Here is a 56,667-nt window from a genome sequence, read left to right as displayed (position 1 = left end):
GCACCATCCTGGTCGGCGGCGACACCGGCGCCTTTTCCGGCTTCATGATGCAGCGCGGCCGCATGGTCGTGTGCGGCAACGCGGGCAAGAATCTCGGCGATTCCATGTATGACGGCACGATCTTCATCGGCGGCGAGATCCAGGACCTCGGCGTCGACGCGGTCCCGGCGGAGTTGACCGATCTCGACAGCGCCTGGCTGACCCGCAAGCTGGCCATGTACGAGATGCTGCCGGAGCAGGGCGTCGACCATTTCACCAAGATCGTCGCCGGCAAGCAGCTGTGGAGCTACGACAATCTCGAACCGACGGAGAAGAAGCTGGTCCTCTAGGCCGGTTCGGCTTCTGCGCCGCCGTCGCACCGAAGAAAGACACCGACATGCTGGACGATCCGATCCCGGGTGGCGAGGGCCACTCCAAGCTGGAAGTCGAGGAAAAATACATCCTCGGCAGGAGCCAGATCTTCACACCCGAAGTCATCAACGACATCCATGTGAAGTCGGAACTCGGCCGCTACCGGATGCGCGGCTTTTCGATCTTCAAGAAAATTCCGCACTGGGACGACCTGACCTTCCTGCCCGGCACGCTGACCCGCTTCGTGATCGAGGGCTATCGCGAGAAATGCCTGACCAAAACGGTCATCGGGCCGCGCGCCAAGCGGCCGCTTGAGCTGGAGATTCCGGTCTACATCACCGGCATGAGTTTCGGCGCCCTGTCGTTCGAAGCCAAGACGGCGCTCGCCCGCGGCGCGACGATGGCCGGCACGGCAACCTGCTCCGGCGAAGGCGGCATGATCCCGGACGAGCGGCGCTATTCGTCCAAGTGGTTCTACCAGTGCATCCAGTCGCGCTACGGCTTCAATCCGCACCATCTGCTGCTCGCCGACGGCTGCGAATTCTTCATCGGCCAGGGCTGCAAGGTCGGCCTCGGCGGTCACCTGATGGGCCAGAAGGTGACCGACCAGGTCGCGGAGATGCGCTCGCTGCCGGCCGGCATCGACCAGCGCTCGCCGGCGCGCCATCCTGACTGGCTGGGGCCCGACGACCTGGCGCTCAAGATTCTCGAAATCCGCGAGGCAACCGACGGGCAGATCCCGATCCAGCTCAAGCTGGGCGCCGCGCGTGTCTACGACGACGTCCGCATGGCGGTGAAGTGTGATCCGGATTCGATCTATATCGACGGCATGGAAGGCGGCACCGGCGCCGGCCCGCACCTGGCGACCGAAGAGACCGGCGTACCCGGCATGGCCGCGATCCGCCAGGCCCGCCGCGCCATCGACGATCTCGGCAAGCGGGGCGAGATCTCGCTGGTCTACGCCGGCGGCATCCGCAACGGCGGCGACGTCGCCAAGGCGCTGGCGCTGGGCGCCGACGCCATCGCGATCGGCCACTCGGCGATGATGGCGCTCAACTGCAACAAGGACATCCCGGAAGCCGATTTCCCTTCGGAAATGGGGGTGCAGGCCGGCGCCTGCTATCACTGCCACACCGGCCGCTGCCCGGTCGGCGTCGCGACCCAGGACCCGCTGCTGCGCAAGCGCCTGAACCCGGACGAGGCCGCCGAGCGCGTCTACAATTTCCTGCACACGCTGACCATGGAAGCGCAGATGATGGCGCGCGCCTGCGGCAAGACCAACATCCACAGCCTCGAGCCGGAAGACCTGGCCGCGCTGACCATGGAAGCCTCTGCGATTGCGCAGGTTCCGCTGGCCGGCACCGACTTCACGGTCGGCGTCGACGATTATCACCACATCTAGAGGAGAGGGCGCGGCAATGGCCGGAACCGGATACAAGGGCTCCCGGATCGACGATGTCGACCATTTCCTGAAAGGCGGCGGCCTCGATTCGGAGCGCGAACAGACCATCGGGCAGCACATCGGCTATCGCTACGATGTCAACCTGCTGCCCGACTACGAACGGCTGACCCCGTTCCTGAAGGACTATCTCGAATTCATGGGCTGGGACGACCTGAACTGGCTCGAAGACGTCCATATGGGCTATGACGACGGCCAGGCCGCGGTGTTCGACCGCAACATCAACGGCTGGGTCGCGATCCCCGAGGACATGGACCTGCCGGACAACCAGCAGGACCGGGACATGATCGCCCGCGAAATGCTGATCAAGTTCCAGATGTCGCCCGACCACCCGCTGGTGGACCTGTACAAGGCCTACCGGAAGTTCTGACGCTTCCGCCGTTCCTCCGACTGCCGCCCGGCGCCGGCCGGCCTGTCCGGATTACCGGCCGGCGGCGGTTTCCATTCAGTGTGCCCCCGATCCTGAGAGTCCCGCCATGGCCGTAAAATCCGACATCGAGATCGCCCGCGAAGCCTCCCTGCAGCCGATAACCGCGATCGGCGAAAAGCTCGACATCCCGGCGGAAAGCCTGCTGCAATACGGGCCGCACAAGGCGAAGCTGTCCTACGATTTCATCCGCTCGCTCAAGGACCGGCCGGACGGCAAGCTGATCCTGGTCACCGCGATCACGCCGACCCCGGCCGGCGAAGGCAAGACGACGACGACGGTCGGCCTCGGCGACGGGCTGAACCGGATCGGCAAGCGCGCCACCGTCTGCCTGCGCGAGCCCTCCCTCGGCCCCTGCTTCGGCATGAAGGGCGGCGCGGCCGGCGGCGGCTATGCCCAGGTTGTGCCGATGGAGGACATCAACCTCCACTTCACCGGCGATTTCCACGCCATCGGCATCGCCCACAACCTGCTGGCGGCGATGGTCGACAACCACATCTACTGGGGCAACAAGGCCGGGCTCGACACCCGCCGGATCGCCTTCCGCCGGGTCGTGGACATGAACGACCGGGCGTTGCGCCAGATCACCTCGTCGCTCGGCGGCGTCGCCAACGGCTTCGCCCGCGAGGACGGGTTCGACATCACCGTGGCGTCGGAGATCATGGCGATCTTCTGCCTGGCGACCGACCTGGACGACCTGGCGGAGCGGATCGGCAACATCGTCGTCGGCTACACGCGCAGCCGCGAGCCGGTGCGCGCGGCGGACATCAAGGCCGCGCCGGCGATGGCGGTGCTGCTCAAGGACGCGCTGATGCCGAACATCGTCCAGACTCTGGAGAACAATCCGGCCTTCATTCACGGCGGGCCGTTCGCCAACATCGCTCACGGCTGCAACTCGGTGACGGCGACGACGACGGCGCTCAAGCTGGCCGATTACATCGTGACCGAGGCCGGCTTCGGCGCCGACCTGGGCGCGGAGAAATTCTTCAACATCAAGTGCCGCAAGGCCGGGCTGGCGCCGGACGCCGTGGTCCTGGTCGCCACGGTCCGGGCGCTGAAAATGCACGGCGGCGTGGCGCGGGAGGACCTCGGCGCCGAGAATGTCGAGGCGGTTCGCGCCGGCTGCTCGAACCTGGCGCGGCATATCGAGAATATCAAGAAATTCGGCGTCCAGCCGGTCGTCGCCGTCAACCGGTTCGTTGCCGATACCGAAGCCGAGCTGGATGCCGTGCGCGAGACGGCCGGCGGTCTCGGGGCCGAGGCCATCGTCGCCTCCCACTGGGCGGATGGCGGCGCCGGCACCGAGGACCTGGCGCGGGCCGTCGTCGACATCTGCGACAGCGGCGCATCGGATTTCCGCCCGCTCTACGGCGACGACGTTTCCCTGTTCGGCAAGATCGAGACGGTGGCGAAGGAAATCTACCGTGCGGCCGAAGTCACGGCGGACGCCAGGGTGCGCAACCAGCTCAAGGACTGGGAAGAGGGCGGCTACGGCGATTTCCCGGTCTGCATGGCCAAGACGCAATACAGTTTCTCGACCGACCCGGCGCTCAAGGGCGCGCCGGAGGGTCACGCGGTCAACGTCCGCGAGGTCCGCCTGTCGGCCGGCGCCGGCTTTATCGTGGCGATCGCCGGCGACATCATGACGATGCCCGGCTTGCCCCGCGTCCCCGCCGCCGAAGCCATCCATCTGGACGGGGACGGCCTGGTGCAGGGGTTGTTCTAGCGGCGGCCTTGTCGGGCTTCGCCGCGTTTCATCGCAGTCCGGGAGCGCAGCGGCGCCAACCCGGAATTCCGGCTCCGGTCACGGCCGGCTTCGCCTTCCACGTCAGCGGGTGGGAGGGAACCCGGACGGGATTTGAGCGGGCCATGACCGGAGGCGGAATTCCGGGGAGGGCGAATCACGGTGGCGTCATGCCGCTTCGGCCAGGCTTTCCGGTTTCGCCAACCCTCGCGCAGGCGGGCTGCGGACCGCCGCCGCTGCTTCGGACACCAGGGCCTGCCCCGCCTCGGTGACCGCCTCCGCCAGACTCTCGATCCAGCGCTGGCCCTGGGCGGCGGTCCGGTGGACGAGAACGATACGGCGCGCCGGCTGGGGCGCTGCAAGACGCAGGAAGCAAAGATCCGGAGACGCCGCGCGCTCCGCGGCTGCCGCGGTCTCCGGCAGCAGGGTCAACCCGGCGCCCTGGGCGACGAGGCGCGAGAGCGTTGCCAGCGATCCGGCGCCGCGCCGGACTTCACGGATGCGCCACGTCAGGCAGGCCCCCATCGTCTGGGCGGCGAGGCAATCGCTGTCATCGAGCGTGAGCAACGGACCGACATCGGCCCGGGCCAGTTCGGCCGGCGAGACCGTGTCGTCTGCATTGCGGCGGATCGAGGCGAGCCGCTCGGCATGGCCGGCGAGCAGGAAGCGGTCTTCGAACAGGATGCGCTCGCAGAGTTCGAGCAAGCCCAGGGGGTGCGAAACGACGGCGGCATCGAGGCGGCCGGCGACCAGTTCGGCGGTCAGTGTCTCTCCGGAAGACTCCACGATATTGATGTCGACGCGCGGAGACGCCTCCCTGAGGCGCTCCATGACACCCGGCACCAGATAGGGGGCTAAGGTCGACAGGACGCCCACGGCGGCCCGCACCGGACCGTTCTCAAGGCGTGTTCCCAATGTCTCGAGCAGCGTCGTCTCGTCGAGGATCCGGATCGTTTGCTCGAAGGCGTCGCGGCCGAGCCGGGTCAGGACGACGCCCCGGCTCTCGCGCTCGACCACCAAACCGCCCAGGGTGGCTTCCAGCTCGCGGATCTGGATGGAAAGAGCGGGCTGCGAGATGTGGACCTTCTCGGCCGCGCGGGAAAAGGAACCGTGTTCGGCCAAAGCACGGAAATATCGCAATTGACGTAATGTAACAGGCATTTTCGACTACTCCTGGCGGGACCGCCGCATTTTCGAATGTCAATCATGCCGATTTTCTAAAATCTATCCAATTTTGTATTGCTATAGCAATAATAAGAAAATCTCATAAACGCAATTTTACTATCTGGTAAAATTTGGAACAATATAGGTTAAATTCTTCCGATTAAGGCATGTAAGTTTTCCGGGTACAAGATTTTTTATTTTCTTTCTCAACTCGATCACAGAAATTTATGGATGCCGGGAATGGCGCAATCTCGGCCTTTTCGAAGGCGCCGCTCAAAGAGGCCCAGCCGCTGAACAGCCTTGTGAAGCCTGAAGAACGGCCTCTTCCAGGATAATGCACATAACTTTGATGCACTGCGGGAATGTTTGCAAGCGGTAATTTTTTGTATCGTTGCCCGAATCGTTTCGAATTGGATTTATCGGGTGTTGGGGATTAATTTGGTTGTATTGTCAACGAATGCAAACGATCATGATGCCGAATTTACGATCCGGTAAAAATTACTGCGATCGCGAGAGCTTTCGGGAGCCCTTTCCTTTCGGACCTGAATTTCAGATTTTCTGCGGATTGTGCATCGTTCCCGTCGCGGCTATTTTATGCGCCTGAGGCGGTTCGCGATTCCGGCGCCGCTCACGGAAGCGGGCGCCGGCGCGTCCGCTGGCCGGCCCGCGGCGGCAAACCGGCACGTCCGGCGCGGGCCGCCTGTGTCGTCGCGGCGCGGCGAACAAGGTATGGAAACGGTTCGAAACCCGCTTTCGGCCGCCGGCAGGCGCCGGGCCGCCGGGTTTGCCTCGCTACAGGCGCCGGGAAAGACCGATATGCTGCCTTTCAAAGTGTCCGTCTGTGGCCTCGACGAGATCGAGCGGTTCGCCGGCGCCGGGGTGAGCCATGTGATTTCCCTGCTCGATCCGGGGTGGCCGGAGCCGGACGGATGGGCCGCGCTCGGCCCGGTGGAACATCACCGTTTCGACATGCACGACATCGTTTCTGACAGGCCGGGATGGCGGCCGCCGCACGCCGAAGACGTCGAGCGGCTTCTCCAGGTCGGCGACCTGCTGGCGCGCTCGGAGGTCGGCCATCTGCTGGTGCATTGCCATTTCGGCCGGTCGCGGTCGACCGCGGCGGCCCTCATTCTGAAGACCCAGCACCATCCCGGCCGCGAAACCGAGGCGGCGGAAGCCCTGCTGGCGGTGCGCAACCCGCTGTGGCCGAACAGCCGGATGGTCGCCTACGCCGATAAACTGCTGGACAGAGACGGCGCCCTGACCGCGGCGGCGCACAGCCTCTACGCGCGCGTCGCCCGCGAACACCCCCAGTTCGCCGACTTCATCCGGCGCACCGAGCGCGCGAGCGAGGTGCCCGACGGGTGAACCGGCCGGACCGGGCGCGTGCTGTGGATCGCGCCAGGCCGGCCAGTCGGGCAGGGGCCGCTATTCCACTGTCACGCTCTTCGCCAGATTGCGCGGCTGGTCGACGTCGGTGCGCCGGATAACGGCGGCGTGGTAGGCGAGAAGCTGGACCGGGATTGCGTAGAGGATCGGGGCGACGAAGGGGTCGACAAGCGGCAGTTCGACGGTCGCCATCGCCATTTCGCCCATCCGCTCGATACCCGGACGGTCGCTGAGAAAGATCACCTTGCCGCCCCGGGCGATCACCTCCTGGGTGTTGGAGGCGGTCTTGTCGAACAGCGCGTCCGAGGGCGCGACGACGATCACCGGCACGCTCTCGTCGATCAGCGCGATCGGCCCGTGCTTCATCTCGCCCGACGCATAGCCTTCGGCGTGGATATAGCTGATTTCCTTGAGCTTCAGCGCGCCTTCCAGGGCAATCGGATAGGCGGTGCCCCGGCCGAGATACAGCACGTCGCGCGCCGCTGCGACGGTGCGGGCGATGTCCCTGATCGACTCGTCGTGGGCCAGGACTTCGGCGGCGCGGGACGGCACCTCGGAAATGCTGCGCGACAGCGCCGCCTCGCGGGCATGGTCGATCGCCCCGCGGGCGACGGCCGCCGAGATCGCCAGGCAGGCGAGCGTCGTCAGTTGCGTCGTGAACGCCTTGGTCGAGGCGACGCCGATTTCCGGTCCTGCCTTGGTCGGCAGCACGACATCGGATTCCCGGGCGATCGAACTTTCCGGAACGTTGACAACCGAAACGATATGCTGGCCCTGCGCCCGGGCATAGCGCAGCGAGGCGAGGGTGTCGGCCGTCTCGCCCGACTGCGACACGACCAGCATCATGCCGCCCTCGGGCATGGGCGCCTCGCGGTAGCGCAGTTCCGAAGCCAGGTCGATCTCGACCGGAATGCGCGCCACCTGTTCAAGCCAGTACTTCGCGACCAGGCCGGCGTAGAAGGCCGTGCCGCAAGCGGCAACGGTAATCCGCGGCACCGTCGCGATATCGAACGGCAGGTCGGGCAGGTTGACGGTCTGCCCGGCCGGGTTGAAGAAGCTCTGCAGGGTATCGCCGATTGCCGTCGGCTGCTCGTAGATCTCCTTCAGCATGTAGTGGCGGAAACCGGCCTTGCCGGTCTGTGCGCCGGAGGCTGCGGTTTCGACGATCCGGCGTTCGGCCGGTTCGCCCGCAGCATCGTAGACGGTCGCGCCCTTCCGGGTCATGACGACCCAGTCGCCCTCTTCCAGGTAACCGATGCGCCGGGTCAGCGGGGCCAGCGCCAGGGCGTCGGAGCCGAGGAACATCTCGCCGTCGCCATAGCCGATCGCAAGCGGGCTGCCGCGGCGGGCGCCGACCATCAGCTCCTCTTCCCCGGCGAAGACGATGGCAAGGGCGAAGGCGCCGTGAAGCCGCTGCAGGGTCGCGCGGACCGCGTCGCGGAGCGGCATTTGCCGTTCCATGAATTCGGTCAGCAGTTCGGCGACGACTTCGGTATCCGTGTCGCTCGCGAAGCTGCGCCCGCGGTCGCGCAGTTCGTCCTTCAACTCCCGATAGTTCTCGATGATTCCGTTATGGACGAGCGCGACCCTGTCCGTGATGTGCGGGTGGGCGTTGATCTCGTTGGGGATGCCGTGGGTTGCCCAGCGGGTATGGCCGATGCCGATCGTTCCGCCGATCGGACGGTCCCGGAGCTTGGCTTCGAGCCGCCCGATTCTGCCTTCCGCCCGCCGGCGCCGGATCAGGCCGTTCTCGACAGTGGCGACGCCGGCGCTGTCGTAGCCGCGATATTCCAGCCGCTTGAGGCCGTCGACCAGCAGCGGAACGCACGGCTCCCTGCCGACGATGCCGATAATGCCGCACACGCGCCGCCGGCCCCCTACTTCTTCCCGCCCCGGCTTTCCCGGGCGCCCGCGGCCTTGCGCCGGCGAATTTTCTCGGCGGCGCGGGGCACGACCGTGAGCTCGGCCCGGGTCAGCGCCAGTGCGTCGGCCTCGACGTCCCGGTCGATCGTGCTGCCGGCGCCGACGATGGCGCGTTCGCCGATGGTGACCGGGGCCACCAGGGCGCTGTTCGATCCGATAAACGCGCCGTCGCCAATCACCGTTCGGGCTTTCCGGAATCCGTCGTAGTTGCAGGTGATCGTGCCGGCGCCGATATTCGCTCCGGCGCCGATCTCCGCGTCGCCGATATAGGCCAGATGGTTCGCCCTGGCGCCCGGTTTCAGCACCGCGTTCTTGACTTCGACGAAATTTCCGACCCTCGCCCCTTCCCGCACCTCGGCGCCCGGCCGCAACCGGGCAAACGGGCCGACCGTGGCGCCGCGGTCCAGCGTCGCCCCCTCGATGTGGCAGAAGCCCCTGATCTCGACATCGTCGCCGACGACGACCCCCGGACCGAACACAACCTGCGGGCCGATCGTCACGTCCCGGCCAAGCACGGTATCGTAGCTGAACCAGACCGAGTCCGGATCGGTCAGCGTGGCGCCGCCCGCCATCGCCGCGCGGCGCATCCGCTGCTGGAATATCCGCTCGGCCGCGGCCAGTTCCTCCCGGCTGTTGATGCCGAGCAACTCGTCGGCCCCGGCCTCGATAACGCTGCTTGTCCGGCCGTGTCGCCGTGCAATGCCGACGATATCGGTCAGGTAATACTCGCCCTTGGCGTTGTCGTTGTGCACGGCGTCGACAAGGTCGAACAGGATCGCGCCGTCGACCGCCATGACGCCGGAATTGCACAGGCCGATTTCGCGTTGTTCGACCGTGGCGTCCCGGGCCTCGACGATGGCTTCAAGCATCCCGTCGCCGTCCTGCACGAGCCGGCCGTAGCCGCCGGGTTCCTCTGGCCGGAAGCCCAGGACGACGACGGCATGTCCGCCCGCGCGTCGTCGGGCGATCATGGCTTCCAGGGTTTGCGGAAGGATCAGCGGCGTGTCGCCAAAGAGGATGAGGACGGTATCCGCGTCCCGGCCGATCGAGCCGCGCGCCGGCTTGACGGCATCCGCCGTTCCGCACGGTTCGGCCTGGACGGCCGTCGGGACGGGCGCGACCGCTTCGGCGACGTCCGCCATGCCGGGGCCGACGACAACGATGCAGGTCCCGGCGCCGGCCGCCAGCGCCGCATTCAGAGGGTAGAGCACCATCGGACGGTTGCCGATCGGGTGCAGAACCTTCGGCAATCGCGAATTCATGCGAACGCCCTTGCCCGCGCCCAGGATGAGAGCGGAAATTCGGGACTTCGCGGCGGAATCTCCGCCAAATGCGAAGGGCTCTTGCGGCATGGCCCGGTCTGGTCCTTCCGACCGGCAGGTTCAATCCGGGCGGCGCTCGGGACAATGCCGGCTGCCGGCCCGTTTCCGGTCCGGCGCGACTGTGCCACAAGCCGCGGCGCCCCACCAAGTCACGTATTGTTACGGTTTGCGACGTTGCCTTGGCCGGCTCCGAAGCGCCCGCAAAGCTACGCGGACGCCCGGCTCAAGCGGCTTCGCCGCAGATTGCAGGAGTGGCCCGCAGGCGCCTGTTGGGCGTATAATCCTGCGCATGACGAGAGTGCAGTTCTACATCATGCGGCAGATTGCGGTTGCAACCCTGTACATCGCCGTCACGCTGACGGTCGTCGTCTGGCTGACCCAATCGACCCGCTTTTTCAAGCTTATCCTGAACCGGGGGCTGTCGCTCGACGTCTTCCTCGAGCTGACCGCGCTGCTGGTGCCGTCGTTCCTGCTCATCACGCTGCCGATCGCGCTGTTCCTGGCAACCGTCTTCGTGTTGACCAAGATGCTGAACGACCGCGAACTGGTGGTCATGCGCTCGGCCGGCTTGAGCGATCTGGACCTGGCGATGCCGGTCGTGGCGCTCGGCTTCGCGGGCGTGACGGTCTGCTATTTCATCAGCCTCTATCTCCTGCCGGCCTCGTTCCAGCAGTTCCGGAATTTGCAGGACGACGTCCGCAACAATTTCTCGGTCAGGCTGATCCAGGAGGGCGCCTTCACCAATTTCGGCGAAAAGCTGACCATCTATGTCCGCGAGCGGGTCGGCGATGAGGTGCGCGGCATCCTGGTCCAGGACAACCGCGACACGTCGCGGACCGTCACCATGATGGCGGAGCGCGGCACCGTGACTTTTTCGGAGACGGGTCCGCGCGTTCTGATGGGCCGGGGTAACCGGCAGGAACGCGACCGCGCGACCGGCAGGATCGCCACCTTGTATTTTGAGCGCTACAGCTTCGATTTCGCGCTCGGCAAGCCGCAGAAACGCGTCTACATCAAACCCAACGAACGCTTCCTCGGCGAACTGCTCCGGCCGGGCGACAACCCCGGCGACCGGCGAAACCGCAGCAAGCTGATCGCCGAAGGGCATAACCGGCTGATTGCTCCACTCTATGCGCTGACGCTGCCGGTTCTCGCGCTGGTCATCATGCTGGCCGGGCAATTCAACAAACGGGGGCAGGCAGTGCGGATTGCATTCGTGCTCACCGCCGCGGGGCTGTGCGAGGGCGCCGCCATCGGCCTGTCCAATGCCGCCGCCAAGCAGAATGCGCTGATCCCGCTGGCCTATGCGAACGCCGTCCTGCCGGCGGTCGGCGGCATGGTCCTGCTCGTTCGGACGGACTGGCTGTCCGCTGTCGCCGGTTTCATCGAACGGCAGGTGACCGGCGGCGCCGGCGAGAAAGGGCCCGCCGGCGCATGACGCGGACCGGCGCTCCCGTTGCAGACAGCCCGCACGGCGCGCCGCCGCTGCGCCCCGTCCGGCCGACCCGGCTTTCGCTCGGCGTTTCGATCTATCTGGCCCGGCAGTTTCTGGGCGCGTTCCTGCTCGTCTTTATTCTCTTTGTCGCCGTCATTCTGATCGTGGACCTGATCGAACTGCTTCGCCGGGCCTCCGGCAAGGAGAGCGCGACCTTCGGCGTCGTCCTCAACATGGCATTCTACAAGCTGCCGCAGACGGTCCAGAAAACGATGCCGTTCGCAATCCTGTTCGGCGGCATGCTCGGTTTCTGGAGACTGAACCGGACCAGCGAACTGATTGCGCTGAGGGCGTCCGGCGTTTCGGTCTGGCATTTCGTGCTGCCGGTCGTCTTCGCCGCTGCGGTGCTGGGCGTCGTAAAGATCAGCCTGATCAACCCGATGGGCACCATCCTGATCGGCCGTTACGAGCAGCTTGAGAACCGGCACCTGAAAGGGCGGTCGCCGCTGATGGCGGCTACCCATTCGGGCGTCTGGCTGCGCCAGCCGGTGGACGACGGGCAGGCCGTCATCCATGCCAAGAGTTCGTCGGTGGAACGGGAAACGCTCACCCTGAAGGACGTGATGGTCTTGCTGTACGGTCGGAACGATCGCTTCGACGGCCGCATCGATGCGGCGACAGCGGTGCTGCAGGACCGGGCATGGCGGATGGAGAATGCTTGGGTTTCCGTGCGCGGAGAGCCGCCGGGGCGCAAGGCCGTTCACGCGATTCCGACGACGCTCACCCTGGCGTCGATTCAGGAGAGTTTTTCTTCGCCCTCTTCGGTTTCCTTCTGGGATCTCCCCCGCTTTATCGGTTCGCTCGAAGCTCTGGGATTCTCCGCCCAGAGGCACCGGCTGCACTGGCATTCGCTGCTCGCGGAGCCGATGCTCTACTGCGCGATGATTCTGATCGCAGCGGTGTCGTCGTTGCGGCACAACCGGCGGACAGGGGTCCTGCTCGCCGTCGCCGGGGGAATCGGCGCCGGAATTGTGCTGTTTTTCGTCTCCGACCTCGTCATCGCCCTGGCGCATTCGACCGGCGTGCCGCCCGTGCTCGCGGCGTGGGCGCCGGCCCTGGCAACGGCATTTCTCGGCATAACCGCATTACTCCATCTGGAAGATGGCTAGCCCCGGATTGCGACATGCCAGAATCCTCGTAAATCGGGTCGGGCCGGTTATCCTCCTGGCCTTCGCGCTGTTGCCGGGCGGTTCGCCCGGGACCCTCGCCCAGGAGCCGACGATCGGCAAACAGCCCGTCGTAATCACCGCCGACAATCTGCGCCACGACGAGCAGGGCGGCCGAACGGTCGCCACCGGCAATGTCCAGGTGACCCAGGGCGACCGGACCGTCCGCGCCGACAGGGTCGTCTACGACCGTCGGGCCGGCCGGGTGACGGCGCTGGGCAACGTGTCGATCGCCGAGCCGGGCGGCGAAACGGTGTTCGGCGACCGGGTCGTGCTGTCCGAGGACCTGCGCGACGGGGTGATCGAGCGTTTCCGCATGCTGTTTCCCGACGGTACCCGCCTCGCCGCCAACGGCGCAACGCGCACCGGCGGCCGAAAGACCGAAATGACCAAGGTCGTCTTTTCGCCATGCAAACTCTGTGAAGAGGATCCGACGAAAGCGCCCCTGTGGCGGCTGAAGGCCCGCCGGGTGATCCACGACTGGAAAACCCGCGATATCGAATATCGCGACGCCTGGCTGGAGATCTACGGGCTGCCGGTGCTCTACTCGCCCTATTTTTCCCATCCCGATCCGACGGTCGAGCGGCGCAGCGGGTTCCTGGCGCCGACCTTCGGGACTGGAAAGCAGCGCGGCGCCTGGATCATGACGCCCTACTATTGGCGGATCGGGCGCGACCGCGATGCCACCGTGACGCCACTCATTTCGACCCAGGAAAACCCGGTGCTCTTCATGGAATACCGGGAAAGACTTGAAAAAGGCGCGATCTTCCTCAGCGGCAGCTACACCTCAGCCAGTCGTCCCAACCCCGATGTCAGGCCCGTTTTCCGGGACCGGTCGCGCGGACACTTCTTCGGCAAAATCCGTTACGACATCGACAAATACTGGCGCATCGGCGTCGACGGGAACTGGTCGGCCGACGACACCTACCTGCGCCGGTACGACGTCGCCAATGCCGACAGCCTCGAGAGTTCTGCCTGGCTCGAGGGCTTTCACGGCCGCAACTACACGGCGTTCAGGCTGCATCATTTCCAGGGCTTGCGGATCGACGACAGCTATCGCACGTCTCCGCTGGTCGCGCCGTATATCGAGCACGAGCGCTTCGGCGCGACCGTCCCGAGGCTCGGGCGCTGGCATTTCGGCTTTTCGACAGCCAACCTGACCCGGTGGGAAGGCGCAGACAGCTACCGGACCACGATCAATCTGGGCTGGCGGCTGCCCCACATCCACAAGCCGACCGGCTTGAGTTTCGTCGGCAAATTCGACCTGTTTGCCGACGGTTATTATGTGGCGGAAGTCGACCGGCCCTCCGCCGCCAGATTCAACGGCTTCGCCGGTCGTTTCCATCCTGTCGCCGAGGTGGAGGTCCGTTATCCGCTGGTGCGGGAGTTGAGCAACGTCCGGCTCGTCGTCGAGCCGCGCGCCGCCCTGATCGGCACGACATCAAACCTGAACACGTCGAAAATTCCGAACGAGGACAGCGTCGATTTCGAACTGGACGACGCGAACCTGTTCTCGGCAAACCGGTATCCCGGCAGGGATAGGGTCGATGACGGCTCGCGTTTCGTTTATGGCGTCAACGCCGCATTTCTCGGCAACCGGGGCGGCCAGTCCGAACTGTTCCTCGGCCAGAGTCTGCGCCTTTCGGGCAGCGGAGACTTCGCCCGCGGTTCCGGTCTTCGGAACACGATGTCCGACCTGGTCGGCCGCTTGCGACTCAACCCGGGGCAATATCTCGATCTGGTGTACCGGTTCCGCCTGGACCCCGCAAATTTCAGGGCGCAGCGCAACGAGGTGACGACATTCGCCGGAGTTCCCGCGCTCAACATTTCAGCCAGCTACCTGCTGTTCGAGAGCGACGAGCCGGGCACCGATATTCCGTCGCGCGAAGAGATGGCGTTTGCGGTCCGCTCCGGTGTGACGAAGCAATGGACGATTTTCGGCGGCAGCCGCTGGAACCTGGGGGATGATGCCGGAAACCTGAACTGGCAGGTCGGCAGCCAGTTCAACAATGAGTGTTGCACGCTGCGCCTTTCCCTCGGCCAGAGTTTCACGAGAGACCGCGACATCCGGCCGTCGACCAACTTTCTTTTCCGGCTGGGCCTGAAACACTTGGGCCAGATCGGAGGTTGAGGCGGTCGAAGGTGCGCGGTCGCGCCAGGCCCGCGCAACGGTGTGATCCGGCGACCTGTTGATATCGCCCGCAGCGGCAGCTTATATCCCTGAACCGTCAGGGCTTTCTCAAACGGGATTGGGAGCGCTATCGAATGTTACGCGCGGTTGAACTGGCCCGGTCCGCGGCATTGCTCGCCGCGGGGTTTGCGGCGGGTCTCATGACAGGACCGGCGATCGGCCTGACGGCCTGGCTTGCGACCGGAAGCGCTGCATCGGCGCAGTCTTCCGGCAGCGCCCGCATCGCAGCCGTGGCCAACAACAAGGCGATCACCGTGCTCGATGTCCAGTCGCGCCTTGGCCTCGTCTTCATGTCGGCCGGCATTCCGGACAATGCGGAAACGCGAAAGAAGCTGCGGCCGCAGATTCTCAACCAGCTGATTGTCGAGGCTATCCAGCTCCATGAAGCCGCGCGAATCGGCGTCTCGGTCAGCGACAGGGAAATCGCCCGCGCGCTGGCAAAGATCGAGAAAGGCAACGGGATGCCGAGCGGTCAGCTGCTCAAGATATTGCGCCGCCGCAACGTCAATCCGGTCGCGATCGTCGATCAGGTCAGGGCGTCGATCGCCTGGACCAAGGTCATCCGGCGGATTTTCGCATCCCGCACCCGGATTTCCGAGCCGGAGATCGACGAAGCGATCGCCCGGCTCAACGCCAACAAGGACAAGCTGGTATACCGCATTCTCGAAATCTACATTCCGTTCGACCGGGAAAGCGGCGACAGCGCGCTGCGCACCACGCGGCGGCTGATCGCGCAAATCCGGCGCGGCGCCAGCTTCGGCGGACTGGCGCGGCAGTTTTCCCAGTCGAGCACGGCGGGTAACGGCGGCGATATGGGGTTCGTCTTCGAGGGCCAGTTGCCGCCCGAGCTGGATGCCGCCATCAAGCGGGTGAAACCCGGCCAGGTGATCGGGCCGGTGCGGACCGCCTCCGGATATTACCTTCTCGCCCTTGTTTCGAAACGCCCCTACGGCGCCGGCCAGCCGCCGACCCGCAAGGAGGTCGCCGATAGCCTGTTCGATCGCAAGGTCGGCGTCCGCGCCCGCCAGTATCTGCGCGACCTGCGCCGCGCCGCCACCATAGACATCAGGATTTGACGCCAGCCGTGTCTCCGGCGCCGGCTTCCGCAATCTCCGAACCGGAATGTCGTAAACGGGACGATGCCGCTTCCGCCCCGGCGCTGGCCCTGACCATGGGGGAACCGGCCGGCATCGGCGGCGAGATTGCGCTCAAGGCGTGGTGCGCCGGGCGGGCAGGGAAGACCGGCGATATTCCGCCCTTTTTCGCGATCGATTCGCCGGACCGGCTGCGCGCGCTTGCCGGCCTGCCCGGCTGTGCGGCGCCCGTCGTACCGATCGCCCGCGCAGACGAAGCGGGTGCGGCTTTCGGCGACGGCCTGCCGGTCCTGCCGCTGCGCGCCGCCGTCGGCGGCACGACCGGCCGGCCCGACGCAAAATCCGCCGCAGCCGTGATCGAGAGCATCGACCGGGCGATCGACCTGGTGCGCCGGGGCCACGCCGGCGCCATGGTGACCAACCCGATCCAGAAAGCGCCCCTGATGGCCGCCGGGTTCGGCTTTCCGGGCCATACGGACTATCTCCGGCACTGCGCCGGCGGCGGGCCAGTCGTCATGATGCTTGCCAGTCCCATGCTGCGCGTCAGCCTGGTAACCGCGCATGTTCCGCTATCGCAGGTTGCGGCCCTCCTGACGGTCGATACGGTCGAGACCGCCGGCCGGATCACGGCCGATGCGCTGCGCCGGGATTTCGGGGTTGCGAAGCCGCGGCTCGCCTTCGCAGGCCTCAATCCGCATGCCGGCGAAGCCGGTGCGCTGGGCCGCGAGGAAACCGGGATCGTTGCGCCGGCGATCGCCGCCCTGCGCGACGCCGGCATCGATGCGTCCGGCCCGTACCCGGCCGATACCCTGTTTCACGAAGCGGCGCGGGCGACCTACGACGCCGCGGTCTGCATGTATCACGATCAGGGGCTGATTCCGCTCAAGACCCTGGATATCGAGCGCGGCGTCAACGTGACCCTGGGATTGCCGTGGATCCGGACGTCGCCCGATCACGGCACGGCGCTCGACATTGCGGGCACCGGACGCGCCAGCCCGTCCAGCCTGATCGCGGCGCTGCAGATGGCTGCGGCCATGGCGCAGCGCCGGGCGCCGGCCGGCGGCTGAGCGGCGTGCCGGAATCGGCGGCCCTTTCCGACCTGCCGCCGCTGCGCGATGTCGTCCGCCGGCACGGCCTCGCGGCCCGCAGGGACCTGGGCCAGCATTTCCTGCTCGACGCCAACCTGACCGACCGGATTGCCCGCGCCGCCCGCAGCCCCGGCGAGGCCGACCTGTCGCGCGGAACCGTGATCGAGGTCGGCCCCGGTCCGGGTGGCCTGACCCGCTCGCTGCTGCGCGCAGGCGCACGGGTTCTGGCGATAGAGGTCGACGTCCGGGCGCTCGCCGCCCTCGCCGAACTCGCCGCGCGCGCCGAAGGCCGGCTGGTCCCGGTCGAAGCCGACGCGCTGGAAATGAACCCGCAATCGGCGGCGCGGAAACACGGCCTGCCGCCGCCCTACCGGATCGTCAGCAACCTGCCCTACAATATCGGCACGCCCCTGCTGGTCCGCTGGCTGAACGATCTGGCGGATGTCGAACGCATGGTCCTGATGTTCCAGCGCGAAGTCGCCGACCGGCTGACCGCCCGGCCGGCGTCGAAAGCCTACGGCAGGCTTTCCGTCCTTACCCAGTGGCTGTGCGAGGCGGCGCCGTTGTTCGGCCTGCCGGCTGCCGCCTTCACGCCGCCGCCGAGAGTCGCCTCTGCCGTCGTCTCGCTGCGCCCTCGCGCAGCGCCGCTCGCGCCGGCCGACAAGGCGTGTCTCGAACGGGTCACCGCCGCGGCGTTCGGCCAGCGCCGCAAGATGTTGCGCCAGAGCCTGAAGCCGCTGCTGGCAAAGCCGGCAAAGGCACTCCTGTCGCTCGACATCGACCCGACCGCCCGGGGCGAAACCCTGACGGTTGTGCAATTTTGCGCCGTAGCCCGGTCGGTCGCGGCGCAGGGCGGGTGAGCGGCTGTCCCGGCGGGCGCCAGCCGAAGCAAATCCCTAACCGTCATATCGACCGGAGCCGCCCGGCAGGGCGGCGGAGTGGAGATATCTTTCACGCTCGGAGCTTGGGCGGAAGCACCCTGTCGGAAAGATTTCTCCGCTCGCTGCGCTCGGTCGAAATGACGGTAGGTACTTGCCGAAATACCCGGCCGGAGCGAACGGAATGTATAGGTATTTCGGAAGCGGCGGATGGCCGGCTGCGGAGCCGGCCCGCCGCATTACCGAGAGTAGAACTCGATGACCAGGTTCGGTTCCATCTGGACCGGGTAGGGGACGTCCGCCAGGCCGGGGCCGCGGACGAACCGGCCGCGCATCTTCTCGAAATCGACCGTCAGGTATTCCGGCACGTCGCGCTCGACCTGTTCCTGGGCGTCGAGGACCAGCGGCAGCTCGCGGGACTTTTCCTTGATTTCCACGACGTCGCCGTCCTTCACCATGTAGGACGCGATGTTTACCTTCTTGCCGTTCACCAGGATATGGCCGTGGTTGATGAACTGGCGGGCGGCGAACACGGTCGGCACGAATTTCATGCGGTAGACCGTGGCGTCGAGGCGGCGCTCCAGCAATTCGATCAGGTTCTCGCCGGTGTCGCCGCGGCGGCGCACCGCGTCATCGTAGTAGCGGCGGAACTGCTTCTCGCCGATATTGCCGTAATAGCCCTTCAGCTTCTGCTTGGCCTGAAGCTGGACGCCGAAATCGGACAGTTTGCGCCGGCGCGACTGGCCGTGTTGGCCGGGGCCGTACTCGCGCTTGTTATAGGGGCTTTTCGGGCGTCCCCACAGATTGACGCCCAGGCGGCGCGAAATCTTCTCCTTGGAGGAGAGGCGCTTGCTCATCGCTATACTCCGTGTCCCGGCAACGGAGGCGTGAAAGCCGGCCCGCGCCGATGTTGTTGTCTCATCCTGCGCAGGGCCTTCGGCGGAAGGCCCGTGGCGGCCGGAAACGAAGCCCGGCGCCCGCGTCAGCAGGATCGAAGCGCGGAAGTAGGAGAGGGCGGCCGCCCTGTCAATCGGCGCCCCCACGGCGCAAGGGGCGGCGAAACGGCGCGGCGCCGCAACTCCGCCCAGCCCCCGGTCCGCCCAGTCCCGGTCCGCCCAGTCCCGGTCCGCTCAGTCCCGGCCCGCTTCGACGATCTTGGCGGCGAGCAGTTCGGGATTGGTGAAGCAGGCTTCGTGACCGCCGGGCATCTGCACCAGCCGGCACAGGCCGAGGCGCGCCGTGAACCGCGGGTGCCAGGCGAAGTCTCCCGGCGGCATGGCGATGTCTTCCGTGCAGTTGATGTAGGAGCGCGGAGTTTTCAACTCGTGGAAGGATTTCAGCGCCACCCGGTCGGTCAGCGTCCGCAGCGGATGCGGCGTCGTCAGTTCGTAGGTCTTCTGGGCGAGCGCAAGGTCCGCATCGTTCATGAACGCCTCGCGCCACACCGGGAACGGCAGTTTGACCGCGCCCGGACCGTAGGCCCCGGAACCGGCGATCGCGTCCATCAACTGCTTGTAATGCGGCGGGCTGACGGATTCGATCGATTCGCCGTCGTTCAGCACGAAGGCGTTCCAGTAGACCAGCCGGCGGATGCGGTCCGGCAGCTCTTCCGCCATCCGGGAGATGATCGTGCCGCCGTAGGAATGGCCGAGAAGCACGAAATCCTTCAGGTCGTTCTTCATGACATAGTCGACGGCCGACTTGACGGCGTCGCTGTGCCCGACGGTCCGGTCGACATCGGCGCCCGGCCCGTTGCCGGCCAGGGTCGGTGTGTGGACGGTATGCCCGGCCTTGCGCAGCGGTTTCGCAACGTCCTCCCACAAAGCGCCATAATGCCAGGCGCCGTGAATCAGCACGAATGTGGTCATGTTTACCTCCTGCTTCGGTGCCCCGGCGGCCAGAACGGTTGTCGGGGCCGCGGCCAGCGCGCCGGCCGCGCTCGCCCCTTGCATGAACTGTCTGCGGTGGATGGTCATCGGTCTGCTCCCTTATGCCCGAGTGCCGGCCGGCGACCGCAGAATTGCCCCGGCCATCGCACTGCCTTATCCTGACAAAAGCGCCGGGCCGGTTCCCGGCCCATAGCGCACCGGAACGGGACTCGAGGGAACGCTCCATGGCCCGCGAGGCCGGACAGGCGCCGTGCGCGCGGAACAGGCGGTACGAAGTTTGGCGCACCGCGGATGTCGCCGAGCCGGATCGCTTCGCCTATTTCCGCGAGGCGGTCTGCGAAGCCTTCATGGATCTGACGCCCGAACACGACCGTTCGGGCCCGTTCGACGCCGAGGTCGAATCCGTGCCGCTGGCCGAGGGCGCGGTAAACCGGGTGCGCGGCACGCCGCACCATGTCCGGCGAACGCCGGCGCAAATCCGGCGGACGGCCGAACAGTGCTTCTTCCTCAACATCCAGCTCAAGTCCGAGTGCATCATCGAGCAGGACAGCCGGGCGGTCCGGCTCACGCCCGGACAGGTCGCCCTGTTCGGCAGCGACCTGCCCTTCCGGATTTTCCACCCCGAGGGGCGCGATATGAGCGTCGCCTCCTTCTGGCTGCCGCGCCGCCAGGTCGAGGAGTCGTTTGCCGACGGACAGATGCCGGGCATCCGCCGGGTTTCGGACCATCCGTTCCTCGGCCCGCTGATCGCGTCGACCGCGCGCACCCTGAACAGGGGCGCCCGCGCCATCGGCCCCGCCGACGGCAGCCTGATGCTCGAGAGCCTGATCCGGCTGGCGGCGCAGGCCGGCTCAGGCAACCGCGATCCGGGCGTTGCGCCCGAAACGCTCCGTCCGGCCCTGCTGGCGGCCGTCCTGGAACATGTCGAGAGCCGCGTGCAGGACCCGGGCCTCTCGGTCGGCGGCGTCGCCGCGCATTTCGGCATCAGCAAACGTTACGTTCACAAAATCTTCGAGCCGACCGGCGAGTCCTTTTCCCGGCATGTGCTGAATTGCCGGCTCGAACGCACGGCTGCGGAACTGACCGCGCCGGAGCAGGCGCGGACACCGATCGCCGAGATCGCCTACCGCAACGGCTTTTCCGACCTGTCCTATTTCAACCGCCGCTTCAAGGCGCATTTCCAGGCGACGCCGCGGGAGGTGCGGCGGAACGTACGCCGTTAAGCCGTTTCTGCGGAACGGCGCAGGCGCAGCGCAGCGAATTTCAGATAAAATTACTATTTTCGCTTGAAATCTCTGTAACATTTCCTATAATGTGAGATAGTTCCATCACTACCAGACATTCCCCCGACGGAAACTGACATTTCATGAAATTTCCTGACATCGCCGCACATCTCCCTGGGGCATCGCTCGAATCCCCCTCCCCTTGGGGGAGGGGCCAGGGGAGGAGTTGTCGGGCAGCGCGCCGATGCCGGGTTCAGGGTCTGCGGCAAGGTCAGCGGACCCCTCCCCCCAACCCCCTCCCCCAAGGGGAGGGGGGACGTATTGAAGCCCCGAGTTTGGCCGGAAACGGAGAGACATGACCAATCATGACATTTCCTGACACATGCCCGAGGATTCCCGGGCGCCGCCGCAGCACAGGCACAGAACGGAAGCCCCGCCCGTCGTCAGACGGTCTGCAGGCCGAGATGGGCTTCGATGACGTCGAAATCCCGGTCGGCATGGAGCAGGCGATGGCCGTTTTCCAGGCAGAAGGTCGCGATCAGCATGTCGATCGTCTTGGGCACGGTCACGCCGCGCGCGCGCAGACGGCGATAGTTCCGGGCGCTGGCGAGAGCGATCTCCCGCCCGACCATCGGTGCAAAAAACAATGTATCGAGAGCGTCGCGGGCGCGGCGGGCGTCGCGGCCGCTGCGGAAACCTTGCAGCACCTCGCACAGGATGAGATCGCCGGTCAGAACCGGCTCGGCGCCGAGAATGTCGTCGAGCAGCGCGGTTTCCCTTGTTGCAGCCCCGTTGAAGAAATCGATCCAGACCGACGAGTCGACAACGATCACCGGTCCCGCCGCATCTTGTCGAGGGAGCCTTCCCAACGCAGCTTGCCGCGCAGGGTGCGCAGCCGGACCTGCCGCCGCGTGCTCACCAGCAGGCGCAACCCTTCCTCCACGGCGGCTTTTTTCGTCTTGCAGCCGCTCGCTTTCAGGGCCTCCGCCATAAGGTCGTCGTCGATCTCGATATTGGTTCGCATGGCACCTTATGTGTATAATTTAGAAAAATATACACATAAGGTGCCGCCGCCTGTCAACCTCCGGTTCGCCGAAACATGACATTTCCTGACACCGCAATCCGTCATCCCGACAGACCGGACCCGGACCTTCATCCCGACCGACCGGACCCGGACCTTCATCCCGACCGAAGCGCCCCCTCACCGTCATTCCGACCGAGCGAAGCGAGTGGAGGAATCCCGGCTCGATTTCGACACCAGGACCCCGAGTCCGGAGACGGGATTCCTCCCCTTCGACTTCGCTCAGGGCAGGCTACTTCGCGGACTGGCGTCCGCTCCGGTCGGAATGACGGGAAAGGGCGAACCGGACGGCGGCATGACAAATCCTGACGAATCATGACATTTCCTGACGCCTCCGGTTCATTCGCACCGCCGGGTAGTCTTCCGGCGGACGGTGGACCGTCATGACCGAAGGTCCCGAAGTCCTCGTCATCGGCGCCGGGATCGTCGGCGTCAGCGCCGCGCTGAACCTGCAGCGCCGAGGCCTGCGCGTGACCCTGGCCGACCGGCGGGCGCCCGGCGAAGGCGCATCGTTCGGCAATGCCGGCATTCTGGTGCCGGGAGCCATGGTGCCGGTGCCCGTGCCGGGCCTGATGAAGAAGGCGCCGGGAATGCTGCTGAGCGGAAAGGGTCCGCTGTTTCTGCGCTGGCCGTACCTGCCGGTCATGCTGCCCTGGCTGGCCCGCTATCTCGCCAACGGGACCGACCGAAACGTCCGCCGGATCGCCGGTGCCCTGATGCCGATTATCGGCGACAGCCTGGAAGAGCACCTGGCCCTGGCACGGGGCACGCCGGCGGAGGCGCACATCCGGGCGCAACCCTATCTGTTCGCCTACCGGGACCGGGCGGCCTTCGAAGCCGATGGTTACGGCTGGGCGATCCGGCGCGCCCAGGGTGTCGGCTGGCAGGAATATGAGGGCGATGCGGTCAGCGGGCTCGAACCGGCGCTCGGGCCCGGCTACAGGTTCGTCGCCGCGCTGGAGGCGAGCCACGGCAAGGTCGACGGGCCCGGCGACTATGTGAAGGCGCTCGCCGGGAGTTTCGTCGCGGCCGGCGGCGCCCTTGTCGAGGCGGCGTTCACCGGTTTCGCCCGCGACGGGGAGAAAGTTACCGGCGTGCAATTCGGCGACCGGGTGATCCGGGCCGACAGGATTCTGGTCGCCGCCGGCGCCTGGTCGGCACGGGTGCTGAAGCCGCTGGGACTGCGGATCCCGCTCGAGAGCGAACGCGGCTACCATGCCGAACTCTGGGAACCGGAAGGCGGGCCCGCCCATTGCATCATGCTGAGCGACAGCAAGACCGCCGTCACGCCGATGACCGGCCGGGTCCGCCTCGCCGGGCTGGTCGAATTCGGCGGGCTGGACGCCGGGCCGCGCCGGGCGCCGCTGCGCGCGGTCCGGGCGGGCGCTTCGGCTTTTCCCGGCATGAGCTGGCGGCGCGAGACCGAGTGGCTGGGCCACCGCCCGGCGCCGGCCGACAGCATTCCCTATATCGGCGCCGTCCCGGCCTGGCCGAACGTGTACACGGCGTTCGGCCACCATCATGTCGGACTGACCGGTGGAGCGCGGACCGGCCGCCTGATCGCGGATGTCATTACGGGTGCGACACCGAACATCGACATGACTCCCTATAGGGTAGACAGGTAGGCCCGGCGGCCGGCGGGGTATTGGGGGAAACGCAGCCGCGATTGACCGGCATTGCAAGTCTCCCTACACCGGACGCAGAGTCCGGTTTCAGGCACGCAACCCCCGGAGGTGCGCCATGTCTCACACCCGATCCGTCATCGTTACCGGCGCCGGCTCCGGCATCGGCCGCGCGGTGGCCCTGGCGATGCAAGCCGACGGCTACAATGTCGCCCTGGCCGGCCGGCGTGCCGACGAGTTGGACATAACGGCGGCGCGCGCGGCCGGGGGCGGCGGCCGGATGCTGGCGCTGCCGACGGACGTGACCGACGACGACCAGGTCGCCCGGCTGTTTGCGCGGACCGTCGAGGAATTTGGCCGGCTCGACGTCTTGTTCAACAATGCCGGCCGCGGCGCGCCCTTGGTGCCGATGGAAGAGCTGACGCCGCAGCAGTGGCGCGACGTGGTCGACCTGAACCTGACCGCCTGCTTCGTCTGCGCCCAGCACGCCATCCGGATCATGAAGGCGCAGGACCCGAAGGGCGGGCGGATCATCAACAACGGCTCGATTTCGGCGCACACGCCGCGGCCGTTCAGCGCTCCCTATACCTCGACCAAGCACGGGCTCACCGGCCTGACCAAATGCATCGCGCTGGACGGCCGGCCCGACGACATCACCGCCTGCCAGATCGACATCGGCAACGCGGTGACGGACATGACGGAAAGAATGGTCCAGGGCATGCAGCAGCCGAGCGGCCAGATCATGGTCGAGCCGCGCATGGACGTCGAGCATGTCGCGACGTCGGTCCTGCACATGGCGAACCTGCCGCTCGACGCCAACGCGCTCTTCATGACGATCATGGCGACCAAGATGCCGCATATCGGCCGGGGCTGAGGCGCCGGAGCGCCGCCGGATTTCCGGTGCGGACAAAGAAAAAGGGCGCCCCGGAGGGCGCCCTTTCGGTTCGACCAAGATCGAGGATCAGTTCCAGCTCTTCTTCGGGCACTTGTTCCCGAAGCTGTCCGGCCTGAACGACACCATCTGGTTCACCTGGATCTGCGGCACGCCCTTGGCATCGAGCACTACCGAGCGCTTGTACCACGGCTGGATCAGGAAGCCGTTGACGTTGTACTTGAGCTGGCCGCGGACCGAATTGAGCCCTTGGGCGCGCATCGTCTTGACGAGGTTTTTCAGGTTCTTGAAATTGCCCTTCACGCCGCGCAGCCCGTCGGCGACCTTGCGGGCGCCATCATAGGCCTGAAGCGCGAACATGTCCGGGATCCGCTTGTTCTTCGCCATGAAGGCCTTGATGAACTCGGCATTGCGCGGGTTGTCGATGTTCGGCCCCCAGTGCAGCGTGTGGAAAGTGCCCACGGCCGCCTTGCCGATCGGCTTGATCGTAATGTAGTCGACGGCGTAGTTGGTGTAGAGCTTCACCGTCTGGCCGGCGCCCGAAGCCGCCCATTGTTTCATGAAGGCGATGCCCATGCCGCCGGGCACGAAGATGAACAGCGAGTCGGCGCCGCTGGCCCGCACCTTGCTGATTTCCGCCTGGAAGTCGCGCGTACCCAGCTTGAACAGGATCTGGCCGACGACCTTGCCATCCTTGTAGGTGCGCTGGAAGCCGTTCAGCATGTCCTTTCCGGCTTGATAGTTCGGCGCCATCATGAACACCTTCTTCAGGCCTTCGAGGTTCAGCAGCGCGCCCATCGCTTCGGCGTTCTCGTCATTCTGGAACGAACTCGAGATGAAGTAGGGGCTGCAGTTTTTGCCCGCCATGCCGGACCAGCCGGCGTTGGTGCTCATCATGATCCGACGGCCGCGGATCACCGGGCGCTGCACGGCAGCGAGGATGTTCGACCAGATGACGCCGGCCACCATATGGACCCGCTCGGACTTGAGCCACTTGCGGACCGCCCGCAGGCCGACATCCACCTTGCGCTGGTCGTCGCCGACAAAGACATCGGTCGGCACACCGCCGAGTTTGTCGCCATTTTTCTTCCAGCCTTCGAGTTCGAGGCCGAGCTGCCAGCCGGCCAGCTGGGCCTTGCCCAGAATGGCGGCGCCGCCGGACAGCGTGTTGAGGAAGCCGATGCGGAAATTCTCGGCCTGCGCCGGCGCTGCAAGGCCGGCGGCAAGGGCCGTCGCCGCGACGGTCCCGATGACAAGTTTTTTCATGACGTCCCTCCCAAGGGTGCTGACGTTCGACTCCGATTGGCCGTTTTGTCCTGCTCTCGAAGTGTTGCGGCGGCCAAACCGATACCGTTATAGCGTGTTTTTGCGAAAAGCGGTCAACAAGATTGTCCGAACTTTTTCTGCCACCCTTTCACGATGACCCGGAATCTTCGAGCAGATCGTTGGAAACAGAAACCCACAAATCGCTGATCCGCCGCGTGTTTTCCCACCTGGATGCCGGCACGACCGACCGTGCGCCGGACATCCTGCGCAACCCTGTCGGCATCTACACCGATCCGGGCAGGTTCGAGGCTGAGATGGCCCACATCCTGCGCCGCAAGAGCCTGCTGGCTGGCCTGTCGGGGCGCCTGCCCGGGCCGGGCAGTTTTCTGGCGGAGGATCTCACCGGCGTGCCGGTCCTGCTCATGCGTGGTGCCGACGGCGTGGCGCGGGCCTTCGTGAACAGCTGCCGCCACCGCGGCACCCGCCTGCTCGACGGGGCGGGCGCCGTGCGGCGCAGCTTCGCCTGCCCCTATCACGGCTGGACCTACGGCCCGGACGGGCGCCTGACCGGGGTGCCGGACCGCGAGAGCTTCGACGGCGCGAACCTCGCCGACTGCACGCTGGCCGCGCTGCCCTGCACCGAGACCGGCGGGATGATCTGGATCCGGCTGTCCGGCGGCGCGCCGGCCGATCCGGGCGAGTCGCTGGACGGCCTCGCCGCCGAATTCGCCGGCTACGAACTGGCCGGATACCACCACTACGCCAGCCACCGGATGACCCCGGCGATCAACTGGAAGATGGCGCTGGACACCTTCATGGAGCCGTACCATTTCGCCGTGCTGCACAAGGAGACGGTTGCGCCGATCTTCTTCCCCAACCTCTGCCTCTACGACGAGTTCGGCGAGAGTTTCCGGGAGTACCTGCCGCGCCGCTCGATCGTTGAGATGCGCGGGCGACCGGAGGCGGAATGGGATGCGGTCTGGCATTCCGCGATCGTCTATTACCTGCCGCCCAACGCGGTCTTCGTCATGCAGCAGGACCATGCCGAAGTATGGCGCATCTTCCCGCGCGACGGCCGGGTCGACCGGACCGAGGTTCATCTCGATCTTTACATTCCCGAGCCGGCGGAGACCGAAAAGGCCCGCCGCCACTGGGACGCCAATCTCGACCTCGCCGTGCGCACCGTCGAGAACGAGGATTTCGCCGCCGCCGAATCGGCCTATGCCGGTTTCGCCAGCGGCCTTGCCGAAGAGGTCGTCTACGGCCGCAACGAGCCCGCGCTCCAGGGGCTTCATCGCAGGATCGCGGCGATGATGGCCGGGCAGTGAAGGCCGGATTCCAGGCGCCGGGTTTGCCCCGGCCGTTGCGTTACGCGTATTTTCGGCCGGTCTCCAGCAAGCCACGAAGACCATGACCGACGACCGCGCTGCCGCCACCCGCCGCGCCTATATGGCAGTCCTCGAACACTATCGCCGGGACTTCGCCGCGCCGGGCTCGGCGGACTATTGGTCGCCGAGCCTGGAGACCGCGTCGCGCGACGAAATCCGGGCCATCCAGAACGCCAAGCTGGAGAAGCTGTCGCCCTTTCTCTACGAGAACAGCGCCTTCTACCGCCGCCGGTTCGACGCCGCCGGCATGATCCCGGACGATATCCGCACGGTCGACGACCTGCCGAAATGGCGCCCGGTCGACAAGAAGGAGATGGTCGCCGACATGGCGGCCCATCCGCCCTGGGGCACCTACACCACCCATGACGACGCAATCTGGAACGATCGCGGCTGGACGATTTTTCCGACCTCGGGCTCGACCGGCACGCCGCGGGTCTTCCGCTATTCGAAGACCGACCTGGAATACTGGAAATGGGCGAACAGCCGGGCGCTGTGGTCGCTCGGCGCCCGGCCGGGCGAAAAGGTATTCCTGGTGGTCGGCTTTGGTCCGCATGTCTGGGGCTGGGGCGTGCTGCACGCGCTCGCCCATATGGGCGTGCCCTGCATTCCGGGCGGCGGGCTGACGGCGGAACTGCGCTGCAACTTCATCCTGCGCTACCGGCCGACCATGCTGGCGACCCTGCCGTCGCAACTTCTACGCCTGGGCCACGTCATGCGCGGCCTGGGCCACGATCCGGCGCAAACGTCCGTGACGCGGCTGTTTACGGGCGGTGAGCCGGCGGCCGGCATCGCGGCGACCCGCCGGCGGCTGGAGGAGATGTGGGGCGCCGAGGTGGTGGAATTCTACGGCTGCACCGAGGCTTCGCCCCATTCCGGCGGCTTCTCCTGCAGCCATCCGGTGCGCGACGACGGCACGGTCCAGACCCACCTGATGGAGGATATCCAGGTCTGGGAGCTGTGCGATCCGGACAAGGATATGGCGGTCGTGCCGGAGGGCGGGCGCGGCATCACCGTCTGCACCAACATGAACTCGGAAAGCTCCAGCCACCTGCGCTTCGTCGTCGGCGACTATACCCGCTTCGATACCGCGCCCTGCGCCTGCGGCCGGACCCATGTCCGCGCGCTCGGCGGCTTCCAGGGCCGGGCCGACGACCTGATCGTCCTGCGCGGCATCAAGTTCTATCCCAGCGTCGTGGAGGAGGGCGTGCGCGCCGTCGACGGGGTGGGGGACGAATATATGGTCCGCCTCGACACCACCGCCGAGGGCATCGACTTCATGCGCATCGAGGTGGAACATGCCGACCATGCCAGCCCGGATGGCGTCATCGCCGCCGTGCGCAACGCCGTGACCAGCCGGATCGAGGTGCGCGTCGACGTGGATGTGGTGCCGCCCGATACCTTCCCCAAGACCGAGATGAAGGCGAAGCGGGTCGAGGACCGGCGGGGGAAGTAAGGCTGGCCGCCGACTTTACCGCGCCGCACCCTCGGCAGTTGCGCACTCCATATCTTCCAGCGATACCGGCGGGCCGTCGTGCTTCAGCGCCCCGAACAGCCGTGCGACCGGGCGGACCGGCAGGAGCCGGACTTGGTTATTTTCCAGGATGAAATAGCGGACCCGGTCCCCGGGCCCGATGCCGAGCGCCTCTCGAACGGACTTGGGCAGAGTCGTTCGTCCGCTCGAATCGATCGCCGATTCGATGCAACTTTCGTCGATACCGGTGCGGTTCGTCACCGCGCCGCCTTCCAGGCGTTCCATTTCGCCAGGTTGGCGCGCGCTTCCGACGCTTCCTGCACCAGAACGGCGCGCTCCGCTTCGTTCTCCGCTGCGAATTCCAGAACGTAGCCGTTCGGGTCGCTGAAATAGATCGAGCTGCAGATGCCGTGGTCGATCGGGCCTTTGACCGCTATGCCGTTATCGCCCAGCCGGGTCTTCCACGCCGCAAGGTCCTCGTGACCGTTCACCCGCATGGCGAGATGCAGGTCGAAGCCCCATTTCTGGGCGAAGGTGGTCTCGTCGGCCGGCGTATCGGGCAGTTCGAAGAAGGCGATATAGTTCGGTTCGTCCGCCTTGTGGCTGCCGATATCGAAGAAGATGTGCAGGTATTTGAGCGGATTGCCGGTCGACGGCTCTTCCTCGATTTCCAGCGCCAGGGTCATCGGGAAGCCCAGCTTGTCCTCGTAGAAGGCGCGGGTCTCCTCGGCGTCGCGGCAGCGGTAGGCGGTATGGTGAACGCCGAAGACCGGCGGGCTGGCGTCTGCTGTCGTCATCGTTTCGCTCCCTTTACAGCGCCATCATCGCCATGCCGTCCCGCAATGTAAACCGGACGGGCCGGCCGGACGGGTTGGCTTTCGGCAGTTGCCGTCCGGTCAGGCGCCTGTCCTGTCAGGCGCCTGTCCGGACCGGTTCGGAGAGCGTTGCAATGCCCTCGGGGCGAACCGCCCGGTAGAAGCAGTTGGGGCGGTTCGTGTGGCAGGCCGGACCGGTCTGGTCGACCAGCAGCAGGACGGTGTCGCCGTCGCAGTCGTAGCGGAAGTCGATCAGCCGCTGGACATGGCCCGAGGTCTCGCCCTTGCGCCACAGGCTGCGGCGCGAGCGCGACCAGTAGCACACGCGCCGGGTCGCCAGCGTTTCGCGCACGGCGTCGGCGTTCATCCACGCCATCATCAGCACCTCGCCGCTGTCGTGCTGCTGTGCGATGCACGGGATCAGCCCGTCCGCGTTGAACTGCATCTCGGCCAGCGCGCGGTCGATCAAGGAGTCCACGGTTGCCTCGCTTCCTGTTGCAGGCGCTGTCGGGAAAGTCTTTTCGCCGTTTGTAACGCGATCCGGCCGCTTCGGCGGTCGCTCTGCACTCGGCCCGAAATTCGTCGAGAGAACCGAATGGCCGGCCTCCGGCAGAAGGCCGGCGACATCAGGTCTGCGGTTCCGGCTCCATACCGCCGCCGGGGCCGCCTTCGGGTTCCGGCCGGCTGCTGGTCGGCACGCTGGTCCGGCGGGGCCGGCCGGCTTCGCGGGCCGCTTGGGCCTCTTCGCTCTCGTCCGGCCGGACGATCTTCTCGCCCCTCAGGAGCTGGTCGATCTCCACGGCGTTCAGGGTCTCGAATTCCAGCAGGGCGTTCGCCAGGGAGTGCAGCTGGTCGATATACTCGGTCAGGATCTCGCGTGCCGTGGCTTCGCCTTCCTCGACCAGCCGGCGGACCTCGTTGTCGATCGTTTCGGCGGTCTTGTCGGAGACGTTCTTGTGCTGGGTCACGGAATGGCCGAGGAAGACCTCCTCCTGGTTATCCTCGTAGCGCAGCGGCCCCAGCTTGTCGGAGAAGCCGAACTCGGTGACCATCTTGCGCGCCAGGTTGGTCGCCTGCTGGATATCGTTGGTCGCGCCGGTCGTGACCGCGTCCTTGCCGTAGATAAGCTCCTCGGCGATCCGGCCGCCGAAGGTCATCGCGATCTTCGCCTTCAATTCGCGCTCGGCATAGGCGTACTTGTCCCGTTCGGGCAGCGACATGGTCACGCCGAGGGCGCGGCCGCGCGGGATGATCGTCACCTTGTGCAGCGGGTCGTGATATTCTTGGTGCACGGCGATCAGGGCATGGCCGGCCTCGTGATAGGCGGTCATTTCCTTCTCTTCCTCGGTCATCACCATGGAGCGGCGTTCGGCGCCCATGAGGACCTTGTCCTTGGCCTCCTCCAACTCCAGCATGCCGACGACCCGCTTGTTCTTGCGCGCGGCGAGCAGCGCCGCCTCGTTCACCAGATTGGCGAGATCGGCGCCGGAGAAGCCCGGCGTGCCGCGGGCGATTACCGAGGCGTTGACATCCGGTCCGAGCGGAATGCGCCGCATGTGGACCTTCAGGATCTTCTCGCGCCCGGCGATGTCCGGATTGGGCACCACGACCTGCCGGTCGAACCGGCCCGGACGCAGCAGGGCCGGGTCCAGCACGTCCGGCCGGTTCGTGGCGGCGATCAGGATGACGCCTTCGTTGGCCTCGAAGCCGTCCATTTCGACAAGCAGCTGGTTGAGCGTCTGCTCGCGCTCGTCGTTGCCGCCGCCGAGACCTGCGCCACGATGGCGGCCGACGGCGTCGATTTCGTCGATGAAGACCAGACAGGGCGCATTCTTCTTGCCCTGCTCGAACATGTCGCGCACCCGGCTGGCGCCGACGCCGACGAACATCTCGACGAAATCAGAGCCCGAAATGGTGAAGAAGGGCACGTTGGCCTCGCCGGCGATCGCCCGGGCGAGCAGCGTCTTGCCGGTGCCCGGCGGGCCGACCAGCAGCACGCCTTTGGGAATCTTGCCGCCCAGGCGCTGAAATTTCTGCGGATCGCGCAGGAACTCGACAATCTCCTCGACTTCCTGCTTCGCCTCTTCGATGCCGGCAACGTCCTCGAACGTGACCCGGCCGGTGCGCTCGGTCAGCAGGCGCGCGCGCGACTTGCCGAAGCCCATGGCCCGGCCGGTCCCCGACTGCATCTGCCGCATGAAGAAGATCCACACGGCGATGATCAGGATGATCGGCAGCCAGGACACGAAGATGGAGAGCAGCGGATGCATCTCCTTGTCCTTCGGCTCGGCCCGGACGCCGACCTTCTTGTCGATCAGCCGCTCGACCAGCTTCGGGTCCGCCGGACTGGTCACTTCGAAGGTCCGGCCGCTGCGCAGGACGCCCTTGATCTTCTCGCCCTGGATTACGACCTCCCGGACATTGCCGCCATCCACCTGGCCGATGAATTCGGAATAAGACATCTCGCTCGCCGCGTTCCGGTTGGAACCGCCCTGAAACAGGTTGAACAGGGCGATCAGCAACACGCCGATCACCAGCCACATGGCGAGATTTCTGCCGAAATTATTCACGAAGCCACGCCTTTCGAAGATTGGGGCTTGTGACGGGCGCGCATCCGACGGCGGACCGTTTATTCAAGATAAGGGAATGTGGGATCGAGTCCAGCAGACGCAACCGGCGGAAACGGCGCATCGGCAGCGCCCGGCGCCGTCGCCGGGACGGCGGGCTCGAACGCTGCAGGCGCCAGGGCAGGGCGGTCCGTCCTCTCGCCGTGGCGCGCACCGTCCTTCGACCGCCCGGGTTCGGGGGCCAGTATCGCCCGGCCGCCTTCCAGCCGGACGGCGCATCCCCCGATCGTTCTGCGGCCGAGCCGGGCCTCGCCGCACAGCCAGCGCACATGGCCGGCCAGCCGTTCCGTCCGCGGCGGCGCCGGCGCGTTGCCGGTCCAGTGGATCAGGGCGGCGACGGCGGCGGCGGCGATTTCCGGCTCGGCCTGCCGCAACGCCGTGCGGTCGAGCACGGCCTGCTGGTTGTCCGGAAAGACCGAGGCCGCGAGCAATTCGGCCACCCGGCGATCGAAACATTGCCGCGCCCTTCCGGCGGCTACCGCCCGCGCCGCCAGCTCCGGGCCTTCGCGGCCGCGATCCAGTCGTTCGCGCAGGCGGACGCGGCGGAAACGCCGGTCCCGGTTCGACGGATCGTCGATCCAGGCGACGTTCCGGGCTTCCAGGGTCGCCGTTAGCCGGCCGCGCGGTACGACAAGCAGGGGTCGCAGGATCCGGCATGCCGGAAGCTCGCGCACGGCGGCCATGCCGGCCATGCCCTGCACGCCCGTGTTGCGCGTCAGGTTGGCAAGCACGGTTTCCGCCTGGTCGTTGCGTTGATGCGCCATCAGCAGGTGCAGCACGCCGGCGCTCCGGCACCAGTCTTCCATCAAGGTGTATCGCGCGGCGCGCGCCCAGGCCTGAAGGTTCTTCCGCGGCCGGCCCGATGCTTTCAGGATGACGGCGGCAATGCCCGACCGGTCGAGCGTCTCGTGCGTCCGGGCCGCTTCGCCGGCGGAGCCACGGCGCAGGCCGTGATCGACGATCAGGCCGGTGATGCGCCCGTTGTTGGCGGCGGCCCAGTCATGTGCCAGGAGGCCGAGGGCGAGGCTGTCGCGGCCGCCGGAAATGGCGACGGCAAGATGCGGTGCGGGTTCGAACGGGCCCAGCTGCCCGATCAGGCGAGCAAATTCCGCAGCCCCGACCGGGTTAGGGACCGGGTCAGACCCGGCAGCCAAGCTTCTTCCGTTCCTGGGCCGCCTTGCGTTTGACATAGCTCGGCGCAGACGGATAGCGGCGCTTCAACTCGGCCCAGCTCGCGCAGGCTTCCTTGGTCTTCTTGAGATGCGCCATGGACATTCCGAGTTTCAACAGATTGTCCGGCGCCTTGGGGTGCTTGGGAAATTTCTTGAAACCGTCAGCGAAGCGGATGGCCGCCAGCCGGTAATTCTGTTGCGCGTAATATGTTTCGCCCAGCCAGTAGTAGGCGTTTCCGGCGAACCGGCCCTTGGGATGGCGGCGCAGGAATTCCTGGAACGCTTCGGCGGCCCGGTCGTAGCGCGCCTGCCGCAATTCGCCGATGGCAAACCTGTATTGCTCGATCTCCTTGCCGGGCGGCAGGATGGATGGCGCCGAAGCCACCGCCGGCTCCTTCCTGGCGCTGTCCGCACCTGTGCCGTCTTGCCCTGCGCTGTCCTGCTTGAGACCGGCAACGTCCGCAGGCGCCGGTTTCGAGCGTTCTGCGTCCGCTTTCACGCCGCCTCGCTTTTCCAGCCGGCCGAGGCGGAAATCGGTGTCGGTCTCGAACGTCTTGCGCTCCTTCTCCAGCTTTTCAACGCGATGGATCAGGTCCTCGACTCTGTCGGTGAGGCTCTGGATCGTCCGTTCCATCTGGTTCAGCCGGTTCTGGAACCGGGTCGCCAGGGACGAGGGGATGTCCCGGTCGCCACCCCGCAGCGCGTTGAAGTCCCGCTCGAGGCGGCGGAGCCGAAATCTCAGATCGTCGACGTCGGCGCGCGACACCTGCGCCTGCGCCACCGGCAGGGAAGGGCCCACGGCCGAGCCGAGGCCGACCAAAAGGGCGATCGCCGCCCGGCAGGCGCCTTGCCTCGCCGTCATTGCCGCAGCGCCTTTCGCTTCGGCTTCTGCCGGGGACGCTATGCCCCGCCGGTGCTGGGCCGGGCGACGCCGCGCCGGTTCTGCTGAAAGGCGCTTTCGTCGTCACCCGCGACCGCCGGCCGTTCCTTGCCGTAGGAGACGGTGCGGATGCGCCCGGCACTCACGCCCAGGGCGATCAGCATGTCGCGAATGGCGGTCGCCCGTTTGGCACCCAGGCCCAGATTGTATTCCCGCGTGCCGCGCTCGTCGGCGTGTCCCTCGACCAGGATGCTGGCATCGCCATGGGCGCGCAGCCATTCCGACCAGGCCCGGATCGTGGCCTGGGCGCCGTCGTCGAGATCGAAGCGGTCGTAAGCGAAGAAGACGCGGTCGCTGTAACCGTTCCGGGATGGCGCGGTATAATCCTGCCAGCTTCGTCCGGGTCCCGGCCGCGCCAGTTCGGATTCGCTCACCCGGTTGCTCCCGGCGCTGTCCTTGGATTTCGTGCTGCAGCTAACGGACGCGAGGCCGATCGCGAGCACGACCAACGCAAGTCTCAGTTTCATGACGTGATTTCCTCGACCCATCGCGATCCTTGTCCGGTTCGCCGGATCCGGATCGACTCGTTGCGAACATTACTACGTTTCCCTGCGCCGCCAGCAAACCATCGTGGATGCGAATGCGGAGCAATTGACGCACGACAGCGAATGCCGCCGCGCGCAACTAGTTTTTCAGCAGCGGCGACCATGCCGGATCCGAAGCCGAAACAGGCGTCTCGACCAGCCGCTCGTTCCTGCCGGTCAGATCGATCGAATACAACTGCGCCGTCCCGCCACGCTGCTTCTTGTAGTACATCAGCACCCTTCCGTTCGGCGACCAGGTCGGGCCCTCGGTCAGGTAGCCCTGGGCCAGGATGCGCTCCCCTTCGCCGTCCGGCTGCATCACGCCGATGTAGAATACGCCCTCCAGTATCTTGGTGAAGGCGATCAGGTCGCCGCGCGGGGACCACACCGGCGTCGCGTAGCGGCCCGGCCGGTTGCTGATCCTGCGCACGCTGCTGCCGTCGGCGTTCATGACATAGATTTTCTGCCGGCCGCTGCGGTCGGAATCGAAGGCGATCTTGGATCCGTCCGGCGAAAAGGAAGGCGAGGTATCGATGGCCTGGTGGTTCGTCAGCCGCTCGGTGGCGCGCGTCCGCAGGTCCATGGCGAAGATTTCCGCATTGCCGTCGCGCGACATGGACAGGACGATCTTGTTACCGTCGGGCGAGAAGCGCGGCGCGAAGGTCATGCCGTTGAAGTCGCCGACGATCTCGCGCTGCCCGGTATCGATGTCGAGGATGTAGACGCGCGGCTTCTGACCGACAAATTCCAGGTAGGTGATTTCCTGGACCGAGGGCGCGAAACGCGGCGTCAGCACCAGATTTTCGCCGTTCGTCAGGTATCGGTGGTTGGCGCCGTCCTGGTCCATGATCGCCAGGCGCTTGACCCGGCTCAGCACAGGCCCGGATTCGGCGACGTAGACGATCCGCGTATCGAAATAGCCGCTTTCTCCGGTGAGCCGCTGGTAGATGGCGTCGGACATCTTGTGCGCCAGCCGGCGCCAGTTGACCCGGCGCGTCTCGAGGGCCCGACCGACCAGCTGCCGGCCAGTCGAGACGTCCCACAGGCGGAATTCGATCCGGACGTCGCCGTTGGTCCGGTGAAAGACCCTGCCGGTAACCAGCGCGTCGGCGCCGATCCCCTTCCAGTCGTTGAACCGCGGCGCAAGCACCTCTGACCCGTCGCGCTGGACGAAGGCATCCGGATCGATCGCGCGAAACAGGCCCGACCTTTCGAGATTGCCGGTCACGACGCCGGCGATCTGCTCCGCGGTCGTGCGTTCTTCGCCGGCCGAAGCCTGCGGCGCCACGATGGCGATGGGCAGCGGCTCGAAGTTCGGATCGTCGATCCGGATGATCAGTTGGGCGCCGGCCGCGGCCGGCACGATCGCGGCGAGCAGGCCGGCCAGGACCAGCCGGCGGCACAAACGGGATATCGGCGGGTGAAACGGCATGATTACCCCGATTTCAATTTGGACGGGTCGAAGTCGATGGTCAGCACTTTCCATCGGTCGAATTTTTCAGGCGGCAGCCTGAGCGGGCTGCATCTGGGATTGTTGACGGCGCGAAGGCCGGCGTCGGCCGCGGCGCGAAGCTTCGAATTGCCTGCAAGGCGCCCCTGGTCCAGCACCTTCGCATCGCGCACCGAACCGTCGCGGTTGAGCCAGATCCTTATCAGGACGCGCAGCGATCCGGCGTCCTGCGCGCCGGCCGGGAAATTCCAGCACGGCTGGATCTGCCGGCGGACCGCCTCGATTTCCGAAAGGGTCATCGGAAGGCTGCGCGCCGCCGCCTTTACGCCCTCCGGCGTCCGGGCCGCAGTCCGGTCGCGGTCGGATTGCGCCACCGATTTCTTCAGCTTGCCGACGGTTTTGAAAACCGAGTCCAGCGGATCCGTCCTGGCCAGCTGTTTCTTCACCGTCTTTTTCGGCGGCGTCGCCTTTTTTGCAGGGCGCGGCGCCGGCGGGCGCAATCGGGGCAGGGCATCAATCTCCAGTTCTTTGTCCGGTGCGGATTTTTCGGCGGGCTTCGGCGGTTTCCGTTCCGGTTCCTTCTTCGCCTTGGCCACCTTTTGCTCGGGTTTCTTCGGTGCGGTCTTCGGCTTCTCTGGTTGCGGCGCCGGTTTCGCGACGCGCTTTACCGGTTTTGTCGCCGGCTTCTTCTTCGGCTTCGCCACGGGCTTGGGTTTCGGGGGCGCCGGTTTCTTCGCCGGCGCCGGCTTCTTCGGCCGCTCGGGCTGGCGCTGCAGGGCGCGGGGGTCGATCTCGACCCGCTTCGGCGGAGCGGCTTTGGGCCTGGGCGCGGGTTTGGCGATCTTCGGTCGCGCCGGCCGCGGCGGCGTCTTCTTCGGCGGTGCGACAGGTTTCGGCTTCGCTGCAGCCGTCTTGGGCGGCGCGGGTTTCGGCGGTACCGGCTCGACCGGCGGTTTTTCCGCGCTCCGGTCGCGGGCCACCGGCTTCTTCGTGGTTTCGCGCTCGGCGTCCGGCTTGCGCTCGGTCTCCGGTTTCGGTTTTTCGCCCTTGCTGGTCCGTGTGATGTCGGACAGGCGGACGATATCGACAGTTATGTTGCGCGACGCGTTTGCCGGCGGCTTCGTCAGCCAAGGCAGCCCGAGCGCCACGGCGAGCACGACCAGCGTATGCAGGGCGACCGAAATGAGGATGCCGCGCATGGCCGCCCGCCGCCTATTCCTTGCCGTCTTCTGCGACGAGCGCGACTTTCGGGAAGCCGGCGGTCGAAATCGAACTCATGACCTGCATGACCCGGCCGTAGGGCACCGCCTTGTCGCCGCGCACGAAGATCCGGGGATTGTCGCGCACCCGGGCGATCGCGCGCAGCCGCGCGATCAGGGTTGCGGTATCCATTCGCGTTTCCTGCAGGAAGACCGTTCCATCGGCCCGGACGCTGACGATCAGCGGTTTGTCGGGCTTGCCGATCGCGGCAGCCTTGGCCTTGGGCAGGTCGACCGGGACGGCGACCGTCAGAAGGGGCGCCGTCACCATGAAGATGACCAGGAGCACCAGCATCACATCGACGAACGGAGTCACATTGATCTCGGACATCGGCTGGTAGCTGCGGCGTGCGCGCCCGCGCCGGACCGGTGCGGCTGCCATTGTCAGCCTCCGCTGTTGTCGAGTTCGCGCGACACGATCGCGCTGAACTCGCCCGAGAAGCCTTCCAGCCGGTGGGCGTAGCGGTCCAGGTCTCCCGACAGCTTGTTATAGGCCACGACCGCCGGAATCGCCGCCAGCAGCCCGAGCGCCGTTGCGAACAGGGCCTCGGCGATGCCCGGCGCCACCGTCGCCAGGTTGGTGTTCTTCTGGATCGCGATGTCCTGGAACGCGCGCATGATGCCCCAGACGGTGCCGAACAGGCCGACGAAGGGCGCCGTGGCCCCGATCGACGCGAGCGAACCGAGGAAACGCTCCGAGCGGCTCATTTCCCGGGTCAGCGTGACATGCATGACCCGGTCGATCCGGTCGCCCAGGCTTCCGCGCAACGACCGGTTGCCGGACTCGTCGCCGGTCGAGCGTTTCCACTCCCGCATGGCGGCGGCGAATATGGCGGCCATCGGATTGTTCGGCCGGTCGCCGACATCGGCATAGAGTTCGTCGACCGAACCGCCGGCCCAGAACCGGTTCTCGAAGCGGGTCGCCCGGCCGTTGATCCGGTGCAGCAGCATCAGTTTCTCGAAGATGACGGCCCAGGACCAGATCGAGGCGACGACCAGGACGGCGATCACGCCCTTGACGATCCAGTCGGCCCGTTCGATCACGGCCAGAACCGAGAAATCGTCGGACGGCGGCGCGTCCCCGCCGAGGTCCGTCTGCACGACCTTGCGGTCCTGGCCGAGCTTGGCGGCCTCGTCCGTCGCCGCGCCGCCTTCGGGCGCCGTGGCCTGGGCCAACTCCACGAGCCGAGCGCCGGAACCGTCCGTCGCCGGCGCAGCCAGGGAGGTCTGCACCGGATCCAGAATTGCCGTCAGATCGGGAAGGATCGTTAGGTCCATGATCGCACGTCAGTTTGGGTCGGTTGACGGGTCAACCGCAGAAGTGTGGCAATCCTGCGGCGCCCGGGGCTCCGGCGGCGCGCCGCCGCAGCCCGGATCTCCCGCCTCTTCGTCGCTTGACGGCGATGGAACGACACGGGACTGCAACGCCCTGCGGATGTCGATCGGGATGCGTGTCGGCCGGCCTTCCCGGTTCATGACCGCGATCCGCAGACGCAGATCGCACAGCAGCTGGCCGCCGCGCCAGATTCCCTGGCTCATGCGCATGCTGGCGCCCAGCACTTCGGTTACCGTGCTGCGGACTTCGAGAATGTCGTCGAGCCGCGCCGGCGCCAGGTATTCGGCCCGGCACGAGCGCACGGTGAAACCGATGCCCTGCTCGCGCAGCAGGTCGAATTGCTGCCGGCCCGTCCGGCGCAGCAGTTCGGTCCGCGCCCGTTCGGCAAATTTGAGGTAGTTGGCGTAATAGACGATGCCGCCGGCGTCCGTATCCTCATAGTAAACGCGGACCGGAAAAACGTGCACGGGATCTGAGGCGGTCGCCAGGCCGACCGGAAGGTCCGGGTTCGGAACTGCGCCGGCGTCAGTCATCCTGTCCGCCCGCCAGCAGCTCGAACTGATCGGGCGCCGTGGGCGGCGGCGTCATGCCCAGGGCCTTCCACCCGTCCGTCGCCAGCATCCGGCCGCGCGGCGTCCGCTGCACCAGCCCTTCGCGGACCAGATAGGGTTCGATGACATCCTCGATGGCGTCGCGCTGCTCGGAGAGCACGGCGGCGATCGTCTCGACCCCGACCGGGCCGCCGCCGTATTTTTCGGCGATGCAGGCCAGATAGCGATGGTCCATGCGGTCGAGGCCGGCCTTGTCGACATCGAGCCGCGCCAGCGCCGAATCGGCCTCCCCCGCGCCGACCTCGGCGGCGCCGTCGACCGCGGCGAAATCCCGGACCCGCCGCAGCAGCCGCGACGCGATCCGCGGCGTGCCGCGGGAGCGTGCTGCGATTTCCCGCGCCCCGTCCGGCGACAGCCGCAGGTTCAGCAGCGCCGCGGCCCGCGCCACGATCACGGCCAGGTCGTCGACATCGTAGAAATCCAGCCGCAGCGGAATGCCGAAGCGCTCGCGCAACGGCGTGGTGAGCAGGCCGGCCCGGGTCGTGGCGCCGACCAGGGTGAAACGCGGCAGGTCGATCCGCACCGAGCGGGCGGCCGGCCCCTCACCGATCACCAGGTCGAGCTGGTAGTCCTCCATGGCCGGGTAGAGCAGTTCCTCGACCGCCGGATTGAGGCGGTGGATCTCGTCGATAAACAGCACTTCGCGGGGCTGAAGGTTGGTCAGGATCGCCGCCAGGTCGCCGGCGCGCGCGATCACGGGGCCGGAGGTACCCCGGAACCCGACACCCAGTTCGCGCGCCACGATGTGCGCAAGCGTGGTCTTGCCGAGGCCCGGCGGGCCGTGAAACAGGACATGGTCCATCGCCTCCCGGCGCGCGCGCGCCGCCTCGACGAAAACGCGCAGGTTGGCGCGCATGTCCCGCTGGCCGACGAAGTCGTCGAGCCGCACGGGCCGGAGTGACGGGTCGTCGCCTTCTACGGCCGACGAATCGCCGGAAACCATGCGGGTGTCCTGTTCGCTCGCCATCGTGCCCCGCCTATCCGGACAGGTCCTTGAGGGCCAGCGGAATGAGCTGCTCGACGGTCGCGTCGTCCCCTGCATCGCCGGCAGCTCGGCTCACCGCGGCGAAAGCCTCGCTGCGGCCGTAGCCCAGATTGACCAGCGCGGAGACCGCCTCGGCAGTTGCGCCCTGCGGTGCGCCGGTTCCGGCCGGCAGCCGGCCGCCCGCGATTTCGCCGGCCAGCGGATCGCCGCCGATCACGCCGGCCTTGTCCTTGAGTTCGTTGAGGATACGCGCTGCCAGCTTGGGGCCGATGCCTTCGGCCTGGGCGATTGCGGCCCGGTCCTGCGCCGCGATTGCGGTGGCCAATGCGTCCGGCGTCAGGACCGACAGGAGCGCCAGCGCGACCCGCGCGCCCACGCCCTGCACGGTCGTCAGCAGCCGGAACCAGTCCCGCTCCTGCCGCTCGGCGAAGCCGTAGAGATGGATATGGTCTTCGCGGACGTGGGTTTCGATCATCAGACGGACCGAGGATCCGGCCGGCGGCAGCGCATCCAGCGTGCGGGCCGAGGCGAAGACCAGATAGCCGACGCCGCCGACATCGATGACGGCCTCGTCCTTGCCGGCATGATCGACCAGGCCGGTCAGCGAGCCGATCATGGCGCCGCCGCCGCTTCCCGCGCCCGCCAGGACGCCCGCGTCGCCGCGTGATGGGCGTGGCAGATCGCGACGGCCAGGGCGTCGGCCGCGTCGGCGGACTGCGGTCCGGCGGCCGGCAGCAGCATCCCCACCATGGCCTGGATCTGCGCCTTGTCCGCATGGCCGACGCCGACGACGGACTTCTTGACCGCATTGGCCGCATATTCGTGCACGGCGATTCCGGCCTGCGCCGGCGCCAGCATGACCGCGCCGCGGGCCTGGCCGAGCTTCAGGGTGGAGCCCGGGTTCCGGTTGACGAAGATTTCCTCGATCGCCGCCGCGTCCGGCGCCCATGTCTCTATCAGGCCGGCAATTCCGTCATGCAGCATTCTCAGGCGGTCGGCCATGTCCTTCTTCGGGTCCGCGGTCACCGCGCCGCTGGCGACAAAGTGCAGGCGATTGTCGGCCGAATCGATCACGCCCCAGCCGGTCCGGCGCAGGCCGGGGTCCAGCCCGAGGATGCGGATCGCGCCGTGTTTCGGGGGCGCCGTCATGGTCGTTACCCGCCCAGCTTCGCCATTACCTCGTCGGACACGTCGAAATTGGCGGAAACGTTCTGGACGTCGTCATTGTCGTCCAGCGCATCCAGCAGCCTGAACAGGCTGGACGCCTTGCCCTCGTCGACGTCCACGGTGCTTTGCGGTTTCCACGCCAGCGCCGCCGTTTCCGGACTGCCGAAGCGCGCTTCCAGCGCCTCGCGGACGGCGTTCAGATCGTCGGGTTCACAGACGATCTCGTGCATGTCGTCGCCCGAATCGACATCCGAGGCGCCGGCTTCGAGCGCCGCCTCGAACATGTCGTCGTCGCTCGCCGCATCGGCCGGATACTGGATCTGGCCGACCCGATCGAACATGAAGGCCACGCTGTTGGTTTCGCCCAGGTTGCCGCCGAATTTGCTGAAGGCCGTGCGGATGTCGGAAGCTGCGCGGTTGCGGTTGTCGGTCAGGACGTCGACGATCATCGCGACGCCGCCGGGCCCGTAGCCTTCGTAGCGGATTTCCTCGTAGGTATCGGCTTCGCCGCCGCCGCTGCCTTTCTTCACGGCCCGGTCGATATTGTCGTTCGGCATGTTCTGCGCCTTGGCGGCGGCGATCGCGCTGCGCAGGCGGGCATTCATGTCCGGGTCGGCGCCGGCCCGCGCGGCGATCATGATTTCCTTGGCGTGCCGGGCGAAGATTCTGGCGCGCTTCGCATCTTGCGCGCCCTTCCGGTGCATGATGTTCTTGAATTTGGAATGGCCGGCCATGTCGGGTGGCGTTCCTTTCGGATCGAACCGATCGCCAAGCTATATAAAGCCCGTCAATGGCCACGACTATACAACATATTGTGGCTGTTGCGTAGCAATCCTTCCGTTATTCGTGTGGCGAGCGGATTGCCGCGTCAGGCCGCCGCGACCTCCGGAACGGCGTTGGCCAGCCGCGGGCCGACGCGCACAGCCTCGACGCGCGTCGCCAGGCCGGTCGCGTCGTCGGTCTCGACATAGACGGCGCACAAGGTGCCTTCGCCGTCGGCCGGGCCGAGCCGGTCGCCCGGCATCTTGCGCCGGAACCGGTCAATCGGCGCTTCCTTTTTCATGCCAATGACCGAGTCGTAGTCGCCGCACATGCCGATATCGGTGATGTAGGCCGTCCCGCCGTTGAGAATCTGGGCGTCGGCCGTCGGCACATGGGTATGGGTCCCCGCGACCAGCGAGACGCGGCCGTCGAGGAAATGGCCGAAGGACGTCTTCTCGCTCGTCGCTTCGCCGTGCATGTCGACCAGGATGGCGTCGGCTTCCCGTTTCAGCCGATGGGTTGCCAGCGCTTTCTCCGCCGCAGCGAACGGGTCGTCCAGCGGGTCCATGAACAGCCGCGCCATCACCTGGAGGACATAGACCTTCCGCCCGCGGCCGATGTCGATCAGAGCCTCGCCCTTGCCCGGCGTGCCTTGAGGATAGTTGATCGGGCGGATCAGGCGCGGGTCGCTGTCGATATAGCCGATGATGTCGCGCTGGTCCCAGGCATGGTTGCCGAGCAGGATGCAGTCCGCGCCGGCGTCGTAGACCTTGCGGCAGATGTCGGCGGTGATGCCGAAACCGTGGGCCGCGTTCTCGCCGTTGACCGCGACGAAATCGAGGGCGAGCCGGCTCCGGAGGCCGGGCAGATGTTCGATGACCGCATCGCGGCCGGCCCGGCCGACAATGTCGCCGCAATACAACAGTCGCATGAAAGGATCCGTCCGTCGGGAAGATCAGGCCGAGATGTAGATGGCTTCCCGTTCGGTGACAATCCAGTCGAGCCTGGCGTCGTGCGGTTCGGCGGGCACGGCTTCGACTTCCTGCGCCGCAAAGGCCCATCCGACGGCTGTTATCGTGCCTTCGGCGCGCAGCCGGGCGAGCGCCGCGTCGTAGAATCCACCGCCGTAGCCCAGCCGGTAGCCCCGTCGGTCGAACGCGGCGAGCGGCACCAGAAGAAGATCGGGGTCGAACTCCGCCGCCGATGCCGGCGGGGCGGCGATCCCGAGCGCGTCGGTGCTCCCGGCGACGCCGCCCGGCGCCTCCAGGAAGCGGAGCGGTTCGCCCTTGCCCGTCGTATGCGGCAGAACGGTCCGGCAGCCTCTGGCTTCGAGCGCGAGCAGGGCCGGGCGGGGGTCCAGCTCGCCGCGCATCGCCGCATAGCCGGCCACTGTGTTGCCGGGCGCGATGTCGACGGCCTGGAGCAGATGCGCCGCTGCGGCCCCCGCGGCCTCCGGAGCGTCGAGGAGCCCGCGCTGCGCCAGCGCGCAGCGGCGCAGCGCCCGTTTCGCCGCCGCGACGGTTGCGGACAAACGCGTCAGTCTTTCTCGATCGCGCCGGCCAGTGCCTCGATCCTGGCCGCCAGGTCTTCGATGGCGCCTGCGGCCTCGTCCTCCGCCCTTTTCCCGGCGCTCAAGGCATCCGCCTTGTCCTGCGCCGCTTTCAGGGCATCGCGTGCGCCTTTGGCATCGTCGGCGAACAGCAGGCTCGCCATCACGAGCAGCTGTTGATCGCCGATCTGTCCCATCGATTCGACCAGTTCACCGACCCGCGCTTCGACAAGACGGCCCAGGCCGCGCAAATGGTCTTCCTGGCCGTCCTCGCAGGCGACCTTGTAGGGGCGGCGGTTGATCGTCAGCGTCACGTCGCTCATGGGCCGCTCCCGGCGCGTTCGTTGTCGTTGATACCCGCCGCCCGGCGCACGTTGCCGAGGATTGCGTCGACCCGGTCCGCCACGGCTTCACGCTCGGCGACCAGTGCTGCATTCTCGCGTTGCGCCTCTTCCAGGGCATGGATCAGGTCGCTGATGTCGCCGGCGTTCGGTCCGGCGCCCGGTTCCACATTCAGCGCCTCCTTCATTTCGGCGAGGCGTTCGGATTGGGTATTCCGGGCGCGTTCGAGCCGAGCCACCGCGCGCGCCAAACGTTCCTGAGCTTTTTCGATTCGGGACATGGGTGAAGCCAGCAGACTGCGATTGCGAAATGGAGTAGGAGTATTCTTGTTACGTTTCCGGCCGTTACGGGCACCGCCTCACATGTCACAATAGGAAAATCGGACCAGCCGGTCAATCGCCCTTGAGACGGCCCCTGCGACGGGTGCGCGCGGTTGACGATACCGGGCTGCGGCTGCATTGTCGGCCCCGGTTCCGGATGCGGATTTCCGTCTTTCGCCCCAGCCTCGAACGGCCAGGCGGCATTTCTTCGGGCGGCCGGTCCGTCCTCACCGCCCGGTGGCTCGCCCATGTCAGATAGCTCTGTTTCCGTGCCGCACGACCGGATGGCCAACGCCATTCGTGCGCTCGCCATGGATGCGGTACAGGCCGCAAAGAGCGGCCATCCGGGAATGCCGATGGGCATGGCGGACGCGGCGACCGTCCTGTTCACGCAATTCCTGAAATTCGATCCGCGGCGGCCCGACTGGCCGGACCGCGACCGTTTCGTGCTCTCGGCCGGGCACGGCTCGATGCTGCTCTATGCCGTGCTGCATCTGACCGGCTATCCGGACATGACGATGGCGGAGTTACGCAATTTCCGGCAGTTGCACAGCCGCACCGCCGGGCATCCGGAATACGGCGCGGCGCCGGGCATCGAGACGACGACCGGGCCGCTCGGACAGGGGCTGGCCAACGCCGTCGGCATGGCGCTGGCCGAACGCATGATGAATGCACGCTTCGGCGACAATCTGGTCGATCACCGGACCTGGGCGGTCGCCGGCGACGGCTGCCTGATGGAGGGCATTTCGCAGGAGGCGATCACGCTGGCCGGCCATCTCGGGCTCGGCCGGCTGATCGTCCTGTTCGACGACAACGAAATTTCCATCGACGGGCCGACCGGCCTCGCGACATCCGACGACCAGGCCGGGCGCTTCGAGGCCTGCGGCTGGCACGTCCAGACGGTCGACGGGCACGATCCCGCTGCGCTGGCCGCCGCCATGCAGGCGGCCTGCGAAGATAGCCGGCCCTCGATGATCGCCTGCAGGACGGTAATCGGCTACGGCGCGCCGACCAAGGCCGGCACGGCGGCGACCCACGGCGCGCCCCTCGGCGACGAAGAAATCGCCGGGGCCCGCGAGCGGCTCGACTGGCGCCATCCGCCGTTCGAAATTCCCGCCGAGGTTGCGGAAGCATGGCGGACGGCCGGCGCCCGCGGTGCGGCCAACGCCGACGCTTGGGAAGCGCGGCTGGCCGCGGCCGATGAGAGGGTCCGCGCGGCGTTCCGGCGGGTGGCGGACGGTGCGCTGCCCGCGGGCCTCGGCGATGCCGTCAACGCGCTCAAGCAGCAGTTTGCCGCCGAGGCGCCGAAGATGGCGACGCGCCAGGCGTCCGGCAAAGTCCTGGACCGGCTCACGCAGGCCGTCCCCGAGCTGGCCGGCGGTTCGGCCGACCTCACGGGGTCCAACAACACCCGCACCGCTATGCACAGCGACATCGCCGCGGGCGATTTCTCGGGCGGCTATATCCGCTACGGCGTCCGCGAACACGGCATGGCGGCGGCGATGAACGGCATGGCGCTGCACGGCGGGCTGATTCCCTATGGCGGCACTTTCCTCGTCTTCACCGACTATGCCCGGCCGGCGATCCGCCTGTCGGCCCTGATGGAGCAGCGGGTGATCTATGTGATGACCCACGACAGCATCGGGCTCGGCGAGGACGGGCCGACCCATCAGCCGGTCGAGCATCTGGCCGCCCTGCGCGCCATGCCCAACCTCAACGTCTTCCGCCCGTGCGACGCCGTCGAGGTGGCGGAATGCTGGGAACTGGCGCTCCAGGCGCGCGAGACCCCCTCCGTCCTGGCGCTGACCCGGCAGGGCCTGCCGACCCTGCGCACCGATCACCGGGCAGAGAACGCCTGCGCGCGCGGGGCGTATGTCATTGCCGGGTCCGGCGGGGACCGGCAGGCGACCCTGCTCGCCTCCGGCTCCGAGGTTTCGATCGCCGTCGAGGCGCAGGCGCTGCTGAAAGGGGAGGGCATCGAAGCCGCCGTGGTGTCCTTGCCGTGCTGGGAGTTGTTCGAGCGCCAGCCCGACGACTATCGCGCCGCCGTGCTGGGCGATGCGCCCCGGATCGCCTGCGAGGCGGCGTCCGGCTTCGGCTGGACACGCTGGACCGGAGAGGACGGCAGCTTTGTCGGGATGGGGAGCTTCGGCGCCTCCGCCCCGGCGCCCCGGCTCTACGAGCATTTCGGCATCACGGCCGCGGCGCTTGCCGAAGCGGCCAGGACGGTTGTCGCCGGCCGGGACTGAGCCGGCCGTTCGGACGGAAGCAGACAGGAGAAACCATGGCTGTAAGGGTTGCCATCAACGGCTTCGGCCGGATCGGCCGGCTGGTCTACCGGGCGGCGCTGGAGTCCGGGCGGACGGATGTCGCGTTCGTCGCGATCAACGATCTCGGGCCGGTCGCGACCAGCGCCCACCTGCTGCAATACGATTCGGTGCACGGTACCCTGCCCGGGCGGATCGAGACCGGCGAGGACTGGATGGACGCCGGGCGCGGCCGGGTGAAGGTCCTGTCCGAGCGCGACCCGGCCCGGCTGCCCTGGGGCGACCTCGATATCGATGTTGTGATGGAATGCACCGGCCTGTTCGCCAGCCGGGAAAGGGCGGGCGCCCATCTGGCCGCCGGGGCGAAGAAGGTCCTGGTCTCGGCGCCGGCCAGCGGCGCGGACCTGACGGTGGTCTACGGCGTCAACGACGACCGGCTGGAGGCCGGCCATACCGTCGTCTCGAACGCCTCCTGCACCACCAACTGCCTGGCGCCGGTCGCCCATGTGCTGCACGGCGCCATCGGCATCGAGCGCGGCTTCATGACGACGATCCACGCCTTCACCGGCGATCAGCCGTCGGTCGATACCCTGCACAAGGACCTGCGCCGGGCCCGGGCGTCGGCGGTCTCGATGATCCCGACCTCGACCGGCGCGGCCCGCGCGGTCGGCCTCGTCCTGCCGGAGCTGAACGGCAAGCTGGACGGCACATCGATCCGCGTGCCGACGCCGAACGTCTCGCTGATCGACTTCACCTTCACCGCGCCGCGCGACACCACGGTGGAGGAGGTCAACGGCGCCGTCGTCGCGGCCGCGGAAGGACCGCTCGCCGGCGTGCTGGCGACCAGCGAGGCGCCGCTGGTCTCCGCCGACTTCAACCACAACCCGGCCAGCTCGACCTTCGACCTGACCCAGACCCAGGTGATCGAGGGCCGGTTCGTCCGCGTGCTCAGCTGGTACGACAACGAGTGGGGCTTCTCCAACCGCATGAGCGACACCGCCGCGAAGATGGGCGCGTTGGGGTAGGCAAAGCGCCACGCCGCAGGGCTCCTTGGTCCGAGTCGCTTGACCCCCGGGAAGGCTGTGCCAGTCTTTCCGGATGTCCACGCCGCACCGCCTCGAAACCGCCCGCCTGACCGCCCGGCCGATATCGCTGGACGATGTCGCGCAGCTGCAGGCGCTGCACCGGGCCGAGGCGGTGGCCGAGCATATCGGCGGCTCGTGGACGCTCGACCGCAGCGAGCAGTTCGTGCGCGGCGCGGTCGAGCACTGGCAGCGCATGGGCTACGGCCAGTGGATGTTCAGCGAGAAGGCGGGCGGCCGGACCGTCGGGCGCAGCGGCCTGCGCCACTACTATCTCGACAACCGCGACGAGATCGAACTGCTCTACGCCTTCGAGCCGGCGGTCTGGGGCCGGGGCTACGGTACCGAGGCGGCGGTCGCGGTGGTCGATTTCGCCTTCGGGACGCTCGGCGTCGACAGCATCGTCTCCTTCACCCTGCCGGACAATCCGGGCTCCTTGCGCGTGATGGAAAAGGCCGGCCTGACCTTCGAGAAGGAGATGATCCGCCTCGAACCGCCGGCTTTCCTGGTCTACCGGCTGACCCGCGGGGACTGGGAAGCCGCCCGTTGACCGGCCCGGTTTCCGCGGAGCGGCCCGACCTGTGGCAACTGCGGTTCTCCGGAAGCCGGCAACTGGTCGATGCTTCGGAACCCCTGTTCCAATCGGCGCTTTCGGTCGCCCGGGTGCGGGCAGGCGGACCTGGCAAGGAATGGACGCTCGAAGCCCTGTTCGACAGCGAACCCGCCGCGGTGCCGTTCGAGGCCGGGCTGGCGCTTGCCGCCGAAGCCCTTGGCGTACTGGCGCCCGCTGTCGAGATCGCCCGCCTCGAACCGCGCGACTGGCTGGCCGAGAACCGGGCGGGCCTGACGGAGATCGCAGTCGGGCGCTTCCGCATCGTCCCGGAGCACCGGCGCAGCGAAGCGCCGCGGTCGCATTTGCTGGATCTCTATGTCGACGCCGGGCCGGCCTTCGGCTCGGGCCGGCACGAGACGACGCAGGGCTGCCTGCTGCTGCTGGAGGAGATCGCGCGGACGCGGCGACCGCGGCGTATCCTCGACCTCGGTGCGGGGTCCGGCATTCTCGCCCTGGCGGCGGCGCAGCTTTGGAAATGTCCGGTCGTTGCGACAGATGTCGACCCGGTCGCCGTGCGGACGGTCCGGGCCAACGCCGTGCGCAATGGCCACCTGCCCCGGATCGACGCGCGCTGCGGCCGCGGCCTCGACCCGGTGCGCCGCGAGCAACCGTTCGACCTGGTCATCGCGAACATCCTGGCGGGCCCGCTGGCCGACATTGCGCCGGAATTGCGCGGCGCCGTCGCGCGGCGCGGGCAACTGATCCTGTCCGGAATCCTGTCGAACCAGGAAAACCGCGTGCTCTGCCGCTACCGGGCCGCCGGTTTCCGGCTCGAGCGTCGGCTCGTCAGGGGGTCGTGGTCCAGCTACCGGCTGAGGCTTCGCTGAACCATTGCCGGCGCGGCACCCGTACCTCCCGGGCGTAAACTATGCCGCGCGGCGTCTGGCGGGAGAAGAGCCGCCGCAGAGCGTTCCATGCGCCGAGGGCATACGAGCGCAGGAACCGGGCGCGCAGGGCGGCGGCGTCGCGGCGCACCGCCAGTTCGTCGAAACCCGTGACGCTCCGGGTCGATTTCGATAGAAACATTGTCGGAAACATTGTCCGGGGACCTTCGTTGGGTGGAACCTGTTGTCCTGCCCGTCAAATGAGGCGCGCCGGAACCGGCACAATCGACCGAAACCCTCGTCTGCCATGCGCATGTTGCATATCTCCACCCCTTCAAAAGGCCCCGACGCGCCCTACCGCGTCGCCGGTAATCGCGCATGACGTCCCCGGATTCAACTCACCGGACCGCCGGGCGCGTGGCCGCCCTGCGCGCCTTGCTGGCGCAGGACGGCCTCCAGGGGTTCGTGGTCCCGCGCGCCGACGCGCATCAGGGCGAATATGTGCCGCCCCATGCCGAACGCCTGGCATGGCTGACCGGTTTCACCGGCTCGGCGGGTCTGGCGATCGTGCTGGCGCAGAAGGCGGCGATCTTCGTCGACGGGCGCTACACATTGCAGGTCGGAGACCAGATCGATCCGGCGGTGTTCGAGGTCCGCCACATCACCGACGAACCGGCCGCGGCCTGGCTGCGCGAATCGCTGAGCGGCGGCGGGCGGCTCGGCTACGATCCGTGGCTGCACACCGCCGAGGGCGCGGCGCGGCTGCGCGCCGCCTGCGAGGCGGTCGGCGCGGAGCTTGCGCCGGTGACGGAGAACCCGATCGACCGGCTCTGGGAAGACCGGCCGGCCAAGCCGGATGCTCCGTTCGAAATCCATCCGCCGGAACTGGCCGGCGAGACTTCGGCCGACAAGCGCGCGGCGCTGGCGGAAAAGCTCGCCGAACGCGGCGTCGAGGCCGCTATGCTCACCCTGCCGGATTCGATCGCCTGGCTGCTCAATATCCGGGGCCGCGACGTGCCGCGCACGCCGTTTCCGCTCTCCTTCGCCATCCTGCGCAACGACGCCACGGTCGCCCTGTTTGCCCCGGCCGGCAAAATCGATGCGGCGCTGGCGGACCATCTGGGCGGCGATATTGCCCTTGAGCCGCCGGATGCGTTCGAAGCGGCGCTGGGCGGCTTCGCCGGCCGCAAGGTGCTGGCCGATCCGGCGAGCGCGGCCGACCGGATCTTTCAGGTGCTGGACGCGGCAGGCGCCCTTGTCGAGCGCGGCGCCGACCCGTGCCAGTTGCCCAAGGCGTGCAAGAACGCCGTCGAACTGGAGGGCGCGCGCAACGCCCACCGGCGCGACGGCGCGGCGCTGACCCGCTTCCTCGCCTGGCTGGCCCGGGAGGCGCCGGGCGGTGCGGTCGACGAAATCGCTGCCGCCGACCGGCTGGAGGGCTTCCGGCGCGAGTCCAACCTGCTGCGCGACCTGAGTTTCGACACGATCTCCGGCGCCGGCCCGAACGGCGCCATCGTGCACTACCGGGTGACGCCGGAGACCAACCGCCGGCTGGAGCCGGGCGCGCTCTACCTGGTCGATTCCGGCGGCCAGTATGCCGACGGCACGACCGACGTGACCCGGACGGTCGCCATCGGCGCGCCGACTGCCGAAATGCGCCGGCATTTCACCCTGGTGCTCAAAGGCCACATCGCGCTCGCGGCCGCGCGGTTCCCGGAGGGGACGACCGGCAGCCAGATCGACGCCCTGGCCCGCATGGCGCTGTGGGCCGACGGGCTGGACTACGACCACGGCACCGGCCACGGCGTCGGCAGTTACCTCTCGGTCCACGAAGGGCCGCAGCGCATCTCGAAGCTGCCCAACAGCATCGCCCTGAAGCCCGGCATGATCGTCTCCAACGAGCCCGGCTATTACCGGACCGGTGAATACGGCATCCGCATCGAGAACCTGGTCGCGGTGCAGGAGGTCGAGGTCCCCGGCGCCGAGCGGCCGATGCTCGGCTTCGAGACCCTGACCCTGGCGCCGATCGACCGCGCCCTGATCGACCGCGACCTTCTCACGGCGGACGAAACGGGCTGGGTCGACGGCTACCACGCCCGGGTCCGCGAGACGATCGGACCGCTGGTCGATCCGGAAACCGCGGCCTGGCTGGAAGAGGCGACCCGGCCGCTTTAGCGTCCGGCTGTACGGTTAGCACGATCTAGGACTATTTCCCCTTATTCTTGAGCGATCATTCAATTTCTTCATGCCCCGTCAACCGCAGATTTCCGCCGTTTTCAGCTAGGTGTAAAATAAAACAGACCGGTCTTTCCACCATGTTTTTTTGCCGCCGGCCCGCCCGCACTGCCGTTGGTATGTTCATATAATGTTCCATACCACCGAAGTCAACACCTCCCCCCCCCTTGGGGGAGGGGGTCAGGGGGAGGGGTATGCGGCCTCTGTTGCGGTGCGGGGATCGGACATTGGCGCGGCGGCAAGCGACCCCTCCCCTAACCCCTCCCCCAAGGGGAGGGGGATTCGGTCGGCGCCTTTTTCACAGAGGAATCCCTTTCGAGGCGGCCGCACGGCCGGTAGTCAGTCGGCGAAGAAGTCCAGCAGCCGGGCGTTCAGGACATTCGGTGCTTCTTCCGGGATGAAGTGGCCGCAATCCGGGATCGCGCCGCCGGTCACGTTGTCCGCGACCCGGCGCAGCGAGTCTTCCGTCTCCGTCCCGCGCCCGCGGCCGTGCGGATAGCTGACCGCGCCGCCCAGCGCGAGCACCGGCATCGGCAGCTTGAAGCGGGCGATGGCCTCGGCATTGGCCGCCGCATCCTCGGGCAGCGCGCGGTAATAGGCGAAGCCGGCGCGCAGGGCCCCCGGCTGCGTATAGGTGCGCAGATATTCGGCGATGTCGGCCGGGCCGATGGCGTCGGGCCGGTAGGCGAAGGTACGGTAGAACCAGCCGAGATAGTCGGCCTCGCGCCCGGTCACCAGGGCTTCGGGCAGGTCCGGCGTCAGGTGGAACTGGTGGTGCCAGCGCCGCCCGCCCTGGGAGAAATCGCCGCCGCAGCCGGGCACGGTGACGTCGAGGACCGCCAGCTTGCGCACCGCCTCCGGATGGGCGGCGGCGAGCGCATAGGCGACCGGGCCGCCCCAGTCGTGGCCCACCAGCATGAACGCGTCGTGGCCGAGATGCTCGTGCATCAGGCGCCAAATGTCCGCCGCTACAGTCCGCTTGTCGTAGCCGCCGGGCGGGCGCGAACTGTCGCCCAGGCCGCGCATGTCCGGCGCGATCACGGTATAGCGCCCGGCGAGCGCGGGAATGGTGTGGCGCCATTCCCACCAGGTCTGCGGCCAGCCGTGCAGCAGCACGACCGGCGGCCCGCTGCCCGCGGTCACATAGTGGAGCAGCACTTCGCCCAGGTCGGCGAAGCGATGCTCGAACAGGGGATCGTCCGGTGTCACGTTGGCGGCGGTTGTATCAGCGGCTTTAGGCGTCGTAGCGGCCGACGATTGAAACGCTGGACACGTTCTGGTGCGGGAAGCCGCCCAGATTGTGGGTCATGCCGATCTTCGGATCGTCGAGCTGGCGCGCGCCGGCGCGGCCGTGGAACTGGAGATACATCTCGTAGAGCATGCGCAGGCCCGAGGCGCCGATCGGGTGGCCGAAGCATTTCAGCCCGCCGTCGATCTGGCAGGGGATCCTGCCGTCGGCGTCGTAGAAGCCGTCGAGAATGTCCTTCCAGGCCGAGCCTTCCTCGGAGAGATAGAGGTCTTCCATCGTCACCAGCTCGGTGATCGAGAAGCAGTCGTGGACCTCGAACATGCTGACTTCGTCGCGCGGCCTGCGGATGTCCGCTTCCTTGTAGGCCCGTTCGGCGGCGCGCCGCGTGGTCATGAAATAGCTGCCGTCCCAGGAATTGTGGCTCGCTTCCTGGCCGTTCGAGACGGCGAGTTGCAGCGCCTTGACGCTCACCAGGTCGGTCTTGCCCAGGCTCCGGGCGATCTCCGGTGTGGTCACGAGGGCGGCGGCCGAACCGTCGGAGACGCCGCAGCAGTCGAACAGGCCGAGCGGCTCAGCGACCATCGGCGCGTTCAGCACGGTATCGATGTCGATTTCCTTGCGCAGATGGGCCTTGGGGTTCTTGGCGCCGTTGGCGTGGCTCTTGACCGAGACCCGGGCCATCGCCGTCTTGAGTTCGCCGGGGTCGACGCCGTGCTTGGCCGAATAGGCGGTCGCCAGCTGGGCGAAACTGCCCGGCGCCGAGGCGTTCGGCCAGACCATGTCGGCGACCGCGCCGCGGGTGCGCTGGGGCAGGCCGCCATAGCCGGTGTCCTTCAGTTTTTCGACGCCGACCGCCATCGCGATGTCCGCTGCGCCCGACGCCACGGCATAGCAGGCGCCGCGGAAGGATTCGGTGCCCGACGCGCAGTAGTTCTCGACCCGCGTCACCGGGATGTAGGGCAGGCGCAGGCTGACCGCGAGCGGCACGCCGGACTTGCCGACATGCTGTTCCTCGATCGCCGTCGAGAACCAGGCGGCGTCGATCCGGCTGCGCTCGATCCCGGCGTCCTCCAGGCATTCCTCGACCGCCTCGACGATCAGGTCCTCGGCGTTCATGTCCCACCGCTCGCCGAACTTCGAGCAGCCCATGCCCAGAATGGCCACCTTGTCCTTGATGCCGCGTGCCATGTTCTTCGTCCTTGCTGTGCCGCCGGCCAGGCTGACGGCCTTAACCTACGCCGCCATGCGCCGCTGGTGAAGCCAAGTCATACCGTTGCCGCGCTCTCATACCATTCCTCTGAAATATCCGCGTAGTCCGGATTTTCCCGTTCGATCAGCGGCGCTTTCTTCTCCCGCCGCCAGTTCTTCAGTTGCTTTTCGCGGGCGATTGCGTCCTCGATCCGGTCGTAGCGCTCGCACCAGAGCAGCCGATTCACGCGGTACTTCTTCGTAAAGCCTTCGACCGACCCGGACTTGTGCTCGGACAGGCGGCGTTCGAGATCGTTGGTCACGCCGATATACAGCACACCCGACCGGCTCCCGAGCATGTAAACGAAGCCGCCCTTTTCCATCGCGTCTCCCGATCCCGTCATTCCGGCTTGCTACGAAACCGCAAACCTTACCCGTCATTCCGACCGGAGCCGCCCACCGGGCGGCGGAGTGGAGGAATCTCGTCGCAAGACTCCGGTTCCTGTCGTCGGGTTCGAGCCGAGATTCCTCCACTCGCTTCGCTCGGTCGGAATGACGATCGGGGGTTTGCGCTCGGTCGGAATAACGAGGGAGGGAAAACGGAGTTCAAACCTTCACCCCCAGCGCCTCGGCCAGTTCCGGGAAGCTGTCCACGGCGATGTCGCAGGCGGGATTCGGTTCCGGGTCAGGCGGGCCGTCCGGCCCCCATTCGTCGGGCCGGCGCACGAAGGCGGTCTTGAAGCCGACCGCCCGGGCGGCGTCGAGGTCGAAATTGTGGCAGGCGACCATCAGGCATTCGCCCGGCTCGAGCTGGAGGCGCGCGGCGACGGTCAGGTAGGCTTCCGGCAGCAGCTTGTATTTGCCGATGCCCTCGCAGCTGAACACCGCGTCCCAGGACAGGCCGTTGCGCTTCGCCGTGTCCAGGATCAGCCGGTAGGACAGGATGGTGAAGGAGCAGACCAGGTAGCGCGCGCGCAGCTTCGGCTGCACCGCCGGAAAGTCCGGCCAGCATGTGAAATTGTGCGCCGCGTCCCAGGCGATGGCGTGGAAATCCTCCTCTGTGAAGGCGTCCAGCCCGTTTTCCTGCGCGATGGCCTCCAGCGAGAAGCGGTGGGCGTCGTCGAAATTGTAGCCCGGCGGTTCGTGCTCGCCGAGGTTGAGCATGGCCTTGAGGCCGCGGCGGCGCAGTTCGTTGGCCAGCGCCGGCCAGTCCCGCGCGATGCCGTGGCGCATGCCGGCGGCGGCGAGCGCGTCCCGGAAACCGCTGTGCCAGTCGAGGATCGTGCCGCCGGTATCGAAGGTCAGGGCCTTGACGTCGCTCAGGCTCATGTTGCGCCTCCCGTTGCATCTTCCGCCGTGTGGTCCGGCGTCGCTTTCCAGAAATACTTGATGAATCCGCGCTTGTCGTCGACCGCACGGCGGCGAAACACCATGCGCACCGGCATGCCGACCGCGACCTCGCCGGGCGCGACGTCGGTCATGTCGGCCATCAGCCGGCCGCCCTCGTCGAACACCACCATGCCGAAATGGGCCGGCGGGTCGGGCGAATAGGTCAGGTTGTCGGCCGTCCAGCTCTGCACCGTCGCCGGGATTTCGGCGAAGGGGTGCGGGTCCTGGCTGTTGAAGGCGCCGCAGTTCGGGCTGACGCAGGCCCGGGTCCTGGGATATTGCACCGTGCCGCAGATCCGGCATTTCCCGCCGACGAAGCCGAGCACCATGTCGCGGTTGCGGTAGAGCGCGCTGAGCGCCGTCGGCGCGTCGACTTCGGATCGGATGCCCCGGTCCTGCTCCAGCAACTCGTTGAAGCTGAGATAGCGGTTGTAGTTGGTCTCCTCCCGGCGCCGGGCGAGATACCCTTTCACGCCCTGGCGCGGTGGCAGCGAAGCGAGGGCGCCGGTCGTGCGGAACAGCAGCACGTCGCAACCCTGGCCCCAGCCGACGACCATGATCGTCTCGCCGGGCTCCGCTTCCTGCAGGCAGTCGACCAGCATGACCAGCGGATGGGCGGTCCCGGCCTCGCCGAGTTGCGCCTGGAGGGTGTCGCGCACCGCGTCGGGCGCGATGCCGCTCATGGCCGCCACCTTCTGCGGCACGCCGCGGATCAGGGCCGGCATGATGAACCGGTCGATGGCGCCGCCGTCGAGGCCCGTCGCTTCGAGCGCCGCCGCGATGGCGCGCGGGGCGATCTTGAAATAGCCCTCGTCGCGGATCCAGCGCTCTTCCCAGTTGTAGTCGTATTTCGCATCGCCGCCGCGGTAATGGTCGACGAAGTCCGTCGAAAGCTGGTGCCCGCCGAGATAGTCCGCGACGACATCGCCGCTCCCGACGGTAAAGGCCGCCGCGGCATCGCCGAACTGCAATTCCTGCGGGCCCGAGGCCCGGGTCCGGCGCTTGTCGGCGGCGACGAACAGCGAATCGCCGGCCGCTGCATTACGCAGGGCGTTCAGCAGGCCGGAAGTGCCGGCGCGCTGGGAGGCGGCGAAGTCCATCGTTACGACGGTTTCGTCGAAGTTCAGCGCCGTGGCGAGGATTCCGGCGTTCTGCCGGTCGTCGAAGGGCAGGGTGGTCGAGGCGAAGGTCACCGCCGCGATGGCGGGCGCGTCCTCATCGAGCCGCGCCGGGGTCAGGCAGTCGCGCGCGGCCTCGACGGCCATGGTCAGGCTGTCCTCGTCCCAGTTGCAGATCGCGCGCTCGCCCTTGGCCAGTCCCTTGATCGCCGGGTTGAACCAGGCGTTGGCCTCGGCGATCTCCCTGCGGCTCAGCCGCAGCCGCGGGACATAGGCGCCATAGGCCTTCAGGCCGACGGTGTCGCTGCCGGGCATCCTTT

At 67.2% G+C, this 56,667-nt stretch carries 55 protein-coding genes (1 of these 55 only partly in view); 21 read left to right on the top strand and 34 right to left on the bottom strand.

What is annotated here, in order from left to right; genetic code table 11:
* The 4 genes from OXM58_20565 to OXM58_20550 all read left to right on the top strand — a co-directional run.
* On the top strand, window positions 1–329 hold the 3' portion of the coding sequence (locus OXM58_20565; protein MDE0150758.1) for a GXGXG motif-containing protein. It extends 514 nt beyond the left edge of the window; the window shows 329 of its 843 coding nt (coding positions 515–843); its start codon lies beyond the left edge, outside the window; its stop codon occupies window positions 327–329.
* Window positions 330–376: 47 nt separating this feature from the next.
* The gene (locus OXM58_20560) at window positions 377–1,753 is read left to right on the top strand and encodes an FMN-binding glutamate synthase family protein (protein MDE0150757.1); all 1,377 of its coding nucleotides are present in this window, start codon (window positions 377–379) and stop codon (window positions 1,751–1,753) included.
* A 16-nt stretch (window positions 1,754–1,769) separates the two neighbouring features.
* Window positions 1,770–2,180 carry a hypothetical protein gene (locus OXM58_20555; protein ID MDE0150756.1) on the top strand — a complete coding sequence of 137 codons (411 nt, stop codon included), beginning with the start codon at window positions 1,770–1,772 and terminating at the stop codon, window positions 2,178–2,180.
* 106 nt (window positions 2,181–2,286) lie between these two features.
* Complete coding sequence (locus OXM58_20550) at window positions 2,287–3,963, top strand: formate--tetrahydrofolate ligase (protein MDE0150755.1); 1,677 nt, start codon at window positions 2,287–2,289, stop codon at window positions 3,961–3,963.
* Between the two features lie 186 nt (window positions 3,964–4,149).
* Here the strand turns inward: OXM58_20550 and OXM58_20545 are convergent, their stop codons facing one another.
* Window positions 4,150–5,142 (bottom strand): LysR substrate-binding domain-containing protein, encoded by a 993-nt coding sequence (locus OXM58_20545; GenBank protein ID MDE0150754.1) that lies wholly within the window; start codon window positions 5,140–5,142, stop codon window positions 4,150–4,152.
* An 819-nt stretch (window positions 5,143–5,961) separates the two neighbouring features.
* Between OXM58_20545 and OXM58_20540 the strand changes: the two genes are divergently transcribed.
* Complete coding sequence (locus tag OXM58_20540; protein MDE0150753.1) at window positions 5,962–6,513, top strand: protein-tyrosine-phosphatase; 552 nt, start codon at window positions 5,962–5,964, stop codon at window positions 6,511–6,513.
* A 60-nt stretch (window positions 6,514–6,573) separates the two neighbouring features.
* Here OXM58_20540 and glmS read toward each other — a convergent pair whose 3' ends face one another.
* Together glmS and glmU are read right to left on the bottom strand one after the other, a co-directional pair.
* The gene (gene glmS, locus OXM58_20535) at window positions 6,574–8,397 is read right to left on the bottom strand and encodes a glutamine--fructose-6-phosphate transaminase (isomerizing) (protein MDE0150752.1); all 1,824 of its coding nucleotides are present in this window, start codon (window positions 8,395–8,397) and stop codon (window positions 6,574–6,576) included.
* A 14-nt stretch (window positions 8,398–8,411) separates the two neighbouring features.
* Window positions 8,412–9,809: a bifunctional UDP-N-acetylglucosamine diphosphorylase/glucosamine-1-phosphate N-acetyltransferase GlmU gene (gene glmU, locus OXM58_20530; protein MDE0150751.1), complete on the bottom strand. Its 1,398-nt coding sequence runs from the start codon at window positions 9,807–9,809 to the stop codon at window positions 8,412–8,414.
* A gap of 259 nt (window positions 9,810–10,068) precedes the next feature.
* Between glmU and OXM58_20525 the strand changes: the two genes are divergently transcribed.
* The 6 genes from OXM58_20525 to rsmA all read left to right on the top strand — a co-directional run bounded on the left by OXM58_20525 (window position 10,069) and on the right by rsmA (window position 17,673).
* Window positions 10,069–11,217, top strand: coding sequence for an LptF/LptG family permease (locus OXM58_20525; GenBank protein MDE0150750.1), 1,149 nt, complete (start codon window positions 10,069–10,071; stop codon window positions 11,215–11,217).
* The gene (lptG, locus tag OXM58_20520) at window positions 11,214–12,383 is read left to right on the top strand and encodes an LPS export ABC transporter permease LptG (GenBank protein MDE0150749.1); all 1,170 of its coding nucleotides are present in this window, start codon (window positions 11,214–11,216) and stop codon (window positions 12,381–12,383) included. Before OXM58_20525 ends, lptG begins: the two co-directional genes overlap by 4 nt.
* A gap of 7 nt (window positions 12,384–12,390) precedes the next feature.
* On the top strand, window positions 12,391–14,571 hold the full coding sequence (gene lptD / locus OXM58_20515; protein ID MDE0150748.1) for an LPS assembly protein LptD: 2,181 nt from the start codon (window positions 12,391–12,393) through the stop codon (window positions 14,569–14,571).
* A 200-nt stretch (window positions 14,572–14,771) separates the two neighbouring features.
* Window positions 14,772–15,707, top strand: a complete 936-nt coding sequence (locus OXM58_20510) for a peptidylprolyl isomerase (protein MDE0150747.1) — start codon at window positions 14,772–14,774, stop codon at window positions 15,705–15,707.
* Window positions 15,708–15,739: 32 nt separating this feature from the next.
* Window positions 15,740–16,792, top strand: a complete 1,053-nt coding sequence (gene pdxA / locus OXM58_20505; GenBank protein ID MDE0150746.1) for a 4-hydroxythreonine-4-phosphate dehydrogenase PdxA — start codon at window positions 15,740–15,742, stop codon at window positions 16,790–16,792.
* 5 nt (window positions 16,793–16,797) lie between these two features.
* Window positions 16,798–17,673: a 16S rRNA (adenine(1518)-N(6)/adenine(1519)-N(6))-dimethyltransferase RsmA gene (rsmA, locus tag OXM58_20500; GenBank protein MDE0150745.1), complete on the top strand. Its 876-nt coding sequence runs from the start codon at window positions 16,798–16,800 to the stop codon at window positions 17,671–17,673.
* 257 nt (window positions 17,674–17,930) lie between these two features.
* Here the strand turns inward: rsmA and rpsD are convergent, their stop codons facing one another.
* Together rpsD and OXM58_20490 are read right to left on the bottom strand one after the other, a co-directional pair.
* Window positions 17,931–18,548 carry a 30S ribosomal protein S4 gene (gene rpsD, locus OXM58_20495; protein MDE0150744.1) on the bottom strand — a complete coding sequence of 206 codons (618 nt, stop codon included), beginning with the start codon at window positions 18,546–18,548 and terminating at the stop codon, window positions 17,931–17,933.
* 273 nt (window positions 18,549–18,821) lie between these two features.
* Window positions 18,822–19,667, bottom strand: coding sequence for an alpha/beta fold hydrolase (locus OXM58_20490; GenBank protein ID MDE0150743.1), 846 nt, complete (start codon window positions 19,665–19,667; stop codon window positions 18,822–18,824).
* A 137-nt stretch (window positions 19,668–19,804) separates the two neighbouring features.
* Between OXM58_20490 and OXM58_20485 the strand changes: the two genes are divergently transcribed.
* On the top strand, window positions 19,805–20,803 hold the full coding sequence (locus OXM58_20485; GenBank protein MDE0150742.1) for a helix-turn-helix domain-containing protein: 999 nt from the start codon (window positions 19,805–19,807) through the stop codon (window positions 20,801–20,803).
* A 443-nt stretch (window positions 20,804–21,246) separates the two neighbouring features.
* Here OXM58_20485 and OXM58_20480 read toward each other — a convergent pair whose 3' ends face one another.
* Together OXM58_20480 and OXM58_20475 are read right to left on the bottom strand one after the other, a co-directional pair.
* The gene (locus tag OXM58_20480; protein ID MDE0150741.1) at window positions 21,247–21,636 is read right to left on the bottom strand and encodes a PIN domain nuclease; all 390 of its coding nucleotides are present in this window, start codon (window positions 21,634–21,636) and stop codon (window positions 21,247–21,249) included.
* Entirely contained in the window at window positions 21,633–21,827 is a 195-nt protein-coding gene (locus tag OXM58_20475) for a type II toxin-antitoxin system VapB family antitoxin (protein MDE0150740.1), read from the bottom strand. Before OXM58_20475 ends, OXM58_20480 begins: the two co-directional genes overlap by 4 nt.
* Window positions 21,828–22,267: 440 nt before the next feature.
* On the opposite strand from OXM58_20475, the gene OXM58_20470 reads away from it, so the two are divergent.
* Complete coding sequence (locus OXM58_20470) at window positions 22,268–23,509, top strand: FAD-dependent oxidoreductase (protein ID MDE0150739.1); 1,242 nt, start codon at window positions 22,268–22,270, stop codon at window positions 23,507–23,509.
* A 115-nt stretch (window positions 23,510–23,624) separates the two neighbouring features.
* Window positions 23,625–24,380 (top strand): SDR family NAD(P)-dependent oxidoreductase, encoded by a 756-nt coding sequence (locus OXM58_20465; protein ID MDE0150738.1) that lies wholly within the window; start codon window positions 23,625–23,627, stop codon window positions 24,378–24,380.
* An 87-nt stretch (window positions 24,381–24,467) separates the two neighbouring features.
* Here OXM58_20465 and OXM58_20460 read toward each other — a convergent pair whose 3' ends face one another.
* The gene (locus OXM58_20460) at window positions 24,468–25,664 is read right to left on the bottom strand and encodes an ABC transporter substrate-binding protein (protein ID MDE0150737.1); all 1,197 of its coding nucleotides are present in this window, start codon (window positions 25,662–25,664) and stop codon (window positions 24,468–24,470) included.
* Between the two features lie 179 nt (window positions 25,665–25,843).
* Between OXM58_20460 and OXM58_20455 the strand changes: the two genes are divergently transcribed.
* Together OXM58_20455 and OXM58_20450 are read left to right on the top strand one after the other, a co-directional pair.
* Entirely contained in the window at window positions 25,844–26,992 is a 1,149-nt protein-coding gene (locus OXM58_20455) for a Rieske 2Fe-2S domain-containing protein (protein ID MDE0150736.1), read from the top strand.
* Between the two features lie 82 nt (window positions 26,993–27,074).
* Window positions 27,075–28,505, top strand: coding sequence for an AMP-binding protein (locus tag OXM58_20450; protein ID MDE0150735.1), 1,431 nt, complete (start codon window positions 27,075–27,077; stop codon window positions 28,503–28,505).
* Between the two features lie 15 nt (window positions 28,506–28,520).
* On the opposite strand, the gene OXM58_20445 is transcribed toward OXM58_20450, so the two are convergent.
* From OXM58_20445 to OXM58_20350, 20 genes are all read right to left on the bottom strand, one after another.
* Window positions 28,521–28,784, bottom strand: coding sequence for an AbrB/MazE/SpoVT family DNA-binding domain-containing protein (locus OXM58_20445; protein ID MDE0150734.1), 264 nt, complete (start codon window positions 28,782–28,784; stop codon window positions 28,521–28,523).
* Window positions 28,781–29,320, bottom strand: a complete 540-nt coding sequence (locus OXM58_20440) for a VOC family protein (protein MDE0150733.1) — start codon at window positions 29,318–29,320, stop codon at window positions 28,781–28,783. Before OXM58_20440 ends, OXM58_20445 begins: the two co-directional genes overlap by 4 nt.
* Before the next feature lie 115 nt (window positions 29,321–29,435).
* Entirely contained in the window at window positions 29,436–29,816 is a 381-nt protein-coding gene (gene hisI / locus OXM58_20435) for a phosphoribosyl-AMP cyclohydrolase (protein MDE0150732.1), read from the bottom strand.
* A 148-nt stretch (window positions 29,817–29,964) separates the two neighbouring features.
* Entirely contained in the window at window positions 29,965–31,881 is a 1,917-nt protein-coding gene (gene ftsH / locus OXM58_20430) for an ATP-dependent zinc metalloprotease FtsH (GenBank protein MDE0150731.1), read from the bottom strand.
* Window positions 31,882–31,967: 86 nt separating this feature from the next.
* Window positions 31,968–33,119, bottom strand: a complete 1,152-nt coding sequence (gene tilS, locus OXM58_20425; protein MDE0150730.1) for a tRNA lysidine(34) synthetase TilS — start codon at window positions 33,117–33,119, stop codon at window positions 31,968–31,970.
* A complete protein-coding gene (ybgF, locus tag OXM58_20420) occupies window positions 33,103–33,999 on the bottom strand; it encodes a tol-pal system protein YbgF (GenBank protein MDE0150729.1) in 897 nt (298 codons plus the stop codon). Before ybgF ends, tilS begins: the two co-directional genes overlap by 17 nt.
* Before the next feature lie 38 nt (window positions 34,000–34,037).
* A complete protein-coding gene (gene pal, locus OXM58_20415; GenBank protein MDE0150728.1) occupies window positions 34,038–34,544 on the bottom strand; it encodes a peptidoglycan-associated lipoprotein Pal in 507 nt (168 codons plus the stop codon).
* Window positions 34,545–34,701: 157 nt separating this feature from the next.
* On the bottom strand, window positions 34,702–36,033 hold the full coding sequence (gene tolB / locus OXM58_20410; GenBank protein MDE0150727.1) for a Tol-Pal system beta propeller repeat protein TolB: 1,332 nt from the start codon (window positions 36,031–36,033) through the stop codon (window positions 34,702–34,704).
* Between the two features lie 2 nt (window positions 36,034–36,035).
* Window positions 36,036–37,250 (bottom strand): hypothetical protein, encoded by a 1,215-nt coding sequence (locus OXM58_20405; protein ID MDE0150726.1) that lies wholly within the window; start codon window positions 37,248–37,250, stop codon window positions 36,036–36,038.
* Between the two features lie 13 nt (window positions 37,251–37,263).
* Window positions 37,264–37,692, bottom strand: a complete 429-nt coding sequence (tolR, locus tag OXM58_20400) for a protein TolR (GenBank protein ID MDE0150725.1) — start codon at window positions 37,690–37,692, stop codon at window positions 37,264–37,266.
* A 2-nt stretch (window positions 37,693–37,694) separates the two neighbouring features.
* Entirely contained in the window at window positions 37,695–38,360 is a 666-nt protein-coding gene (gene tolQ, locus OXM58_20395) for a protein TolQ (protein ID MDE0150724.1), read from the bottom strand.
* 237 nt (window positions 38,361–38,597) lie between these two features.
* Entirely contained in the window at window positions 38,598–39,179 is a 582-nt protein-coding gene (gene ybgC, locus OXM58_20390) for a tol-pal system-associated acyl-CoA thioesterase (GenBank protein ID MDE0150723.1), read from the bottom strand.
* On the bottom strand, window positions 39,172–40,224 hold the full coding sequence (gene ruvB / locus OXM58_20385) for a Holliday junction branch migration DNA helicase RuvB (GenBank protein ID MDE0150722.1): 1,053 nt from the start codon (window positions 40,222–40,224) through the stop codon (window positions 39,172–39,174). The genes ybgC and ruvB overlap by 8 nt, the downstream gene beginning before the upstream one ends.
* Window positions 40,225–40,234: 10 nt before the next feature.
* Window positions 40,235–40,858 carry a Holliday junction branch migration protein RuvA gene (gene ruvA, locus OXM58_20380; GenBank protein MDE0150721.1) on the bottom strand — a complete coding sequence of 208 codons (624 nt, stop codon included), beginning with the start codon at window positions 40,856–40,858 and terminating at the stop codon, window positions 40,235–40,237.
* A complete protein-coding gene (gene ruvC, locus OXM58_20375) occupies window positions 40,855–41,391 on the bottom strand; it encodes a crossover junction endodeoxyribonuclease RuvC (GenBank protein ID MDE0150720.1) in 537 nt (178 codons plus the stop codon). The genes ruvA and ruvC overlap by 4 nt, the downstream gene beginning before the upstream one ends.
* A gap of 5 nt (window positions 41,392–41,396) precedes the next feature.
* A complete protein-coding gene (locus OXM58_20370) occupies window positions 41,397–42,143 on the bottom strand; it encodes a YebC/PmpR family DNA-binding transcriptional regulator (GenBank protein ID MDE0150719.1) in 747 nt (248 codons plus the stop codon).
* Window positions 42,144–42,277: 134 nt separating this feature from the next.
* Entirely contained in the window at window positions 42,278–43,102 is an 825-nt protein-coding gene (locus OXM58_20365; GenBank protein MDE0150718.1) for a TIGR00282 family metallophosphoesterase, read from the bottom strand.
* Between the two features lie 24 nt (window positions 43,103–43,126).
* On the bottom strand, window positions 43,127–43,702 hold the full coding sequence (locus OXM58_20360; GenBank protein MDE0150717.1) for a 5-formyltetrahydrofolate cyclo-ligase: 576 nt from the start codon (window positions 43,700–43,702) through the stop codon (window positions 43,127–43,129).
* Window positions 43,703–43,707: 5 nt separating this feature from the next.
* Window positions 43,708–44,043: a cell division protein ZapA gene (locus OXM58_20355; GenBank protein MDE0150716.1), complete on the bottom strand. Its 336-nt coding sequence runs from the start codon at window positions 44,041–44,043 to the stop codon at window positions 43,708–43,710.
* Window positions 44,040–44,300, bottom strand: coding sequence for a hypothetical protein (locus tag OXM58_20350; protein MDE0150715.1), 261 nt, complete (start codon window positions 44,298–44,300; stop codon window positions 44,040–44,042). The genes OXM58_20355 and OXM58_20350 overlap by 4 nt, the downstream gene beginning before the upstream one ends.
* A gap of 330 nt (window positions 44,301–44,630) precedes the next feature.
* Between OXM58_20350 and tkt the strand changes: the two genes are divergently transcribed.
* From tkt to OXM58_20330, 4 genes are all read left to right on the top strand, one after another.
* Window positions 44,631–46,631, top strand: a complete 2,001-nt coding sequence (gene tkt, locus OXM58_20345) for a transketolase (protein MDE0150714.1) — start codon at window positions 44,631–44,633, stop codon at window positions 46,629–46,631.
* 35 nt (window positions 46,632–46,666) lie between these two features.
* On the top strand, window positions 46,667–47,674 hold the full coding sequence (gap, locus tag OXM58_20340) for a type I glyceraldehyde-3-phosphate dehydrogenase (protein MDE0150713.1): 1,008 nt from the start codon (window positions 46,667–46,669) through the stop codon (window positions 47,672–47,674).
* 73 nt (window positions 47,675–47,747) lie between these two features.
* Window positions 47,748–48,281, top strand: a complete 534-nt coding sequence (locus OXM58_20335; GenBank protein MDE0150712.1) for a GNAT family protein — start codon at window positions 47,748–47,750, stop codon at window positions 48,279–48,281.
* Complete coding sequence (locus OXM58_20330; protein MDE0150711.1) at window positions 48,278–49,171, top strand: 50S ribosomal protein L11 methyltransferase; 894 nt, start codon at window positions 48,278–48,280, stop codon at window positions 49,169–49,171. The genes OXM58_20335 and OXM58_20330 overlap by 4 nt, the downstream gene beginning before the upstream one ends.
* On the opposite strand, the gene OXM58_20325 is transcribed toward OXM58_20330, so the two are convergent.
* A complete protein-coding gene (locus tag OXM58_20325) occupies window positions 49,131–49,370 on the bottom strand; it encodes a hypothetical protein (protein ID MDE0150710.1) in 240 nt (79 codons plus the stop codon). The two genes, OXM58_20330 and OXM58_20325, sit on opposite strands and share 41 nt — an antisense overlap.
* 176 nt (window positions 49,371–49,546) lie before the next feature.
* Between OXM58_20325 and OXM58_20320 the strand changes: the two genes are divergently transcribed.
* Window positions 49,547–51,343, top strand: coding sequence for an aminopeptidase P family protein (locus OXM58_20320; GenBank protein MDE0150709.1), 1,797 nt, complete (start codon window positions 49,547–49,549; stop codon window positions 51,341–51,343).
* 399 nt (window positions 51,344–51,742) lie between these two features.
* Here OXM58_20320 and OXM58_20315 read toward each other — a convergent pair whose 3' ends face one another.
* From OXM58_20315 to OXM58_20295, 5 genes are all read right to left on the bottom strand, one after another.
* Entirely contained in the window at window positions 51,743–52,612 is an 870-nt protein-coding gene (locus OXM58_20315) for an alpha/beta hydrolase (protein ID MDE0150708.1), read from the bottom strand.
* 25 nt (window positions 52,613–52,637) lie between these two features.
* The gene (locus OXM58_20310; GenBank protein ID MDE0150707.1) at window positions 52,638–53,840 is read right to left on the bottom strand and encodes an acetyl-CoA acetyltransferase; all 1,203 of its coding nucleotides are present in this window, start codon (window positions 53,838–53,840) and stop codon (window positions 52,638–52,640) included.
* A gap of 77 nt (window positions 53,841–53,917) precedes the next feature.
* Window positions 53,918–54,244 (bottom strand): GIY-YIG nuclease family protein, encoded by a 327-nt coding sequence (locus OXM58_20305; protein MDE0150706.1) that lies wholly within the window; start codon window positions 54,242–54,244, stop codon window positions 53,918–53,920.
* Window positions 54,245–54,446: 202 nt separating this feature from the next.
* A complete protein-coding gene (locus tag OXM58_20300) occupies window positions 54,447–55,169 on the bottom strand; it encodes a haloacid dehalogenase type II (protein MDE0150705.1) in 723 nt (240 codons plus the stop codon).
* On the bottom strand, window positions 55,166–56,662 hold the full coding sequence (locus OXM58_20295) for an OB-fold domain-containing protein (GenBank protein MDE0150704.1): 1,497 nt from the start codon (window positions 56,660–56,662) through the stop codon (window positions 55,166–55,168). The genes OXM58_20300 and OXM58_20295 overlap by 4 nt, the downstream gene beginning before the upstream one ends.
* Window positions 56,663–56,667 lie beyond the last annotated feature (5 nt).

The organism is Rhodospirillaceae bacterium (assembly GCA_028819475.1).
Taxonomy (GTDB): domain Bacteria; phylum Pseudomonadota; class Alphaproteobacteria; order Bin65; family Bin65; genus Bin65.
This window is presented reverse-complemented; position numbering and strand designations above follow the sequence as displayed.

Bases quoted from the DNA above. Each gene is read 5' to 3' on its own strand.
- OXM58_20305 (MDE0150706.1), bottom strand. From the start codon at position 54,244: ATGACGGGATCGGGAGACGCGATGGAAAAGGGCGGCTTCGTTTACATG.
- ybgF (MDE0150729.1), bottom strand. From the start codon at position 33,999: ATGACGGCGAGGCAAGGCGCCTGCCGGGCGGCGATCGCCCTTTTGGTC.
- OXM58_20510 (MDE0150747.1), top strand. From the start codon at position 14,772: ATGACAGGACCGGCGATCGGCCTGACGGCCTGGCTTGCGACCGGAAGC.
- OXM58_20355 (MDE0150716.1), bottom strand. From the start codon at position 44,043: ATGAGCGACGTGACGCTGACGATCAACCGCCGCCCCTACAAGGTCGCC.
- OXM58_20470 (MDE0150739.1), top strand. From the start codon at position 22,268: ATGACCGAAGGTCCCGAAGTCCTCGTCATCGGCGCCGGGATCGTCGGC.
- ruvA (MDE0150721.1), bottom strand. From the start codon at position 40,858: ATGATCGGCTCGCTGACCGGCCTGGTCGATCATGCCGGCAAGGACGAG.
- ruvC (MDE0150720.1), bottom strand. From the start codon at position 41,391: ATGACGGCGCCCCCGAAACACGGCGCGATCCGCATCCTCGGGCTGGAC.
- OXM58_20370 (MDE0150719.1), bottom strand. From the start codon at position 42,143: ATGGCCGGCCATTCCAAATTCAAGAACATCATGCACCGGAAGGGCGCG.
- OXM58_20365 (MDE0150718.1), bottom strand. From the start codon at position 43,102: ATGCGACTGTTGTATTGCGGCGACATTGTCGGCCGGGCCGGCCGCGAT.
- OXM58_20485 (MDE0150742.1), top strand. From the start codon at position 19,805: ATGGCCCGCGAGGCCGGACAGGCGCCGTGCGCGCGGAACAGGCGGTAC.
- OXM58_20310 (MDE0150707.1), bottom strand. From the start codon at position 53,840: ATGGCACGCGGCATCAAGGACAAGGTGGCCATTCTGGGCATGGGCTGC.
- OXM58_20465 (MDE0150738.1), top strand. From the start codon at position 23,625: ATGTCTCACACCCGATCCGTCATCGTTACCGGCGCCGGCTCCGGCATC.
- OXM58_20450 (MDE0150735.1), top strand. From the start codon at position 27,075: ATGACCGACGACCGCGCTGCCGCCACCCGCCGCGCCTATATGGCAGTC.
- glmU (MDE0150751.1), bottom strand. From the start codon at position 9,809: ATGCCGCAAGAGCCCTTCGCATTTGGCGGAGATTCCGCCGCGAAGTCC.
- ruvB (MDE0150722.1), bottom strand. From the start codon at position 40,224: ATGGCGAGCGAACAGGACACCCGCATGGTTTCCGGCGATTCGTCGGCC.
- tolB (MDE0150727.1), bottom strand. From the start codon at position 36,033: ATGCCGTTTCACCCGCCGATATCCCGTTTGTGCCGCCGGCTGGTCCTG.
- tolR (MDE0150725.1), bottom strand. From the start codon at position 37,692: ATGGCAGCCGCACCGGTCCGGCGCGGGCGCGCACGCCGCAGCTACCAG.
- OXM58_20320 (MDE0150709.1), top strand. From the start codon at position 49,547: ATGACGTCCCCGGATTCAACTCACCGGACCGCCGGGCGCGTGGCCGCC.
- lptG (MDE0150749.1), top strand. From the start codon at position 11,214: ATGACGCGGACCGGCGCTCCCGTTGCAGACAGCCCGCACGGCGCGCCG.
- OXM58_20555 (MDE0150756.1), top strand. From the start codon at position 1,770: ATGGCCGGAACCGGATACAAGGGCTCCCGGATCGACGATGTCGACCAT.
- OXM58_20560 (MDE0150757.1), top strand. From the start codon at position 377: ATGCTGGACGATCCGATCCCGGGTGGCGAGGGCCACTCCAAGCTGGAA.
- OXM58_20460 (MDE0150737.1), bottom strand. From the start codon at position 25,664: ATGAAAAAACTTGTCATCGGGACCGTCGCGGCGACGGCCCTTGCCGCC.
- OXM58_20490 (MDE0150743.1), bottom strand. From the start codon at position 19,667: ATGACCATCCACCGCAGACAGTTCATGCAAGGGGCGAGCGCGGCCGGC.
- OXM58_20335 (MDE0150712.1), top strand. From the start codon at position 47,748: ATGTCCACGCCGCACCGCCTCGAAACCGCCCGCCTGACCGCCCGGCCG.
- OXM58_20540 (MDE0150753.1), top strand. From the start codon at position 5,962: ATGCTGCCTTTCAAAGTGTCCGTCTGTGGCCTCGACGAGATCGAGCGG.
- OXM58_20475 (MDE0150740.1), bottom strand. From the start codon at position 21,827: ATGCGAACCAATATCGAGATCGACGACGACCTTATGGCGGAGGCCCTG.
- OXM58_20300 (MDE0150705.1), bottom strand. From the start codon at position 55,169: ATGAGCCTGAGCGACGTCAAGGCCCTGACCTTCGATACCGGCGGCACG.
- OXM58_20525 (MDE0150750.1), top strand. From the start codon at position 10,069: ATGACGAGAGTGCAGTTCTACATCATGCGGCAGATTGCGGTTGCAACC.
- pal (MDE0150728.1), bottom strand. From the start codon at position 34,544: ATGAAACTGAGACTTGCGTTGGTCGTGCTCGCGATCGGCCTCGCGTCC.
- OXM58_20440 (MDE0150733.1), bottom strand. From the start codon at position 29,320: ATGACGACAGCAGACGCCAGCCCGCCGGTCTTCGGCGTTCACCATACC.
- OXM58_20550 (MDE0150755.1), top strand. From the start codon at position 2,287: ATGGCCGTAAAATCCGACATCGAGATCGCCCGCGAAGCCTCCCTGCAG.
- OXM58_20405 (MDE0150726.1), bottom strand. From the start codon at position 37,250: ATGCGCGGCATCCTCATTTCGGTCGCCCTGCATACGCTGGTCGTGCTC.
- OXM58_20325 (MDE0150710.1), bottom strand. From the start codon at position 49,370: ATGTTTCTATCGAAATCGACCCGGAGCGTCACGGGTTTCGACGAACTG.
- OXM58_20295 (MDE0150704.1), bottom strand. From the start codon at position 56,662: ATGCCCGGCAGCGACACCGTCGGCCTGAAGGCCTATGGCGCCTATGTC.
- ftsH (MDE0150731.1), bottom strand. From the start codon at position 31,881: ATGTGGCTGGTGATCGGCGTGTTGCTGATCGCCCTGTTCAACCTGTTT.
- ybgC (MDE0150723.1), bottom strand. From the start codon at position 39,179: ATGACTGACGCCGGCGCAGTTCCGAACCCGGACCTTCCGGTCGGCCTG.
- gap (MDE0150713.1), top strand. From the start codon at position 46,667: ATGGCTGTAAGGGTTGCCATCAACGGCTTCGGCCGGATCGGCCGGCTG.
- rpsD (MDE0150744.1), bottom strand. From the start codon at position 18,548: ATGAGCAAGCGCCTCTCCTCCAAGGAGAAGATTTCGCGCCGCCTGGGC.
- tkt (MDE0150714.1), top strand. From the start codon at position 44,631: ATGTCAGATAGCTCTGTTTCCGTGCCGCACGACCGGATGGCCAACGCC.
- OXM58_20545 (MDE0150754.1), bottom strand. From the start codon at position 5,142: ATGCCTGTTACATTACGTCAATTGCGATATTTCCGTGCTTTGGCCGAA.